Annotated in this window: 53 protein-coding genes and 1 rRNA gene (1 of these 54 running past the window's edge); 23 read left to right on the top strand and 31 right to left on the bottom strand. The window is 63.7% G+C overall.

The features are described from left to right. Nucleotides 1-186 carry the start of an NAD(P)/FAD-dependent oxidoreductase gene (locus Q6A47_RS14700; protein WP_304484644.1) on the bottom strand. The gene continues 1134 nt to the left of window position 1, outside the view, so 186 of the gene's 1320 nt are visible here — the first part of the coding sequence; it begins with the start codon at nt 184-186; its stop codon lies off the left edge, out of view. A 94-nt stretch (nt 187-280) separates the two neighbouring features. After that, nucleotides 281-1000 carry a GntR family transcriptional regulator gene (locus Q6A47_RS14695; RefSeq protein WP_116887745.1) on the bottom strand — a complete coding sequence of 240 codons (720 nt, stop codon included), beginning with the start codon at nt 998-1000 and terminating at the stop codon, nt 281-283. A gap of 256 nt (nt 1001-1256) precedes the next feature. On the opposite strand from Q6A47_RS14695, the gene souR reads away from it, so the two are divergent. Then, on the top strand, nt 1257-2303 hold the full coding sequence (souR, locus tag Q6A47_RS14690) for a GlxA family transcriptional regulator (protein ID WP_304484704.1): 1047 nt from the start codon (nt 1257-1259) through the stop codon (nt 2301-2303). A gap of 101 nt (nt 2304-2404) precedes the next feature. Beyond that, the gene (locus tag Q6A47_RS14685) at nt 2405-2746 is read left to right on the top strand and encodes a DUF2892 domain-containing protein (protein WP_039576089.1); all 342 of its coding nucleotides are present in this window, start codon (nt 2405-2407) and stop codon (nt 2744-2746) included. Nucleotides 2747-2756: 10 nt separating this feature from the next. On the opposite strand, the gene Q6A47_RS14680 is transcribed toward Q6A47_RS14685, so the two are convergent. The 6 genes from Q6A47_RS14680 to Q6A47_RS14655 all read right to left on the bottom strand — a co-directional run bounded on the left by Q6A47_RS14680 (nt 2757) and on the right by Q6A47_RS14655 (nt 8745). Continuing rightward, nucleotides 2757-3962, bottom strand: coding sequence for a hypothetical protein (locus tag Q6A47_RS14680; RefSeq protein WP_304484643.1), 1206 nt, complete (start codon nt 3960-3962; stop codon nt 2757-2759). A gap of 40 nt (nt 3963-4002) precedes the next feature. Next, a complete protein-coding gene (locus Q6A47_RS14675; RefSeq protein ID WP_039576086.1) occupies nt 4003-4452 on the bottom strand; it encodes a YcgN family cysteine cluster protein in 450 nt (149 codons plus the stop codon). A 124-nt stretch (nt 4453-4576) separates the two neighbouring features. After that, nucleotides 4577-5509: a D-2-hydroxyacid dehydrogenase gene (locus tag Q6A47_RS14670; RefSeq protein WP_304484642.1), complete on the bottom strand. Its 933-nt coding sequence runs from the start codon at nt 5507-5509 to the stop codon at nt 4577-4579. A 72-nt stretch (nt 5510-5581) separates the two neighbouring features. Beyond that, nucleotides 5582-5875, bottom strand: coding sequence for a YcgL domain-containing protein (locus Q6A47_RS14665; protein ID WP_039576082.1), 294 nt, complete (start codon nt 5873-5875; stop codon nt 5582-5584). Further along, nucleotides 5872-7005 (bottom strand): ribonuclease D, encoded by a 1134-nt coding sequence (gene rnd / locus Q6A47_RS14660; protein WP_304484641.1) that lies wholly within the window; start codon nt 7003-7005, stop codon nt 5872-5874. Before rnd ends, Q6A47_RS14665 begins: the two co-directional genes overlap by 4 nt. Nucleotides 7006-7107: 102 nt before the next feature. Then, on the bottom strand, nt 7108-8745 hold the full coding sequence (locus Q6A47_RS14655) for a phosphoethanolamine transferase (RefSeq protein ID WP_304484640.1): 1638 nt from the start codon (nt 8743-8745) through the stop codon (nt 7108-7110). A gap of 275 nt (nt 8746-9020) precedes the next feature. Between Q6A47_RS14655 and Q6A47_RS14650 the strand changes: the two genes are divergently transcribed. Continuing rightward, on the top strand, nt 9021-9257 hold the full coding sequence (locus Q6A47_RS14650) for an HP1242/YdcH family protein (protein ID WP_039576076.1): 237 nt from the start codon (nt 9021-9023) through the stop codon (nt 9255-9257). Nucleotides 9258-9315: 58 nt separating this feature from the next. On the opposite strand, the gene Q6A47_RS14645 is transcribed toward Q6A47_RS14650, so the two are convergent. Next, on the bottom strand, nt 9316-10485 hold the full coding sequence (locus Q6A47_RS14645) for a trans-sulfuration enzyme family protein (RefSeq protein WP_039576073.1): 1170 nt from the start codon (nt 10483-10485) through the stop codon (nt 9316-9318). Nucleotides 10486-10639: 154 nt separating this feature from the next. Between Q6A47_RS14645 and Q6A47_RS14640 the strand changes: the two genes are divergently transcribed. The 4 genes from Q6A47_RS14640 to Q6A47_RS14625 all read left to right on the top strand — a co-directional run bounded on the left by Q6A47_RS14640 (nt 10640) and on the right by Q6A47_RS14625 (nt 14171). Beyond that, nucleotides 10640-11098, top strand: a complete 459-nt coding sequence (locus Q6A47_RS14640; protein WP_039576070.1) for an Lrp/AsnC family transcriptional regulator — start codon at nt 10640-10642, stop codon at nt 11096-11098. A 132-nt stretch (nt 11099-11230) separates the two neighbouring features. Continuing rightward, on the top strand, nt 11231-12235 hold the full coding sequence (gene moaA / locus Q6A47_RS14635; protein WP_304484639.1) for a GTP 3',8-cyclase MoaA: 1005 nt from the start codon (nt 11231-11233) through the stop codon (nt 12233-12235). Between the two features lie 21 nt (nt 12236-12256). Continuing rightward, on the top strand, nt 12257-13153 hold the full coding sequence (locus Q6A47_RS14630) for a bestrophin family protein (RefSeq protein ID WP_304484638.1): 897 nt from the start codon (nt 12257-12259) through the stop codon (nt 13151-13153). 130 nt (nt 13154-13283) lie between these two features. Further along, nucleotides 13284-14171, top strand: coding sequence for a LysR family transcriptional regulator (locus Q6A47_RS14625; RefSeq protein ID WP_304484637.1), 888 nt, complete (start codon nt 13284-13286; stop codon nt 14169-14171). Nucleotides 14172-14213: 42 nt separating this feature from the next. On the opposite strand, the gene Q6A47_RS14620 is transcribed toward Q6A47_RS14625, so the two are convergent. The 4 genes from Q6A47_RS14620 to Q6A47_RS14605 form a co-directional block, all read right to left on the bottom strand. Continuing rightward, nucleotides 14214-15935, bottom strand: a complete 1722-nt coding sequence (locus tag Q6A47_RS14620; RefSeq protein WP_304484636.1) for an amidohydrolase family protein — start codon at nt 15933-15935, stop codon at nt 14214-14216. Between the two features lie 253 nt (nt 15936-16188). Beyond that, complete coding sequence (gene mqo / locus Q6A47_RS14615) at nt 16189-17832, bottom strand: malate dehydrogenase (quinone) (RefSeq protein WP_029614646.1); 1644 nt, start codon at nt 17830-17832, stop codon at nt 16189-16191. Between the two features lie 266 nt (nt 17833-18098). Continuing rightward, nucleotides 18099-19172, bottom strand: a complete 1074-nt coding sequence (locus Q6A47_RS14610) for an AI-2E family transporter (protein ID WP_039576063.1) — start codon at nt 19170-19172, stop codon at nt 18099-18101. A 12-nt stretch (nt 19173-19184) separates the two neighbouring features. Continuing rightward, nucleotides 19185-20204 carry a DUF2066 domain-containing protein gene (locus tag Q6A47_RS14605; protein ID WP_304484635.1) on the bottom strand — a complete coding sequence of 340 codons (1020 nt, stop codon included), beginning with the start codon at nt 20202-20204 and terminating at the stop codon, nt 19185-19187. Nucleotides 20205-20481: 277 nt separating this feature from the next. Here Q6A47_RS14605 and purM point away from each other — a divergent pair, with 277 nt between their 5' ends. The 4 genes from purM to Q6A47_RS14585 all read left to right on the top strand — a co-directional run bounded on the left by purM (nt 20482) and on the right by Q6A47_RS14585 (nt 23462). After that, entirely contained in the window at nt 20482-21540 is a 1059-nt protein-coding gene (gene purM, locus Q6A47_RS14600) for a phosphoribosylformylglycinamidine cyclo-ligase (RefSeq protein WP_039576061.1), read from the top strand. After that, nucleotides 21540-22193 carry a phosphoribosylglycinamide formyltransferase gene (purN, locus tag Q6A47_RS14595; RefSeq protein ID WP_304484634.1) on the top strand — a complete coding sequence of 218 codons (654 nt, stop codon included), beginning with the start codon at nt 21540-21542 and terminating at the stop codon, nt 22191-22193. The genes purM and purN overlap by 1 nt, the downstream gene beginning before the upstream one ends. Nucleotides 22194-22201: 8 nt before the next feature. Beyond that, nucleotides 22202-22912, top strand: coding sequence for a DUF3108 domain-containing protein (locus Q6A47_RS14590; protein WP_029614649.1), 711 nt, complete (start codon nt 22202-22204; stop codon nt 22910-22912). A 367-nt stretch (nt 22913-23279) separates the two neighbouring features. After that, entirely contained in the window at nt 23280-23462 is a 183-nt protein-coding gene (locus tag Q6A47_RS14585; protein WP_029614650.1) for a hypothetical protein, read from the top strand. A 44-nt stretch (nt 23463-23506) separates the two neighbouring features. On the opposite strand, the gene Q6A47_RS14580 is transcribed toward Q6A47_RS14585, so the two are convergent. From Q6A47_RS14580 to cysM, 5 genes are all read right to left on the bottom strand, one after another. Continuing rightward, nucleotides 23507-24046, bottom strand: a complete 540-nt coding sequence (locus Q6A47_RS14580; RefSeq protein ID WP_029612912.1) for a DUF2058 domain-containing protein — start codon at nt 24044-24046, stop codon at nt 23507-23509. Nucleotides 24047-24072: 26 nt separating this feature from the next. Then, nucleotides 24073-24906 (bottom strand): nucleoside triphosphate pyrophosphohydrolase, encoded by an 834-nt coding sequence (gene mazG / locus Q6A47_RS14575; protein ID WP_304484633.1) that lies wholly within the window; start codon nt 24904-24906, stop codon nt 24073-24075. A gap of 84 nt (nt 24907-24990) precedes the next feature. Next, complete coding sequence (gene relA / locus Q6A47_RS14570; RefSeq protein WP_029612913.1) at nt 24991-27231, bottom strand: GTP diphosphokinase; 2241 nt, start codon at nt 27229-27231, stop codon at nt 24991-24993. Nucleotides 27232-27327: 96 nt separating this feature from the next. Next, nucleotides 27328-28692, bottom strand: coding sequence for a 23S rRNA (uracil(1939)-C(5))-methyltransferase RlmD (rlmD, locus tag Q6A47_RS14565; RefSeq protein ID WP_304484632.1), 1365 nt, complete (start codon nt 28690-28692; stop codon nt 27328-27330). Next, on the bottom strand, nt 28692-29591 hold the full coding sequence (gene cysM / locus Q6A47_RS14560) for a cysteine synthase CysM (RefSeq protein ID WP_304484631.1): 900 nt from the start codon (nt 29589-29591) through the stop codon (nt 28692-28694). The genes rlmD and cysM overlap by 1 nt, the downstream gene beginning before the upstream one ends. 239 nt (nt 29592-29830) lie before the next feature. Here cysM and Q6A47_RS14555 point away from each other — a divergent pair, with 239 nt between their 5' ends. From Q6A47_RS14555 to Q6A47_RS14540, 4 genes are read left to right on the top strand one after another with little or no spacing between them, the layout of a single operon-like run. Further along, entirely contained in the window at nt 29831-32587 is a 2757-nt protein-coding gene (locus Q6A47_RS14555; RefSeq protein ID WP_304484630.1) for a response regulator, read from the top strand. A gap of 27 nt (nt 32588-32614) precedes the next feature. Next, nucleotides 32615-33604, top strand: a complete 990-nt coding sequence (locus Q6A47_RS14550) for a 2-hydroxyacid dehydrogenase (RefSeq protein ID WP_304484629.1) — start codon at nt 32615-32617, stop codon at nt 33602-33604. 25 nt (nt 33605-33629) lie between these two features. Continuing rightward, nucleotides 33630-34067, top strand: a complete 438-nt coding sequence (locus Q6A47_RS14545) for a hypothetical protein (RefSeq protein WP_039576049.1) — start codon at nt 33630-33632, stop codon at nt 34065-34067. Further along, the gene (locus Q6A47_RS14540) at nt 34064-34468 is read left to right on the top strand and encodes an META domain-containing protein (protein ID WP_304484628.1); all 405 of its coding nucleotides are present in this window, start codon (nt 34064-34066) and stop codon (nt 34466-34468) included. The genes Q6A47_RS14545 and Q6A47_RS14540 overlap by 4 nt, the downstream gene beginning before the upstream one ends. Nucleotides 34469-34540: 72 nt before the next feature. On the opposite strand, the gene Q6A47_RS14535 is transcribed toward Q6A47_RS14540, so the two are convergent. Next, a complete protein-coding gene (locus Q6A47_RS14535; RefSeq protein WP_029612921.1) occupies nt 34541-35008 on the bottom strand; it encodes a TlpA disulfide reductase family protein in 468 nt (155 codons plus the stop codon). Between the two features lie 87 nt (nt 35009-35095). Here Q6A47_RS14535 and arsC point away from each other — a divergent pair, with 87 nt between their 5' ends. Genes arsC through Q6A47_RS14520 form a run of 3 tightly spaced genes read left to right on the top strand, consistent with a single transcriptional unit; the run spans nt 35096 to nt 36457 of the window. Next, nucleotides 35096-35449 (top strand): arsenate reductase (glutaredoxin), encoded by a 354-nt coding sequence (arsC, locus tag Q6A47_RS14530; protein ID WP_029612922.1) that lies wholly within the window; start codon nt 35096-35098, stop codon nt 35447-35449. Continuing rightward, on the top strand, nt 35446-36051 hold the full coding sequence (gene wrbA / locus Q6A47_RS14525; RefSeq protein ID WP_039576041.1) for an NAD(P)H:quinone oxidoreductase: 606 nt from the start codon (nt 35446-35448) through the stop codon (nt 36049-36051). The genes arsC and wrbA overlap by 4 nt, the downstream gene beginning before the upstream one ends. Next, complete coding sequence (locus Q6A47_RS14520; protein WP_304484703.1) at nt 36044-36457, top strand: DUF2069 domain-containing protein; 414 nt, start codon at nt 36044-36046, stop codon at nt 36455-36457. The genes wrbA and Q6A47_RS14520 overlap by 8 nt, the downstream gene beginning before the upstream one ends. Nucleotides 36458-36474: 17 nt before the next feature. On the opposite strand, the gene Q6A47_RS14515 is transcribed toward Q6A47_RS14520, so the two are convergent. Both Q6A47_RS14515 and ttcA read right to left on the bottom strand, forming a co-directional pair. Beyond that, complete coding sequence (locus Q6A47_RS14515; protein WP_029612926.1) at nt 36475-37146, bottom strand: DNA-3-methyladenine glycosylase I; 672 nt, start codon at nt 37144-37146, stop codon at nt 36475-36477. A 4-nt stretch (nt 37147-37150) separates the two neighbouring features. Next, nucleotides 37151-37975 (bottom strand): tRNA 2-thiocytidine(32) synthetase TtcA, encoded by an 825-nt coding sequence (gene ttcA / locus Q6A47_RS14510; RefSeq protein WP_029612927.1) that lies wholly within the window; start codon nt 37973-37975, stop codon nt 37151-37153. Nucleotides 37976-38138: 163 nt separating this feature from the next. Here ttcA and Q6A47_RS14505 point away from each other — a divergent pair, with 163 nt between their 5' ends. Beyond that, a complete protein-coding gene (locus Q6A47_RS14505; protein ID WP_039576036.1) occupies nt 38139-38633 on the top strand; it encodes a SprT family zinc-dependent metalloprotease in 495 nt (164 codons plus the stop codon). Between the two features lie 69 nt (nt 38634-38702). On the opposite strand, the gene Q6A47_RS14500 is transcribed toward Q6A47_RS14505, so the two are convergent. From Q6A47_RS14500 to Q6A47_RS14485, 4 genes are all read right to left on the bottom strand, one after another. Beyond that, a complete protein-coding gene (locus Q6A47_RS14500; protein ID WP_039576034.1) occupies nt 38703-40028 on the bottom strand; it encodes a dicarboxylate/amino acid:cation symporter in 1326 nt (441 codons plus the stop codon). A gap of 303 nt (nt 40029-40331) precedes the next feature. Continuing rightward, nucleotides 40332-41678 (bottom strand): ATP-binding protein, encoded by a 1347-nt coding sequence (locus Q6A47_RS14495; protein ID WP_304484627.1) that lies wholly within the window; start codon nt 41676-41678, stop codon nt 40332-40334. Next, on the bottom strand, nt 41675-42352 hold the full coding sequence (locus Q6A47_RS14490) for a response regulator (RefSeq protein WP_116887728.1): 678 nt from the start codon (nt 42350-42352) through the stop codon (nt 41675-41677). The genes Q6A47_RS14495 and Q6A47_RS14490 overlap by 4 nt, the downstream gene beginning before the upstream one ends. Nucleotides 42353-42460: 108 nt before the next feature. Next, the gene (locus tag Q6A47_RS14485; RefSeq protein WP_039576030.1) at nt 42461-43066 is read right to left on the bottom strand and encodes an outer membrane protein; all 606 of its coding nucleotides are present in this window, start codon (nt 43064-43066) and stop codon (nt 42461-42463) included. Between the two features lie 138 nt (nt 43067-43204). Between Q6A47_RS14485 and Q6A47_RS14480 the strand changes: the two genes are divergently transcribed. Both Q6A47_RS14480 and Q6A47_RS14475 read left to right on the top strand, forming a co-directional pair. Then, nucleotides 43205-43996, top strand: a complete 792-nt coding sequence (locus Q6A47_RS14480; RefSeq protein WP_304484626.1) for a dienelactone hydrolase family protein — start codon at nt 43205-43207, stop codon at nt 43994-43996. Between the two features lie 51 nt (nt 43997-44047). After that, entirely contained in the window at nt 44048-44749 is a 702-nt protein-coding gene (locus Q6A47_RS14475) for a 4'-phosphopantetheinyl transferase family protein (RefSeq protein WP_116887727.1), read from the top strand. Between the two features lie 3 nt (nt 44750-44752). Here Q6A47_RS14475 and Q6A47_RS14470 read toward each other — a convergent pair whose 3' ends face one another. Then, a complete protein-coding gene (locus Q6A47_RS14470) occupies nt 44753-46357 on the bottom strand; it encodes an ATP-binding protein (RefSeq protein ID WP_304484625.1) in 1605 nt (534 codons plus the stop codon). Then, nucleotides 46354-47055, bottom strand: a complete 702-nt coding sequence (locus Q6A47_RS14465; protein ID WP_304484624.1) for a response regulator — start codon at nt 47053-47055, stop codon at nt 46354-46356. The genes Q6A47_RS14470 and Q6A47_RS14465 overlap by 4 nt, the downstream gene beginning before the upstream one ends. A gap of 674 nt (nt 47056-47729) precedes the next feature. Between Q6A47_RS14465 and Q6A47_RS14460 the strand changes: the two genes are divergently transcribed. Together Q6A47_RS14460 and Q6A47_RS14455 are read left to right on the top strand one after the other, a co-directional pair. Then, on the top strand, nt 47730-50609 hold the full coding sequence (locus Q6A47_RS14460; protein WP_039576021.1) for a ribonucleoside-diphosphate reductase subunit alpha: 2880 nt from the start codon (nt 47730-47732) through the stop codon (nt 50607-50609). Between the two features lie 267 nt (nt 50610-50876). Continuing rightward, nucleotides 50877-52130 (top strand): ribonucleotide-diphosphate reductase subunit beta, encoded by a 1254-nt coding sequence (locus Q6A47_RS14455; protein ID WP_304484623.1) that lies wholly within the window; start codon nt 50877-50879, stop codon nt 52128-52130. A gap of 65 nt (nt 52131-52195) precedes the next feature. Here the strand turns inward: Q6A47_RS14455 and Q6A47_RS14450 are convergent, their stop codons facing one another. From Q6A47_RS14450 to rrf, 4 genes are all read right to left on the bottom strand, one after another. Continuing rightward, the gene (locus Q6A47_RS14450) at nt 52196-52657 is read right to left on the bottom strand and encodes a hypothetical protein (RefSeq protein ID WP_029612937.1); all 462 of its coding nucleotides are present in this window, start codon (nt 52655-52657) and stop codon (nt 52196-52198) included. A gap of 757 nt (nt 52658-53414) precedes the next feature. After that, complete coding sequence (locus Q6A47_RS14445) at nt 53415-53969, bottom strand: UPF0149 family protein (RefSeq protein WP_029612939.1); 555 nt, start codon at nt 53967-53969, stop codon at nt 53415-53417. Between the two features lie 177 nt (nt 53970-54146). Beyond that, entirely contained in the window at nt 54147-55790 is a 1644-nt protein-coding gene (locus Q6A47_RS14440) for an acetolactate synthase large subunit (RefSeq protein WP_039576017.1), read from the bottom strand. 283 nt (nt 55791-56073) lie between these two features. Then, nucleotides 56074-56174: ribosomal RNA gene (gene rrf, locus Q6A47_RS14435) — 5S ribosomal RNA — on the bottom strand; the annotation flags it as partial.

The following is a 56174-nucleotide window of genomic DNA, read 5'->3' as shown; positions in this document are numbered from 1 at the left end:
CACCTGATCGTCAGGAAAATGCACAGCCAACTGACGCGCGGCGGCAAGCCCGGTAAAACCGGCGCCGACCACGACCCACCGCGCCTGACTATGGCCGCTGTGGGCAGGCGCGACGCGGCGGCCTTGGCTGAGGTGATACCAGCCACAGGTGCTGTCGTCGGCGGGCAACGAGGTGATCTTTGTCATGTAGGAACCCGATATTGTTGTTAGCGTCTGTCCCTCATCACGCTCGCCCCTGCCAGCGTCCTGCCGGCGTCCAGGGTGACGGTGAGTGCTGCAGCTACAAGGCCAATGCCACTTCCATTCCCTGGGGTGCCGCGTATTCGGCCATGCGGCGCCGGGACAGCTCGAAGTGCTCGCGCACCAGCTCCCCAGCCGTCTGTGGATCGCGACCCTCGATCGCTTCGATCATCTGATCGTGCTGCACGCAGGCCAGCTCCAGGTCGCGCTGCATGTCATCGGTGGTCGGGTGACGGTAGAAAATCTTGCCCAGGCGGGTGTGGTCGATCAGCAGCCGTCGCAGGCTGGGCATCAGGTAGTCGTTGTGCGCCATCTTGCCGATCTGCAGGTGGAAAGCGTCGTTGTACAGCACGCGGTTCTCCACATCCTGTTGCTCGATCGCCGCACGAAACAGCGCCTGTATTCCCTTGAGCTCGTCGATTTCTTCGGCACGGGCATGGGTCGCCGCCAGTTGCGTGGTGGCGATGTAGATCAGCGGCGCAGCCAGGAAAAAGCTGTGCAGAGAGTCATGGTTCATCGCCGCAACGCGCGGGGCGCGGTTGGCTTCCAGTTCGATGTAGCCCTCGGCAGCGATCTGACGCAGCAGTTCACGCACTGGCGGTCGCGACAAACCGAATTCTTCGCACAGTGCCAGCTCGTCTACTCCGGCACCGGGCGCCAGCTCCATGCTCAGAATGCGTCGGCGCAGGGCATCGGCCAGCACCGCCTTGCGATCAGGCGCGACTGTGGGGGCGTGGTGGTCATCGTGACTGACGTTCATGGCGGCTTTTCGAGGGCTCATAGGTCTATGTCTACAATTTGTATAACGAATATAGGGACGCTTTAGACAATGTGTCTACAGCGAATCAGGCGAGGGGTCGGCCTCAGACAAAGGCGTCGCTATTTGACCATAAGTGGGTGTCGGCGCGAGATAAACCGGCGTCTTGGCCAGACCTCTACGCAATGTATACACAAAGAATACAATCTGTCGCGCGCGCTTTTTCCTCCTCTTTCACTTTGCGAGGCGCCTCACGTTGATTGCCAAGAGAACGTTCGGTTCGGCCCTGCATGGCCCCAACTCCCGCTTCATTCCTGCCGACCTGGAGACCGACGGCCCTGCCCTGAACGTAGGCTTCCTGCTGCTGGAGCACTTCTCCCTATTGGCCTTCACCCAGGCGCTGGACGCACTGGTCACCGCCAACCTGATCCAGCCCGGCGCCTTCAGCCACAGCACCTGCAGCCTGGATAGCGCAGCACTGACCAGTGACCTGGCCATCCTGATCGGCCCTAGCGCAAGCCTGAGCGAATGCGTGGCCCAGCCGTTGGACCTGCTGGTGATCTGTGGCGGGCTACGGACCCCGTTGACGTTGCCCGAGGATCTGGCGACCAGCTTGCAGGAACTGGCCCGCCGAAAGGTGGCTCTGGCCGGCCTGTGGAACGGTGCCTGGTTCCTCGGCCGGGCTGGGCTGCTCGACGGCTATCGATGTGCGGTACACCCAGAACATCGCGCGGCGCTCGCCGAAATTGCGCGCCATGGACAAGTGAGCAGCGAGGCCTACTGCATTGATCGCGACCGGCTCAGCGCGGCCAGTCCGGCGGGTGCGTTGAGCATGATGCTGGAGTGGATCGGCCAGCGCCGGGGCCCTGCCCTGGCCGAAGGCATCACAGCCATTCTTGCCTTCGAGTCCTCGCGCTACCGACGCACGACTCCGGCTGCGCAAGCCAACATCAGCGAGCCGCTGCGCGAAGCGATCACCCTGATGAGCGCCAATCTCGAGGAGCCGCTCAGCCAGGACCAGCTCGCGGCATACGTCGGACGCTCCAAACGTCAGATTGGTCGGCTGTTTCAGCGTCAACTCAACACCACACCGGTGCGCTACTACCTGGAGCTGCGGATCACCGAAAGCAGGCGCCTGCTGCAACATTCGGATCTGCCGATCATGGAGGTCGCCGTCGCCTGCGGCTTCGTCTCGGCCAGCCACTTCAGCAAGTGCTATCGATCGTTCTTTGGCTATGGGCCTTCTCGGGAAAAACGCCAGGGCTGCGTCAAGGGCGGCCGACGCCCTGCGAGCCACGCTCACTGAGTCCGCAGCCCATCACGCGCACGGGCCGCTGAGCGATTGCACTGAACGCCAGTCGTGCCCCTGGGTCAGCTGATGAACCCACCCCATCAGGAGATTCCCCCATGTTCGATATCCACTCACCCGCTGCCGAGCACGATCACAACGTCACAGGCTGGGAACGCGTCAGCTCGCTGGCCGGTGGTGCACTGATGGTCAGCAAGGGCATGCGCCGTGGTGGCCTGATCGGCCTGCTGCAGGTAACGGTTGGCGGCCTCGCGCTGGCCCGTGGGCTCAAAGGCCAGTGCCAGGCCAAGGCGTGGCTGCAGAAACAGCGCGCGGACTACCGTCGCCTGAACGCCGAAATCGATCGCGGCGCCGCCGAGCTCAGGGCACTCAAGGACAGCGCCGAATCGGCCACGCGCACAGTGACCGTGACCGGCAAGGATCCACTCAGCGAAGTCTGAGGACGGCCTCTCAGCGCAGCAGTTTGCTCTGCAGGACGTCGGACTGGCGCCCCAGCACACGCTCGCTGATCTGCACGAATTCCTCCGTGCTCACGCTGGGCAGGCGCATCAGGGCACGGGTGACGTCGTCCAGCGAGCGCTGGTCGTGGGTGTGCAGACGAATCTCGCGATCCAGCGCCTGTAGCAGCAACACGCCGCGGGCCACCTGTGCCGCGTCGGCCTGATCGCCGCGCAGCGTGCCTACCTGGGCGCTGTCGTTCTGCAAGCGTGCTTGCACGACGTGGTAGCGGTCATCGCTGAGTCCGCCAGCGCGGCGCAGCAGTTCGGTGGCGTAGTAGTCGGTGAGGCTCTCGCCCAGCCAGTCGCTGCGCTCGCGGTCCTTGATCTGCGCGAACACCTGCACCAGTTCGCGCAGCATCGCACTGCTACCGTTCTCGCCAATCAATGCACGGCCGCTGTGCAGGTACAGCGAGTTGTGAGAGGCCCGAGCGCCGCGCATCACGTCGTCACGCGCGCCGACCACCAGCAGCTTGGCCGGCGTTCGCGGGAACACCGCCTGCACCTGCGGCCACACGAACGTGAGCAATGTCAGGGTGTCCATGCGTCGCATGCCCTGCCCTTGCGGCGCGGCCACCGTCACTTCGGTATCGCCCAGGCGGGCGCGTCGACTGCCCAGGTTGCCCGCCAGCATCCAGCCAGTGGGCCGGTCGAACAGCCGCGAGACGTCATCGATACGGAACCTGCGCTTGCCGATGCGCGGCCAGGCCGTCTCCACGCTTTGCCAGCCCGACGGCAGCTCGAAACTCAGGCGCGCCACCAGCTCGGTGCCGTCCTGCTGATCCAGGCGTGCAGCCGGCACCAGTTGCTCACCGCGCCACAACGCCCAGTGTGGCGTGATCCGCGATTCGTGGGCGCTGTTCGCCGGTTTGACGTCCAACTGCACCCGGTAGCTGAGACGGGTCTTGCCGGGACCGGGTTGCCAGACGCCACGACCGTCGTGCGTTTGCCACTGGCCGTCGGCCTGGAAATCGCTGTAGACACCCTGACGCCCGAGATCGAAGTCCAGGCTGCGCACGGCGCTGCCATCGGCCAGGGTCACACGCACCTCAGCCTGGCCGCTTTTGGGCAACAGGCGCACCTGATAATCCAGATCGACCTTCTTCGCCCAGGCCGGCACGCTGACCAGCAGACCTAGCAGCAACAACCACGGGCGCATATTCAGGTTCCTCGTTCGGCAACAGGACAGACGCCGGGGCTCAACCGGCGCGGAAAATCAGATGGTCTTCCCAATCGTCTTCGTCGACATCGTTCTCGCTGAACATGCGTCCGGATTGGGAAATGCGCTGCTCATGGACTTGCTCGCGATCGCCGCATACCAGGTGATGCCAGGCCGGCAGGTCCTTGCCCTCACTGACCAGACGATAGCCACAGGTGGTCGGCAGCCACTTGAACTGGTCGGCCTTGCCCGGCGTGAGCTGGATGCAATCGGGCACCTGGGCGAAGCGCCCGGGGTAGTCGCTGCACTGGCAGGATTTCAGGTCCAGCAGTTTGCAGGCGATACGGGTGTAGTAAATGCTGTTGTCGTCCTCGTCTTCAAGCTTCTGCAGACAGCACAGCCCGCAGCCGTCGCAGAGCGACTCCCACTCGTGCGCATCGAGCTGGTCGAGGGTCTTGCGCCGCCAGAACGGCGCGGTGTCGGCGATCATCAGACAGGTTCCTGCAGTCACGGAAAAGGCCGCGGCGCGCGGCGGCGCCAGTCTAGAGCCTGTCCCGACGCAATGCCAGACCGCCGGTCAGCGCCCAGACCCTGCGTTGGCCTGGGGAAACGGGTTAATAGCCTCGGGCGAAATCCACTTCGCCGCGCACCGGCTGCCCCGCCGTGTAGGCCCGCAGGTTGTCGATGAACAGTCGCACCATGGCTTCGGGCGAGGTCGGTGCCGAGCTGTGCCCGGTCAGCAGCAAGCCCCAGGCGGTCCAGAACGGATGGCGCTGCGGCAGCGGTTCCTGACGGCACACGTCGATCACCGCACCGGCCAGGTGACCGTTCTTGAGCGCCTCGACCAGGTCGGCATCGACCACCGCCACCCCGCGTCCGGCATTGATGAACAGCGCCGTGGGCTTGAAGCGCTGGAACAGCGCGGCATCGTACAGGTCGTGGGTGGCCGGGGTGTCGGGCAGCAGGTTGAGCACGTAGTCGACCTCTGCCACCCGCTGCGGCAGCGCCTCCAGCCCGGCTACTTCGACGAACGGCGCCTGCTCGCGCGGCGTGCTGGCGATGCCGTACAGGGTCACGCCGAACGGCAGCAGGAACTCGGCGACGCGCTGGCCGATGTCGCCGGTGCCGACGATCAGCACCTTGCGCCCTTGCAGGCTGTTTCCCGGGCGACCGTCCCAGCGCCGCTCCACCTGGCTGACCAGGCGCGCCAGCACGTCACGCTCGTGAATCAGCATGTAGGTGAGCATGTATTCGGCCATGACCTGGCCGAAAATGCCCACGGCGCGGCTCAGCCGATAGTCGCGCGGCAGGCCCTCGGCCAGCAGCGGGGTGATACCGGCCCAGGTGGACTGCAGCCAGTCCGGGACATGCCCCTGGCGCAGCAGGCTGGCGACCAGGTGCGGCTCGCCCAGCCATACCGGGCACTGCGGCGCCTGACGCGCCAGCTCGGCGGAATCGCCACTGGTCAGGACCTCCAGGTCCGGTGCCAGCTCGCCCAGCAGGCGAGCGTAAAGGGCATGATCCTGTTCAGCGATCAAAACGCGCATTTCTAGAAAACCTTGACGTACGACGCAGGCAGTCCGTCAGCGACCGCCTGAATGGGGGTGATCGAACCCGGCTCAAGCCGGATCGTTACGGCGCAGCAATTCTTCGGGCAGGTGCTCGATGTAATCGTCCTGGGGCGGTGGCATCTGCAAGTGATAGCCCTGGCTTTCGAGGTTTTCCAGCACCTTGGCGATGTCCTCGCGGGCCAGGGTTCGCTCGGGGGACAGCACCAGGTCGAAGGCATGCACCGGGGCGCCGAAGAACGGCAGCAGCGCCTCGGGCACGCGCGCCAGGCCATCGGCCTTGAGCACGTAGAGGTACATTTCCTGCTTGCGCGGACTCTTGTAGATCGAACAGATACGTTTCATGGCGTCTCTCCGGCACCTGCCAGATCAGCCAGCAAGGCCTGGCCCATGCGTTCGCGGCGCCAGCCGCGCAGCGATTCGGGCAGTTGGTAGGGGCCGTTGGGATAGCCGCTCTTGAGCAGGGCTTCCAGGGATTTCTTGCGCAGCATCAGTTCTGGCGCGATGCCCAGGCGCTCGCCTTCGGCCTGGCCGATGGCGCGCAGGCGCTTGATCAGGCCGGCGGCCTCGATCGGCAGAGGCTCGGCCAGCACCGCCGGCCATTGCTCGGGCGGTTGGCTGGCGGCGTCCTTGATCAGCTTGAGCAGCGTTTCGCCATCCTGGCGGATGGTGCGCGGATGCATGTCCTCGATCTTGGCCAGGGCCGAGAGGTTGTCCGGCTGCCCTTTGGCCATGGGCCACAGTGCGTGCTCCTTGAGGATGCGATTGCGCGGCACGTCGCGGCTGCGGGCCTCGCGTTCGCGCCAGGCACACAGCTCGCGCAGCACGGCGAGCTGCTGCGGGCCCAGCTTCCAGGCCAGCTTGACCTCGCGGTAGAGCGTCTGCGGATCGACCTCGCGGCGCATCTGCGCCACCAGCTCGGCACCGTCTTCCAGCACCCAGGCGTACTTGTCGTCGGACAACCGCGGGCGCAAGGCTTCGAACAGCTCGGCCAGGTGCACGGCATCTTCGGCGGCGTAGCTCACCTGGGTGTCGGACAACGGTCGCTGCAGCCAGTCGGAGCGGGTCTCGCCCTTGGGCAGCTCGAGACCGAGCACGTCCTGGACCAGGCGCGAATAGCCCATGGAAAAGCCGATGTTCAGATAGCCGCCCGCCAACTGGGTGTCGAACAGCGGCTGCGGCAGTTTGCCGGTCAGGCGCAACAGCACCTCGAGGTCTTCGCTGCAGGCGTGCAGCACCTTGACCACCGTGCTGTCTTCGAGCAACTCGCCCAGCGGCTGCCAGTCGCGGATCGCCAGCGGATCGATGAGGTAGGCCTGTTGACCGTCGCCGACCTGAACCAGGCCGGCCTTGGGATAGAAGGTGTCGACCCGCATGAACTCGGTGTCGACGGCCACGAAAGGCAGTTCGCGCCAGGCCCGGCAGCGTTCGGCCAGGGTCTGGTCGTCACGGATCCAGTGTATTTCGATGGCCACGAGGCTCTCCCACAAACATTGGCGCGCAGTATATACGGCGCGGGCACTGCTGGTGAAACCCGGGCCATCCGTGGTGGCGATCAGCGGTCGCGAGCGCGACCCTCAGCTTTTCGCCGTCAACCAGGGCCGACAGCCGGCGAACAGGTCCAGCGACGGCTGGTAGACCTGGGTGTGCACCTGCAACAGGCCGAGCATCGAATGGAACAGGTTGTCCTGGCTCAGGGGCGTATCACGCAGCTTGGCCAGGCAGTCGGTGTCCACCGCGAAGTCCTGCCGGTAGCTGTCGGAGAACCAGGCCAGCAGCGGGATGTGCTTCTGCTGGTCCGGCGCCAGCATATACGGCGTACCGTGCAGGAACACGTTGTATTCACCCAGCGATTCGCCGTGGTCGGAGAGATAGACCATGGCTGTGTCGACCTTGTCCTGGTGCTTGCGCAGGGTATCGATCAGCGAGGCCAGCACCGCGTCAGTGTAGGTCAGGGTGTTGTCGTAGCTGTTGACGATCGCCTCGCGGCTGCACTGGTTCAGGGCGTTGCTGCGGCACACCGGCGTGAAGTGCTCGAAGCCCTCGGGGTAGCGCTTGTAGTAGTCGGGGCCGTGGCTGCCCATCTGGTGCAGGACCAGCACGGTGTCCTGGTCGAGGTTATCGAGCAAGGCATCGAGGTTCTGCAGCAGGATCTGGTCATGGCACTCGCCGCCAGCGCACAGCACCGGGTCCTTCGCCGTGGTCAGGTTGACGTAGTCGAAGCGCGAGCAGGTGCCTTTGCAACCTGACTGGTTGTCACGCCATTTCACCTGCAGGCCGGCGCGGCCGAGAATGTCCAGCAGCCCCTCGCGACGGCTGGCCAGGCTGGGGTCGTAGTCCTTGCGGGTCATGCCGGAGAACATGCATGGCACCGACACCGCGGTTTCGGTGCCGCACGAGTGCACATCGGTAAAGCCCAGCAGGCCAGGCTCCTTGGCCAGGCGCGGGGTGGTGTCGCGGGCATAGCCCAGTACCCCGAAGTTCTCGGCGCGAGCACTTTCACCGATCACCAGCACGGTCAGCGACTTGCGCGCATGCTGCTGCCAGGCGGCGTCGCGGCGGGCATCCTCACCGTATTTCTGGAAAGGCCGTGCAGCGCTGCCGAGTTTCTCGCTGGCGTAGGTCAAAGAGGCGCCGACGATGTTGCTCGGGGTGAGCATGAGGCGGATCTCGTGGTGGTTGCGAAACAGCGACGACAGGCCCTGGTAATTGATCAGCGCTACCGAAGCCAGCGCGGTCACGCAGGCCCCGCTGACCACCAGTTTGCCCAGCAGCTCACGGTGCCAGGGGCGATAGGCGACCGGCGTCTTCCAGAGCAACAAGGAAGGCAGTACACCGAGCCCGAGCATATACAAGGCAAACTTCAGCGAGAGTAAGTCGCGTACTTCTTCGATGTTGGTTTCCACGACATTGCGGAACATGCCGACATCAATAAGAACGCCATATTGATTCATGAAATAGGCGACCGCCGCGCCGGCCATGAACAGCACGATCAATACCGGTTTCAATACATATTTGAAGGCCAGCAAGGTCAGCAGCAAATTGAAGGCGAACACCATCAGCAAGGCAAACGCCAGACTCAACCAAAGCCCCACCAAACCGGGGGGTACGATGCTCTCCAGGTGTTTCCAGAGAAACAGATTGAGGCCAATCAGCAGGTACAGGCTGGCCAGCAGCGTGACCCATTCGGTCCGCAGGGATCTGATTTTTATCATGGCGTTCGCCGTTAAAGTTGAGAAACGACCAGGCGCGACCGATCGGGCACCTTGGCTGGATGGCCGCACTCTAGGGAAGTTACCATCAATTTTTCGTGAAAACTTCAGGATTATTAAGTTATGAAGTGTATTTCATGATTAACAAAGTTTCACATCTTCACGCTTGGCAACGGCATAAAAGATGAATTGCACCTCTGGCCCCAGCGACGGTCCATTTACACGGCTATCCTGAAGCAGCAGGATCTTTCCGCAATCCCTGAAATCGAGGTGAAAAGATGCCCGTACCGCACGATCTGCTAGCCGACCTGCACACCAGCGCAGACGCCTTCCAGGCCCTGGTCGACAACAACCACGACCTGCACCGGCTGCACAAGGAATACAACGCCAAGGACAAGGAGGTGGTGGCCGCCGAGGGCAACGGCACCAACGACGAGGCGGTCAACCGCCTGCGTCGCGAGCGCCTGCTGATCAAGGACAAGATCGAACGGATCGTCCATCCGCCCAAGGCCTGATCCCTCGCTGAATGACCCTCTGATCGCGGCATCCCCCGCCGCGATCAGTCCTCTCCTGTCACGCCACGGCCGCCGCCTGCAAGCCCGCCTCCAGATCCTCGATCAGGTCGCGGCAGTCCTCGATGCCGATCGACAAGCGCACCAGGTTCTCGCTGATGCCCATCGTCGCCTTCTGCTGCGGGCTGAGCGAGTTGTGCGACATGCTCCAGGAGTGGTTGATCATGCTCTCCACACCGCCCAGCGAATCGGCGAGCACGAAGATCGACAATGCCTCCACCAGTCGGTTGACCGCCGCCCGGTCACCCTTGACCCGCAGCGCCACCACGGCGCCGCCGCTGCGCATCTGGCGCTGACACAGGGCGTGCTGGGGATGGCTTTCCAACCCTGGGTAGAACACCTGCTCGACCTGCGGGTGACGCTCCAGGTGCTGCGCCACGCGCAAGGCATTGGCGCACTGGCGCTCCATGCGCACGTCGAGGGTCTTCAGGCCACGTAGCGCCAGGTAGCAGTCGAACGGGCCCTGGATCGCGCCCACCGCCATGCTGATCTTGCGCAGGCGCGTCAGCAACTCGGGGTTGCCAGCCACCACCACACCGCCGGTCAGGTCGGAATGGCCACCGATGTACTTGCTCGCCGAGTGCATCACCAGGTCCACGCCAAGGGTGATCGGCCGCTGGTTCCAGGGCGAGCAGAATGTGTTGTCGATACAGGTGAGGATGCCGCGCGCCTGGGCCAGTTCGCTCAATGCAGCAATGTCCACCACGTGCAGCAGCGGGTTGGTGGGTGACTCCAGCCAGATCATCTGCGTGTTCGGACGGATCGCGGCCGCCACCGCGTCGAGGTCGTTGAGGTCGACATAGGTGGTGGTCAGGCCACTGGTGTGGGCACGGTAGTCCTCCATCAGGCGGAAGGTACCGCCGTAGACCCCATTCATCACCACCACATGGGCATCCTTGGGCAACAGTTCAAGCACGGTGGCAGTGGCGCTCACGCCCGAGGCGCAGGCCACCGCGCCCACGCCTTCTTCGAGCGCCGCAACGCAGGTCTCGTAGGCATGGCGGGTGGGGTTGGCGACGCGGCTGTAGGCGTACTCGGGATGGTCGTCCAGACCTCGCTTGATGAACGAACTGGAGGTGACGATGGCCGGGAAGATGGCGTTGTCGGCGACGCTGGACTGCTCGCCGGCATGGATGGTTCGGGTGGCGAAACTGCGCGGTTTTTCAGCCATGATCGGGTCCGTCTGCACTGGGGGCGGGGAAAAGTGCCACTATGGCATATCCGGCCCTGACTCGCCGCAGCGACAGGCCCGTGGCCAGCCGTTCCCCGAGTGCGCTAGGCTGCGCACTTCTTGTTCCGCACACACCGGCCCGCACGCAATGGCAATGGACAGTTTCGACCAGCACATTCTCACCCTGCTCCAACGCGACGCCTCGCTGTCGCTCAAGGACCTGGCCGAAGCCGTCAACCTCACCACCACGCCGTGCTGGAAGCGGGTCAAGCGCCTGGAAGACGAAGGGTATATCCGCGGCCGCGTGGCCTTGCTCGATCCACAGCGGTTGAACCTGGGCCTGAGCGTGTTCGTCCAGCTCAAGACCCAGCGCCATGACAGCGCCTGGCTGGAAGACTTCGCCCGCACCGTCACCGCGTTCGAGGAGGTGATGGAGTTCTATCGCATGTCCGGCGACTGGGACTACATGCTGCGTGTGGTGGTCAGCGACATCGCCGCCTACGACCGCTTCTACAAGCGGCTGATCACCTGTACCGAAGGCTTGTCGAACATCACCTCCAGCTTCGCCATGGAGCAGATCAAGTACACCACCGCGTTTCCGGTGTCACGCTGACTGCCGGGCCTGGAGCGTGATAGAGCCCACCTATCGTCCAGTCGGCCAAAGCGATTTGACGTGCCTGCCCACAGGTTATAGCGTGGACCCCATGCGCGGCGACAACGCCGCCCCCTCCTTTCGAGCGCAAACGTGGAACAGAACCCGCCGGCCCTGATCGACGATTTCAACCGAAAAATCGACTACCTGCGGATGTCGGTCACCGACCGTTGCGACTTCCGTTGCGTCTACTGCATGGCCGAAGACATGCAGTTCCTGCCGCGCCAGCAAATCCTCAGCCTCGAAGAGCTGTACCAGGTGGCCGAGCGCTTCGTCGCCATGGGCACGCGCAAGATCCGCCTGACCGGCGGTGAACCCTTGGTGCGCCAGGGCATCGTCGAGCTGTGCGGGCGCATCGCCGCCCTGCCCGGCCTGCGCGAACTGTGCCTGACCAGCAATGGCTCGCAGCTCGGGCGCCTGGCCCAACCGCTGTTCGATGCCGGCGTGACGCGCTTGAACATCAGCCTGGACAGCCTCGACGCCCAGCGCTTCAAGGCCCTGACCCGCACCGGCGACCTTGCCCAGGTGATCGCGGGCATCGACGCGGCGCGCCGTGCCGGTTTTCGTCGTACCAAGCTCAATTGCGTGGTGCTCAAGGGCCGCAACGACCACGAACTGGTCGACCTGGTGCGTTTCGCCATCGATCGCGAACTGGATATCACCTTCATCGAGGAGATGCCCCTGGGGGTGATCGACGAGCACGAGCGCGGCGAGTCGTTCTATTCCAGCGACGCGGTGCGCGAACGCCTGGCCGGGCATTTCAGCCTGATCGAGTCGGCCGAGTCCTCCCAAGGCCCGGCCCGCTACTGGCGCCTGACCGAGGCCCCGCAGACGCGGGTCGGCTTCATCTCGCCGCACAGCCACAACTTCTGCGCCACCTGCAACCGAGTGCGCCTGACCGTCGAAGGCCGGCTGCTGTTGTGCCTGGGCAACGAGCACTCGCTGGACCTCAAGCAGGTATTGCGCAGCCACCCTGGCGACAGCGCCCGTCTGGACCAGGCGATCCGCGATGCCTTGCACCTCAAGCCCTACCGCCATCATTTCGAGGTGGGTGGCGAGGTGCAGATCCTGCGCTTCATGAACATGACCGGCGGCTGATCGGCCGTCTCTGGAACTGCCTTGATCGTCCACGCTCACACCGACCTGCTGCGCATGTTGTTCACCTTGCGCGGTTCCGTGGTCAAGCGCATTGCCGTGCGCTGCCTGATGGTGACCCTGCTGGCCGCACTGATCGTGTTGGTCGAACGGCACTACCCGGCGTTCTTCTACCCGGTCAGCGCTACGCCCTTCACACTGCTCGGGCTGTCGCTGTCGATCTTCATGAGTTTTCGCAACACCGCCTGCTACGACCGCTGGTGGGAGGGCCGCAAGGCCTGGGGACGGATGATCATCGAGGTGCGCTCGTTCGTGCGCGAAAGCGCAGTGATCGACGATCCAACCCAGCGTGCGCGGTTGCTGCGCAGCCTGTGCGCCTTCGCCCATGGCTTGAATGCGCGCCTGCGCAATGAGGACGACCTGCACGCCGCGACGCCATGGCTGCCCAAGGACGCGGACATCTCGGCGCACAACGTTTGCGATGGCATTCTGCGCGACCTTGGCGAGCGCTGCTCGCGTCTGGCCAGCCAAGGACGGATCAGCGAGTTTCGCTACATGACGCTGGAGCAACGCCTGGTCGGGCTGTCGGAGGTACAGGCCACGTGCGAACGTATCAAAGGCACGCCGCTGCCCTTCCCCTACACCCTGCTGCTGCACCGCACCATCTATATCTTCTGCCTGCTGCTGCCGTTCGCCCTGGCCGAGCCACTGGGCTGGCTGGCACCCTTGTTCACCACTATCGTCAGCTACACGTTCCTGGGCCTGGACGCTATCGGCAATGAGCTGGAAGACCCCTTCGGCCGTGACGAAAACGACTTGCCCACCGACTCGCTGGTGCGCCTGCTCGAACGTGACGTGCTGTCGGCGCTCGGCGAGCCGTTGCCGCCGCTGCTCGAACCGGTGGAGCATGTGCTGAGCTGAGTCGAACAGCGCCCAGGCGCTTCACCACCGATTTGTCTCTGCTGGCCTTTTGCGTCACCCTGGCGCTGGCGGCACGCGCGTCCCTTCATCACGACGCCCCGTCCGATCCCCTTTCTTGCCAGGCCGGACCATGGACATCAAGCAGCTCAAGTTCCTCATCGCCCTCGACCAGACCCGGCATTTCGGCCAGGCCGCCGAGCTGTGCCACATTTCCCAGCCGACCCTGTCGATGCGCCTGCGCAACCTGGAAGAAGAACTGGACCTGGTGCTGGTCGAGCGCGGCCAGCGTTTCGAAGGCTTCACCGAAGCCGGCGAGCGCATCCTGGCCTGGGCCAAGACCCTGCTCGCCGCCCACGACGGCCTGCAGGCCGAAGCCGCCAGTTGCCGCGGCCAACTGGTCGGCAACCTGCGCCTGGGCAGCGTGCCGCTGGCCAGCTTCAATCCGATGGCGCTGCTGCTGCCGCTGCGCGAGAAATACCCCGAACTGCACCTGCAATTGAGCTCGCTGAGCTCGCAGCAGGTGGTCGATGGCCTGAGTCGCAATCAGCTGGACCTGGGTATCTGCTACCTGGATCAGGTCGACCTCAGCTTCTTCGAAGTGATCGAACTGGGCACCACCACCATGGGCCTGCTGCACGACACCCGGCATTTCCAGTTCCAGGACGCGCAATTGCAGTGGCAAGCGCTGGCGGGGGTTCCGCTCGGCCTGCTGAGCAAAGGCATGCATTACCGCCAGTCCCTGGACTTGAGCTTCCGCAGTCGCGGCCTGGCGCCCCAGGCAGTGCTGGAAAGCGACTCCACCTTCCAACTGATCCAGGCAGTGAACGCCGGCATCTGCTGCGCGGTGATGCCGCTGGACTGCGGCCTTGAAGCGCTGAACGAGCACCTGCGCATCGTCCCGGTGGCCGACGCCAGCATCCACAGCCCCGTCGGCCTGCTGCTGCGCCGCAGCGAGCCGCGCCCGGCGATTGCCGAACAATGCTTCGAACACGCGCGGGCGTTGTTTGGGCGTAGGTGATGCTCACTACTCTGACTGAACATGGCCGTGAGCACGGTGCCATCAACGTGGAACCCGTTCAGCGGCGTTACAAACGTCCAACTGCGTTTTACCCTCCATGGGCCGTGGTGGATTAAAGATATCTGGGCAGTTATCCCGCGCATCAGGCACACCATCGCCATCACGATCGTCATCGGTCCGCTGCCCGGAGTACTGCCCAAACCGCGAAGGTACGCAACTGGGTTGTAAAGCCGAGGCATCGCACAGAGTCAACGGGTAGCTGTGCGCGTTGCTTCTCTGCAACTGCGCGAACGTACGGCCCGTCTTCTCCAGGCATACCGACTTGGGCGACCCACAGACCTCGCCCATCGCTTCGCATCGTCCCACCAACCAACTGTCGAGCGTAGCGCTGTCGCCGTACAGGGCCTGACCACTGCGTACTGTAAGCACGACATCGGAACTGTCAGCGTTAATCACACTGGCATAGGGGTCGTCCGGCAATTTGGGGTGGATTACTGCGAAGTCGGCTTCATAGCCCACGGCCACTTTGCCCAATCGTTGACCGAGTCCCAACGCTCTGGCCGCATTTTCGGTAGTCATCTGCCACAAGTCTCTGGACGAGAAATACCCGGCCAGGTAGTCCTGGTTGTACGAGGCCGCGCACTGCAGTTCCTTGAACAGATTGATTGAACCAGAGGGTGTCCAGTCTGTTGCAAGGGCGATATTGACCCCTGCGTCTTTGAACAAGGTCACCGGCGCCGTGTTGCCGTACAGTGAGATGTTTGACCGAGGCGACCACACCACACTGGCCTTGGCCTTTGCCATGGCCGCTACATCCTGCTCGGTCACCGCAATGGCATGGATGAACGACGTACTGGGCGCCAGCGTATCGACACCTCGGGACTCGGGGCTGACGCCCCTGCCACTCAGGCACAGTACCTCGTTGTGCGACTGCGCATCGATGCCCTCGGCCACATGGGGCAAGAACGTCAAGCTATCTAGAACTTCAGTGCCCACGACGGCCGGGTAATCACAGGAATCGGTAAGCCCTTGTTCTTGATTGAAATCGCCCAGTGGAAACGTGGCATATCTCACCGCACGGTCGCTCAGAGGGTCTTCCATCAATTCGAGTCTGTCGGGGTTGCGCACCAGACCTTGAGTCCCACCCGATCCGGCCACCGTGGTGGTGCCCGCCATGACATGACGCAATTCGTTCCACAGCAAGGCCTCTGTGGACTTGTCCTGGGTGATGGTTGGAATCTGCACCTTCGCGTTGAGACCCTTGCGCCACTCGTTTCGACGGTCAAAACGATAGGCCGCGCAGCGCCGGTCGGCAAAAGCGTTCAGCGGGTTGTTGCAATGCGCATAGTGCGTGAGCGCACCGGGGTCGCCGCCGGGCGCGATGTTGTTGAAGGTCAGATGATCGTGCGCATTGATCAATCCAGGTGTGAGAAGTTGCCCTCGGCAGTTGATCAGCGTTGCGTCGGGCATTTGCGCTTTACAACCCACGGCAGTGATCTTGCCATCGCTAACATGAATGGCGCCGTCGCGCAGAACGCCCTCTGGCGTCAGGATATCCGCTGCGACGGTATAGTCGCGCGCTGCGGCCGCGCCCATGCGCAGCACATCGCAGCGGTTCGTTGGCGCGGGAAGCGGCTCGCAGGCTACGCTGCCCGGTGAAATCAAAGACCTCATGCTACCCTCGCGACCGCCCTGCTGACCCACACAGCCCATCAACGAAACGACGAAGAAGCACATCATGATCGTGCATAACTTGGTCAGCATGTTTCCCTCCATAACCTGAAGACTAAATTGCAACTGTCGTCAAGACTGTCCGTTTAAATCTAGGCGTCAACGCTACTGAGAGGTAGACACTCGGCTCAACCTAAGCCGCCTGACCTTTCCCTCGGGAACGTGGGATTCGATGATTTCACTCGCACGTTCCCAATCACTGAAAATGAAAAACCACGAGGCTGCCAGGGGCAGATCCTCGTGGTTTTCATCTATCGCCTCGCCTCACTGCTCGTGAGGCCAGCAATCACAACGCCATGTCGTTGGCAGCCTTGCTTTCGACCGGTGCGCTCGACGCCGCACCCGTGCTGGTGCCGACGCTCTGGTCGATCACCGGCGGCTTGTCCAGTTGCAGCACTTCGGCGGTGTAGTTCCACTCTTTCTGCACGGCGGCAGGCGAGTCGTTCAGCTTGGTGCCGTAGCTCGGTACGATCTCGTGCAGACGCGCCTGCCACTCAGGCGTGGCGACCTTGTCCTTGAACACGTTTTCCAGCACACCCATCATGATCGGTGCGGCGGTCGATGCGCCCGGCGAGGCGCCCAGCAGTGCGGCCAGGGTACGGTCGTCGGACGTCACCACTTCGGTGCCCAGCTTCAGCACGCCACCCTTCTCCGGGTCCTTCTTGATGATCTGCACGCGCTGACCGGCTTGCCACAGGCGCCAGTCCTCTTTCTTGGCGTGCGGGAAGTAGGTGCGCAGGGCTTCCATGCGCTCGTCGTCGGAGAGCATCAACTGGCCGGCGAGGTATTCCACCAGCGGGTACTCGTCGATGCCGACGCGGGTCATCGGCCACACGTTATGCACGGTGGTGCTGCTCAGCAGGTCCATGTACGAACCGTTCTTGAGGAACTTCGGCGAGAAGGTGGCGAATGGCCCGAACAGGATCACACGCTTGCCGTCCAGCACGCGGGTATCGAGGTGCGGAACCGACATGGGCGGTGCACCAGTGGAGGCAACGCCGTAGGCCTTGGCCATGTGCTGCATGGCCACCGTCGGGTTTTCCGTGACCAGGAACGAGCCGCCCACCGGGAAGCCGCCGTAGTTTTCGGCCTGCGGGATGCCCGATTTCTGCAGCAGCTTCAGCGCGCCGCCGCCGGCACCGATGAACAGGAACTTGGCGTCGGTGGCTGCGGTGTCACCGGTCTTCAGGTTCTTGTACTCGACGTGCCAGGAGCCGTCCTTGTTACGGGTGATGTCGCGCACTTCGCTGGACAGCTTCAGCTTGAAGTTGTCGCGGGTCTGCAGGTGGCTGACGTACTGACGGGTCACTTCACCCCAGTTGACGTCGGTGCCGATCGGCGTCCAGGTGACCGCCAGCTTCTGGTTCGGGTCACGGCCTTCCATCATCAGCGGAACCCACTTGGCGATCTGCGCGTGGTCCTCGGAGTACTGCATCGGGCGGAACAGCGGGCTGGCCTGCAGCGCTTCGTAGCGCTTCTTCAGGTAGCTGATGTTGTCGTCGCCCCAGACAAAGCTCATGTGCGGGGTGCTGTTGATGAACGAGTGCGGGTTCTTCAGCACGCCCTGACGCACTTGCCAGGCGAGGAACTGACGGGTCACCTGGAAGGCTTCGTTGATTTCAACGGCCTTGGCGATGCTGACGTTGCCGTCTTTATCGATCGGGGTGTAGTTCATCTCGGCCAGGCCGGAGTGGCCGGTACCGGCGTTGTTCCAGCCGTTGGAGCTTTCTTCGGCGACGCCATCGAGGCGCTCGACCATCTCCATCGACCAGCTCGGCTCCAGCTCGTTGAGCCAGACGCCCAGGGTTGCGCTCATGATGCCGCCGCCGATCAGCAGCACATCGACTTTCTTGGTGTCTTCGGCATGCGCCTGCATGAAGGACGCCGCGACAGCCAGACTCAGCAAGGTCTTGCCAGCTTTCTTGAACATTGATCACTTCCAGTCAGTAGAACGGAGGGCCTGTGGCTGGCCCGGGTGTTTCTTGTTCTTCAGCGCAGGCTTTTTGTGATCATTATTCGGCAGCCAGAGAACCCTTAGAGCGCGACAGCCTTTGGTCTGATTGACGCGGGTGGGCTGAAACGGTTGCGGATTGTAACTGAAATGCCAGCACAAACAAATTGCCGATGCGCCCGTCAAGGTGGCGCTTTGTCCCAGGGGCGAGGGACGCCCGGCATGCAGGCCGGGCGCACAGGCGGCTAGAGTTGCGGGTCGATGTCCGCGCCATACATGTCCGACTCTTTATAGAGGTCGTGGGCGTGGCGCAGCAGCACCATGATCACCGCCGCCACCGGTAGCGCCAGCAGCACGCCGGTGAAGCCGAACAGCTCGCCGCCGGCGAGGATGGCGAAGATCACCGCCACAGGATGCAGGCCGATGCGATCGCCCACCAGCAGCGGCGTCAGCACCATGCCCTCCAAGGCTTGGCCGACCATGAACACCGCGACGATACCCAGCATCGGGTACAGGTCGCCGCCGAACTGGAACAGCCCGGCGATCAGCGCCGCGCCAATCCCCACGATGAAGCCCATGTACGGCACGATAGCCGCCAGCCCTGCCAGCAGGCCGATCAACAGCCCCAGCTCCAGCCCCAGCAACGACAGGCCTGCGGCGTAGATCACGCCCAGGGCCAGCATCACCAGCAACTGACCCCGAACGAAGGCGCCCAGCACTTCATGGCATTCGCCCGCCAGCCCGACCACCTGCTCTTCGCGCTGGCGCGGCAACAAGCTGCGCAGCTTGGCCATCATCAGGTCCCAGTCGCGCAGCAGGTAGAAGCCCACCACCGGGATCAGCACCAGGTTGGCCAGCCAGGCGATCAGCGCCAGGCTCGAGGCGGTGGCCTGGGACAGTACGACGCCGACGATATCGGTGGTCTGCCCCATGTGCTCGCCGATGGCGGCCTTGATCTTGTCGAACTTCCAGAATCCATCGGCCAGGCCCAAACGACTCTGCACCCAGGGCAGTGCCACATGCTGCAGCCAGTCGAGCATCTGCGGGGTCAGCTCGTAAAGGCGCACCAACTGTTTGGCCAGCATCGGTACGAGCACCAGCAACAATGCCAGGAAGATGAGGGTAAACAGGCCGAACACCACCACCACGCCCCAAGTGCGCGACAGCCCCAGTCGTTCGAGGCGGTCGACCAGCGGGTCGGCCAGGTACGCCAGCAGGATGCCGATGAGGAATGGCGAGAGGATGTTGTGCAGCAGGAACAACAACAGGGCGATCAACAGGGCCACGCCCAGCCAGGCCCAACGGCGCATATCGGTCATCGTCGACACTCCTTACCAGCGAAAACGTAGGCCATCGAACGCAGCCGGCGCAGGCGTCGGCGCGACAGGCGCGATCTGCTCGGCAGGCACCTCTTGAAGGTGCGCCAGACCCAATTGGGCACGCAACTGCTCGCGATTGCCGCTGACGGCGTAGGTGAGTGTGTCGCCCTCGGCTGCCTGCAGTCGCGGACCGTAAGGCTCGAGCACCCGTCCCAGTTCGGCGTAACGCTGCAGGTTCATGCCCTGTACCTGCACCTGCAGTTCGCTACTCGTCCCGGGCCGCACGACATAGCGCGGCGCCAAGCGGGTGCTGATCGCCAGCATCACGGCGTCGGCCAACGCCGCCTGATCGGCGCCCTCGGCGCTGCCCTGCTCGCGCTGGTCGCCCAACCACAACTGCCACTTGCCCTGCCACTTGCCGTCGGTTTCCTGGGCGTGCACAGCCAGCAAGGCATCGGCGTTGTAGCGCTCGGAGACCTCGCGCAGCGGCGCCGGATCCTTGCCTTCGAGCTGCTTGGCATTGGCCACCAGTTGCTCCTGCAGGTCGGCCAACGGCAGGCGCAACGGCAGGCCACGATGCTGGGCGGCCTGGCGCAGCGGTTCGGCACTGGTCTGGCCATCGCCCACCAGACTGCTGCCCTCGACGGTGTCGTTCAACCACCACCCGAGGATCGACGGCCGATTGCTGCCCCACAGCGCCAGACCGCCCTGGCGCAAAGCGCGCTCGGTGCTGCCGGGATCGAATTCGACCACCACCGTCTCGGGCGGGCCGGCCTCGTTGCCGACCTGATTGATGATCTGCCGCGGATCCTTGCGCAGTGCGGCCACGGCGGGATTCTGAATCGCCTTCGGGTCGCCGGTCAGGCGCAGTACCAGGGTATCCAGTGCCTTGCTGGTGGCCTGGGTACGGGCCTCGCTGCCCTGGCCCTCGACAGGCTCACGGACCTGATACAGGCCCAAAACGGTCTCGGCCTGCGCCGTCGCGGCGATCAGGCCCGCACAGGCCACTGCCAGGTAATGAAAAAAACGCATGAAGAATTCCTGTCCAGGTGACGTTCCTCGCAGAAGCTACAAGCTGCGAGCGGTCAGCGGCAAGCAAAAGCGCACGGCGATACCGCCTGTCTTTTCTTATAGCTCGCCGCCTGGCGGTTGCCACCGGCCGCTCAATGGAGGATGGCCGCTGCCGGGCAACCCTGATAAAATCGCGCGCCTTCGCAGACCAGTCACGTACAGGCAGCCGCCGCCCTCCAAGCCGGCCTTGGCCGCGCTGGTCGTTTTCCTGAATCCCTCCCTCTAAAGGCCTGGATCAATGAGCAAGCAACCCTCCCTGAGCTACAAGGACGCCGGTGTAGACATCGACGCCGGCGAAGCACTGGTCGAACGCATCAAGGGCGTGGCCAAGCGCACCGCACGCCCTGAAGTCATGGGTGGCCTGGGCGGCTTCGGCGCCCTCTGCGAGATCCCGGCCGGCTACAAGCAGCCCGTGCTGGTGTCCGGCACCGACGGCGTCGGCACCAAGCTGCGCCTGGCGCTGAACCTGAACAAACACGACAGCATCGGTCAGGACCTGGTCGCCATGTGCGTCAACGACCTGGTGGTGTGCGGCGCCGAGCCGCTGTTCTTCCTCGACTACTACGCCACTGGCAAGCTCAACGTCGACGTCGCGGCCACCGTGGTCACCGGCATCGGTGCCGGCTGCGAACTGGCCGGCTGCTCGCTGGTCGGTGGCGAGACCGCCGAAATGCCCGGCATGTACGAAGGCGAAGACTACGACCTGGCCGGTTTCTGCGTCGGCGTGGTGGAAAAATCGGAAATCATCGACGGCTCGAAAGTGGTCACCGGCGACGCCCTGATCGCCCTGCCCTCCTCCGGCCCGCACTCCAATGGCTACTCGCTGATCCGCAAGATCCTCGAAGTGTCCAACACCGACATCGACAACACCCAACTCGACGGCAAGCCGCTGGCCGACCTGCTGATGGCGCCGACGCGCATCTACGTCAAGCCGCTGCTGGAACTGATCAAGAAGACCGGCGCGGTCAAGGCCATGGCCCACATCACCGGCGGCGGCCTGCTCGACAACATCCCGCGCGTGCTGCCAAAAGGCGCCCAGGCCGTGGTCGATGTGGCCAGCTGGCAGCGTCCGGCAGTCTTCGATTTCCTTCAGGAAAAAGGCAATGTCGACGAGCATGAAATGCACCGCGTGCTGAACTGCGGCGTAGGTATGGTCATCTGCGTGGCCCAGGACCAGGTCGATGGCGCCCTGGCCGTACTGCGCCAGGCCGGCGAGCAGCCTTGGGTGATCGGTCGCATCGACGTGGCCGCCGAAGGCGCCGCGCAAGTCGAGCTGCACAACCTCAAGGCACACTGATGCCGAGCAAGTCCTGCAATGTGGTCGTCCTGCTGTCGGGGTCCGGCAGCAACCTGCAAGCGCTGATCGACAGTAGCCGCGCCGAGGGCAGCCCGGCGCGAATCGGCGCGGTGATCGCCAACCGCGCCGACGCCTATGGGCTGGAGCGTGCCCGCGCCGCCGGGATCGACACCGCCGTGCTCGAACACGGCGGCTTCGCCGGGCGTGAAGCGTACGATACGGCGCTGATGCACCTGATCGACAGCTATGCTCCCGACCTTGTGGTACTCGCCGGTTTCATGCGCATCCTCAGTGGCGGCTTCGTGCGCCACTACCACGGCCGCCTGCTCAACATCCACCCCTCGCTGCTGCCCAAGTACAAGGGGCTGCATACCCATCAGCGGGCGCTGGAGGCCGGCGACACGGAACACGGTTGCAGTGTTCATTTCGTCACCGAGGAACTCGACGGCGGGCCCTTGGTCGTACAGGCTGTGGTAGCGGTCGCGCCAGGCGACGATGCGCAGAGCCTGGCACAACGGGTCCACCGACAGGAACATCAGATTTATCCGCTGGCAGTGCGCTGGTTCGCTGAAGGACGCTTGCGCCTGGGCGATCACGGTGCATTACTGGATGGCCAGCCGCTGGCGGCCAGCGGCCACTTGATTCGACCCTAGGAGAATGTATGCGTCGCGCCCTGTTTTTGGCTCTCGCCGTGCTTGCCCTGCCGCTCCAGGCAGCTGACCTGAAGCCCTTCTCGGCCAGCTATACCGCCGACTGGAAACAACTGCCCATGAGCGGTACCGCCGAGCGCAGCCTGGTCAAGAATGCCAACGGCACCTGGGACCTCAATTTCAAAGCGTCCATGATGATCGCCAGCCTCACCGAGCAGAGCACGGTGCGCATGGAAAACGACACCCTGCTGCCGCAGAAGTATCACTTCGAACGCGGCGGCCTGGGCAAGGCCAAGAAAGTCGACCTGGATTTCGACTGGAGCAGCAAGAAAGTCACCGGTAGCGACCGTGGTGATGCCATCAGCCTGCCGCTCAACCGTGGCGTGCTGGACAAGTCGTCCTACCAGTTGGCGCTGCAACATGACGTGGCCGCTGGCAAGAAGAGCATGACCTACCAAGTGGTCGACGGTGACGAGATCGACACCTACGACTTCCGCGTGCTGGGCACCGAGAAGGTCGCCACCAAGACCGGTCAGGTCGATGCCGTGAAAGTGGAGCGTGTCCGCGATCCAAGCCAGAGCAAACGTATCACCGAGCTGTGGTTCGCCAAGGATTGGGACTACCTGCTGGTGCAACTGCGCCAGGTGGAGACCGATGGCAAGGAATACGTGATCGTGCTGCAGGACGGCACGGTCGACGGCAAATCGGTAAAAGGCAGCTGATCGCCTCTGTGCTGTTTCCCAAGCCCCGCCCTGTGCGTAATGCTGTTCACTTAATATCTGTATTGCTGGAATTGGGGCTGCTGCGCAGCCCATCGCGGCGCAAGGCCGCTCCCACAGGGTCCGTACAGCCCTATGTTTCAGGGTTTGCGCGGACTTTGTGGGAGCGGCCTTGTGCCGCGAATGGGCCGCGAAGCGGACCCAGCATTCTTTAAGTGACCCGCATTACGCCCTGTGCGGGGCTTTGTTTTGTTCCCCGCACATTGATGAACATTGTTTCATCGTCGTTTTATTTACTTAGCCTGCTAACAAACTCTATAAAGAACGTGTGCGACACAGTGTCGCAGACCAACGAAAGTGGAGTTTACCGATGACTGTCCAAGTAACCGAACGCGACGAATCGAAAATGTCCCACGAAGGCCTGGCCGCTGGCGTGCGGATCTGGGATGTGCACCAGCAGGGCCAACTGGTCGGCATGTTCCATGACGAGCACCAAGCCCATCAGTACCGCCAGGAGCTCGAGACCCTCGAGAACCAGCGCCGCACGCAGTAAGTACCCATTCACGAAAAACCCCGCCTCGGCGGGGTTTTCGTCATTTACCACATGAGATCGTCAGGGATCTTGTAGGCCGCGTACGGATCGTCCTCGTCAGCTTCCTCGACATGGGTGTTGAGCAGCAGGATGCGCTGTGGCGCACGCTCCTGGACCTTCACCGCGGCTTCGCGAGGAATCACTTCATAGCCGCCGCCATGGGCAACGATCGCCAACGAGCCATTGCTCAGCTTGCTGCGCATCAGGGCATTGACGGCGATGCGCTTGACCTTCTTGTCGTCGACGAAGTTGAAGTAGTCCTCGGTATTGAGCTTGGGCAGCCGGGTGGCCTCGATCAGTTGCTTGACCTGGGCGGCACGCGCTTTCTGCTCGGCCTTCTCCTGCAACTGACGGTTCAGTTCCTGGTCTTTCCTGGCCTTCTCGGCCATGGCTTCCTTGGCCTGGCGCTGCTGGCTGTCATCGACCTCCAACTGGCCTTTGTGCTGCAGGCGTTTCTGTTTCTTCTCGGCCTTGTTGGTCTGGGAGACCTGCTTCTGGTTGACCAGACCGGCCTTGAGCAATTGATCGCGAAGGGAAAGGCTCATGGGTGTTCACTCACTTATGCATCGGCTCAGCCGCAGCTGGGCAGGTTCTTTTCCTGACGCTTGGCTTCGCCCCAGAGGGCGTCCAGCTCGTCAAGGCTACAGGCTTCGATCGGGCGGCTGGCGTCGCGCAGTGCCTGCTCGATGAAGCGAAAACGTCGTTCGAATTTACGGTTGGCGCCACGCAGGGCGTTCTCCGGGTCCAACTTGAGGTGGCGAGCCAGGTTCACGGCAGCGAACAGCAGGTCGCCGACTTCATCTTCCAGCGCCAGGGCATCGCCCTCGGCCATCGCTTGCAGCACCTCGTCGAGCTCTTCACGGACTTTGTCCACTACTGGCAGCGCCTCGGGCCAGTCGAAACCGACGGTGGCGGCGCGCTTCTGCAGTTTGGCCGCACGCGATAGCGCCGGCAAGGCGGCCGGCACATCGTCGAGCAACGACAACTGCTCAGGCGTGCTCTTCTCGGCGCGCTCCTCGGCCTTGATCTGCTCCCAGCGCGCCTTGACCTGCGCTTCGCTCAGGCGCGGGGCATCGACGGGTGCGTACAGGTCGCCCGTTGGGAACACGTGGGGATGACGACGGATCAGCTTGCGGGTGATCGAATCGACCACGTCAGCAAAATCGAACCGCCCGTCCTCGCGCGCCAATTGGCTGTAGTAGAGCACCTGGAACAGCAGGTCGCCGAGCTCGCCCTGCAACTGGACCAGATCGCCCTGCTCGATGGCATCGGCCACCTCGTAGGCTTCCTCAAGGGTGTGCTTGACGATGCTGGCGTAGTCCTGCTCCACATCCCACGGGCAACCGAACTGCGGGTCGCGCAGACGGGCCATGAGGTGCAGCAGGTCGTCCAGGGCGTAAGTCATGGGGGCAAGTCCTTCGGTGGCGGTTTCATCGCGGCTGACTCCGCGCCCACTGGGGCGGGGTCAGCCTGACAAGGGGGTACGGTCTCAGGGCGTGCGGTTACGCCGCGTCTCGATGATATTCGGCAGTTGCGAGATGCGCCCGAGCAGGCGCCCCAATGCATCCAGGCCGGGAATCTCGATGGTCAGCGACATGAGCGCGGTGTTGTCTTCCTTGTTCGACCGGGTGTTGACCGCCAGCACGTTGATCTTCTCGTTGAGCAGCACCTGCGACACATCGCGCAGCAGCCCCGGCCGGTCGTAGGCGCGGATGACGATATCGACCGGATAGGTCTGCACCGGAATCGGCCCCCAGCTCACCTGAATGATGCGCTCGGGTTCCTTGCCAGCCAATTGCAGCACCGAGGCGCAATCCTGGCGGTGGATACTCACCCCGCGCCCCTGGGTGATGTAACCGACGATGGCATCGCCCGGCAGCGGCTGGCAGCAGCCCGCCATCTGCGTGAGCAGGTTGCCGACCCCCTGGATCTGAATGTCGCTGCGCTTGCCGGCACGGGTGCCGCGCGCCGCGCGCGGAATCAACTCGACCTGCTCGATGCGCTCCGGCTCGATCAACTGCTGGGCGGCGTTGACCAGATGAGCCAGGCGCAGATCACCAGCCCCCAGGGCCGCGAACAGGTCTTCGGCAGTCTTGACGTTGGCCTTTTCCGCCAGGCGTTCGAAGTCGACCTGCGGCAGCCCCAAGCGGCTGAGCTCGCGCTCGAGCAGGGTCTTGCCGGCCGCGACGTTCTGGTCGCGCGCCTGCAACTTGAACCAGTGGACGATCTTGGCCCGCGCCCGCGAGGTGGTGACGTAGCCCAGGTTGGAGTTCAGCCAGTCACGGCTCGGGCTGCCGTGCTTGCTGGTGATGATCTCCACCTGCTCGCCGGTCTGCAGGCTGTAGTTCAGCGGCACGATGCGCCCGTTGATCTTGGCGCCTCGGCAGTTATGGCCGATCTCGGTGTGCACGCGGTAGGCGAAGTCCAGCGGCGTGGCGCCCTTGGGCAGGTCGATGGCGTGGCCATCGGGGGTGAACACGTACACCCGGTCCGGCTCGATGTCGACCCGCAGTTGCTCGGCCAGGCCGCCAATGTCGCCGAGTTCCTCGTGCCACTCCAGCACCTGGCGCAACCAGGAAATTTTCTCTTCGTAATGGTTGGAGCTGGACTTGACGTCGGTGCCCTTGTACTTCCAGTGCGCACAGACGCCCAGTTCGGCTTCTTCGTGCATGCCGTGGGTGCGGATCTGCACTTCGAGCACCTTGCCCTCGGGGCCGATCACCGCCGTGTGCAACGAGCGGTAGCCGTTTTCCTTGGGATTGGCGACGTAGTCGTCGAATTCCTTGGGAATGTGCCGCCACAAGGTGTGGACGATACCCAGCGCGGTGTAGCAGTCGCGGATTTCCGGGACCAGCACGCGCACCGCACGCACGTCGTAGATCTGGCTGAATTCCAGGCCTTTGCGCTGCATTTTGCGCCAGATCGAATAGATATGTTTGGCCCGGCCGCTGATGTCGGCCTTGACGCCGGTGGCCAGCAGTTCGTTCTGCAATTGGTTCATCACATCGGAGATGAACCGCTCGCGGTCCAGCCGTCGCTCGTGCAGCAGCTTGGCGATCTGCTTGTACTGGTCGGGCTCCAGGTAGCGGAACGAAAGGTCTTCGAGTTCCCACTTGATGTGGCCGATACCCAGGCGGTGGGCCAGCGGTGCATAGATGTCGAACACCTCGCGCGCCACGCGCAGACGCTTTTCGTCATCGGCAGACTTCACCGCACGGATGGCGCAGGTGCGCTCGGCCAGCTTGATCAGCGCCACACGCACGTCATCGACCATCGCCACCAGCATCTTGCGCAGGTTTTCCACCTGGGCCTGGGAGCCGAGCACCAGCGACTGGCGCGGACTGAGGCTGGCACTGATGGCGGCCATGCGCAGCACCCCGTCGACCAGCTTGGACACCACGGGCCCGAAACGTTGACCGACCTCGGCCAAGGTCACCTTGCCCTCGCGCACCGAGCGATAGATCACGGCGGCGACCAGCGAATCCTGGTCGAGCTTGAGGTCGGCGAGGATCTCGGCGATTTCCAGGCCCGCCTGGAAACTCGAGGTGCCGTCGGCCCAGGAGTGCTTGGCAGGGTTGCCCTTCTTCTCGACGTCCTGGGCGAAATCGCAGGCCTCTTTGAGGGCCGTGCGATCCAGCGCCGAATCGACGCTCACCACATGATCAAGCCATGCATCGAGGTTGATACTGCCGTCGGTGTTGACCGGCTGGTGCACTCTCACCTGTACCATGTTTCGTTTACCTTTCCATACAGCGCGCCCAACGGACGCACTGGCAATCAACCGTACCGCTTCCATTCCGTGGAAGCGCTACCAAGGGGCCAGCCGTTACTGGCCCGCTTCGAATAACGCCATGGCCTCGACATGGGCCGTCTGAGGAAACATGTCGAGAATCCCGGCCCTTTTTAACCGGTACCCCTGGCCGACCAGCACCTGCGCATCTCGCGCCAGCGTCGCGGGGTTGCACGATACGTACACCAATCGCCGGGCCTTGAGCCGGGCGATGCCTTGCACCACCTCGTGGGCACCGTCGCGAGGTGGGTCCAAGAGTACCGCAGAAAAGCCCTCGGCGGCCCACTCGGCAGCGGCCAGCGACTGCGATAAATCGGCCTGAAAAAACCGCACGTTATGCACATCGTTGGCCTGCGCGTTGGCGGCGGCGCGGTCAACCATGGTTTGCACGCCCTCCACCGCGACCACTTCGCGCGCCTGACGTGCCAGCGGCAGGGCAAAGTTGCCCAGGCCGCAGAACAGGTCCAGCACCCGCTCGTCCTGCTGCACGTTCAACCAGGCCAGCGCCTGCTCGATCATCTGCGTGTTGACCTGCGCATTGACCTGGACGAAGTCGCCCGGCCGCCAGGCCAGTTCCAGCCCCCAGGGTGCCAGGCTGAAACCCAGCCTGGAGGCGGGATCGCAGGGCGCAGGCTCGCCCTCGCCTTGCAGCCAGAGCTGCGCCCCGGCTTCCTGGCAGAACGCCTGCAACCGCGCCACATCCTGCTCGGGCAACGCGGACACATGACGCACCAGCACCGACTCGGCGCTGCCGCTGAACAGCTCGACATGCCCCAGGGCCTGCGGCGTGCTCAGGCTGCGCAGCACGGTCGGCAAATGGCGCAGGATCGCCTGCAAGGGCTGTACCAGCACCGGGCAATCGTCGATGGCGATGATGTCCTGGCTGGCCTCGGCACGAAAACCGACCTGCAGCTCGCGGGCCTTGGCGTCCCAGCGCACGGCAAGGCGTGCGCGGCGGCGGTAGCCAAACTCCGGCCCGGCCAACGGCGCGGCCCACGCCTCTGGCTGGACACCCGCCAGCCGTTGCAACTGCTCGGCCAACTGACGCTGCTTGAGCGCCAACTGCGCGGCATGCGGCAGGTGCTGCACGGTGCAGCCACCGCAACGGGCGTAGTGTCGGCACGGCGCTTCGCGACGTTCAGGGCTGCCTTGCAGCACCCGCTCCAGGCGCGCTTCGACGATCTTGCCGCGGGCACTGAGCACCCGCGCCTCGACCGCCTCGCCCGCCAAGGCGCCGCTGACGAACCAGGTGCGCCCCTCGACGAAGGCGATGCCACGACCGTCTCCGGCCAAGCGCTCGATGTCCAGGCGCTGTTTCTTGCCCACGGGCACCTGCGCGCGGCGATCGCCGCCGGCAGGTTGGAAGCGCAGGTTGCTGCTGGTGCTTTTCTTTCTGGACATCAGGTCGCGTCGAACAGGCCGGTGGACAGGTAGCGGTCGCCGCGGTCGCAGATGATCGCGACCATCACGGCATTTTCCACTTCTCGGGACAGACGCAGCATCGCCGCCACCGCACCGCCAGAGGACACGCCACAGAAAATGCCCTCTTCGCGGGCGAGCCGGCGCATGGTCGCTTCGGCTTCTTCCTGGGACATGTCGACCACTCGATCCACCCGCGTGGCGTCGAAGATCTTCGGCAGGTACTGCTCGGGCCAGCGGCGAATACCGGGGATGGCCGAACCTTCCATCGGTTGCAGACCGACGATCTGCACCGCCGGGTTCTGCTCCTTGAGATACTGCGAACAGCCCATGATGGTGCCAGTGGTGCCCATGGAACTGATGAAATGGGTCACGCCGCCCTGGGTCTGCTGCCAGATCTCCGGGCCGGTGCTGGTGTAGTGCGCGATGGGATTGTCGCCATTGGCGAACTGGTCGAGCACCAGGCCGCGGCCTTCGGCCTGCAGTTTGTCGGCCAGGTCGCGCGCGCCTTCCATGCCCTCTTCCTTGGACACCAGGATCAGCTCGGCGCCGTAGGCGGTCATGGCGGCCTTGCGCTCGGCGGTGGAGTTGTCCGGCATGATCAGGATCATCTTGTAACCCTTGATCGCTGCGGCCATGGCCAGGGCGATACCGGTATTTCCGGAGGTAGCCTCGATCAGCGTATCGCCGGGCTTGATCTGGTTGCGCCGTTCGGCTCGGGCGATCATCGACAGCGCCGGGCGATCCTTGACCGAACCGGCAGGATTGTTGCCTTCGAGCTTGAGCAGCAAGGTGTTGCTGGTGTACCCGGCCATGCGCTGCAGGCGCACCAGCGGGGTGTTGCCGACGCAATCGGCGATGGTTGGGTACTGCAGGGTCATGGGCGTGTTTCGCAATCAGGACGGCAGGGGCGACTATCATACCGGCAAAGCCGGTTTGGCCATATCACGCAATCGTTGGGGTCTATAGCATTCAGCTATATCGCTCCAGCGCGTTCTTGCGTGATCCCGCTCGACACCGAGGTGCACAAACCCAGTGCATTGGGGCCGAACGCGGAGTAACGTTCAGCCTGCTCGCCGTCCTGCGTGGACGGCCCGCCCGCACATGACAGGAGACCAGTGTGCTCGATCGTTTGGGAATCAGAAGCCGCGTCCTGCTGCTGGCCCTCCTGCCCGCCGGGCTGATGGCGCTGGTGCTGGGCAGTTATTTCACCTGGCTGCAGCAGAACGAACTGCGCAGCCAACTGCTGCAACGCGGCAAGATGATCGCCGAGCAACTGGCCCCGCTGGCCGCGCCAGCCCTGGCGCAGAACACGCCGGCGCAGTTGGAGCGGATCGCCGCCGAGGCGCTGGAACAGGCCGATGTGCGCGCGGTGGCGTTCCTCGCCCCGAACCGCTCGCGCCTGGCCCACGCAGGCCCGAGCATGCTCAACCCACCGCCCAGCGGCGGCACTGGCACGCAACTGCTGCAACGCAGCGGCAACGACGCCACGCGCTACCTGATGCCGGTGTTCGGCCATCACCGCGACCTGGCCACCGCGGCGGTGCCGGACGAGCGCGAACGCCTGCTGGGCTGGGTCGAGATCGAACTGTCCCACGACGGCACCCTGCTGCGCGGCTACCGCAACCTATTCACCAGCCTGCTGCTGATCCTTGCCTGCCTGAGCCTCAACGCCCTGCTGGCGCTGCGCATGAGCCGGGCGATCAACGGCCCGATCGGGCGCATCAAGCATGCCGTCACCCAGCTCAAGGAAGGCCACCTCGAAGAACGCCTGCCACCGATGGGCAGCGTCGAGCTGGACGAGTTGGCTGCCGGCATCAACCGCATGGCCGAGACCCTGCACAATGCCCACGAGGAGTTGCAGCACAGCATCGACCAAGCCACCGAGGACGTGCGCCAGAACCTAGAAACCATCGAGATCCAGAACATCGAGTTGGACATGGCGCGCAAGGAAGCGTTGGAGGCCAGCCGCATCAAGTCCGAATTCCTCGCCAACATGAGCCACGAAATCCGCACGCCGCTCAACGGTATCCTCGGCTTCACCCACCTGCTGCAAAAGAGCGAGCTCACGCCGCGCCAGCTCGACTACCTGGGTACCATCGAGAAATCGGCCGACAACCTGCTGGGCATCATCAACGAGATTCTCGACTTCTCCAAGATCGAAGCCGGCAAGCTGGTGCTCGACAGCATTCCGTTCAACCTGCGCGACCTGATCCAGGACACCCTGACCATCTTGGCGCCCGCCGCCCACGCCAAGCAGTTGGAACTGGTCAGCCTGGTCTACCGCGACACGCCGTTGTCGCTGATCGGCGACCCATTGCGGCTCAAGCAGATCCTCACCAACCTGGTGAGCAATGCCATCAAGTTCACCCGCGAAGGCACCATCGTCGTGCGCGCCATGGTCGAGGACGAACACGAGGACACCGCACAGTTGCGCATCAGCGTGCAGGACACCGGCATCGGTCTGTCACCGCAGGACGTGCGCGCGCTGTTCCAGGCCTTCAGCCAGGCCGACAACTCGCTGTCTCGCCAGCCCGGCGGCACCGGCTTGGGACTGGTGATCTCCAAGCGCCTGATCGAGCAGATGGGCGGCGAAATCGGCGTCGACAGCACGCCCGGCGAAGGCTCGCAGTTCTGGATCAACCTCAACTTGCCCAAGGCCCATGACGATACCGACGCCTTGCCGCTGCAGGCGCTGATCGGTCGCCGCGCCGCGATCGTCGATGGGCATGAACTGGCGCGCCAGGCGTTGCAGCATCAGTTGGAGGATTGCGGCCTGAGTGTCAGTCTGTTCGGCTCGTTCGACCAACTGCTGCAAGGGGTGCAGGCGGCCAGTCAGGCCGGGCAGCCGTTCGAACTGGCGGTGCTTGGCGCCCACCTCGGCATCCTCGCGCCGGAACGCCTCGGCCAGTACCACCAGCAGCTCGAGCGTCTGGGCTGCCAATGCGTGGTGCTGTGCCCGACCACCGAGCAGGCGCAGTACCACCCGTTCCTGCCCAATGGCCACGGCCAACTGCTGTCCAAGCCCACCTGCACCCGCAAGCTGCGGCGCCTGCTGCTGGAGCTGATGCAACCGAGTCGCCCCAACGTCGATGTGCGCCAGGGCATCGGCACGCGCCTGCCGCGCATCCTGTGCGTCGACGACAACCCGGCCAACCTGTTGCTGGTGCAAACCCTGCTCGAGGACATGGGCGCCCAAGTGGTCGCGGTGGACAGCGGCTTCGCGGCGGTGGAGGCAGTCCAGGCTGCGCCCTTCGACCTGGTGCTGATGGACGTGCAGATGCCGGGCATGGACGGCTGCGCCTGCACCGAACAGATCCGCGACTGGGAAACGCGCCAGAACGATCCGCCGCTGCCCATCGTCGCCCTCACAGCGCACGCCATGGCCAATGAAAAGCGCGCCTTGTTGCACAGCGGCATGGATGATTATCTGACCAAGCCGATCAGCGAGCGCCAACTGGCCCAGGTGGTGATGAAATGGACCGGGCTGAACCTCGGCACGCCGCCGCCGGAGCGCGCCAGCGAACGCCTGCCCGACAGCAGCGAACTGCTGGTGCTGGATCACGAGGAAGGCCTGCGCCTGGCAGCCGGCAAAGCGGACCTGGCCGCCGACATGCTGGCCATGTTGCTGGCGTCGCTGGAGGGCGACCGTCAGGCCATCGCCAGCGCGCGCGAGCTGGGTGACCGCGCGGCGATAATCGAGCGCGTGCATCGCCTCAACGGGGCTTCGCGCTATTGCGGGGTGCCGCAACTGCGTGCGGCCTGCCAGCGCGCCGAAACCTTGCTCAAGCAGGACAGCCCCCAGACCACCCAGGCGCTCGACGAGTTGGACCTGGCCATCGAGCGTCTGGCGCAACAGGCGCACTTGAGCGCCTGACAACCGATTGCCGAAGGAGTATCGCGCATGCGCATCCTGTTGTTCAGCAGCCAACACTACGACCAGGAAAGCTTCAGCCAGGCGGCCATCGACAGCGGCCTGGAACTGCACTTTCAACCCGCTCGCCTGACCCTGGACACGGCACCGCTGGGGCAGGGTTTCGCCGTGGTGTGCGCCTTCATCAATGACGAGCTGGATGCCGAGGTACTGGAATGCCTGGCCAGCGGCGGCACCCGCCTGATCGCCCTGCGCTCGGCCGGCTACAACCACGTGGACCTGGCCGCAGCGGCGCGCCTGGGACTGACCGTGGTGCGGGTACCAGCCTACTCGCCGCACGCCGTGGCCGAGCACGCGGTCGCGCTGATCCTGGCGCTCAACCGTCGCCTGCACCGCGCCTACAACCGCACCCGCGACGGCGACTTCACTCTGCACGGGCTGACCGGCTTCGACCTGCATGGCAAGACCGTAGGCGTGGTCGGCACCGGACAGATCGGCGCGACCTTCGCCCGCATCATGGCCGGCTTCGGCTGTCGCTTGCTGGCCTACGACCCGCAGCCCAATCCCGAGTTGCTGGCACTGGGGGCCCGCTACCTGGAGCTGCCCGAACTGCTCAGCGAGTCGCGCATCATCAGCCTGCACTGCCCGCTGACCGACGCCACCCGTCACCTGATCAACGCCCGCAGCCTGGCCAGCCTGCAGCCAGGCGCCATGCTGATCAACACCGGACGCGGCGCGCTGGTCGACACACCGGCGCTGATCGACGCGCTCAAGAACGGTCAACTCGGCTACCTGGGCCTGGATGTCTACGAGGAAGAAGCGCAGCTGTTCTTCGAGGACCGCTCCGACCAGCCGCTGCAGGACGACGTACTGGCCCGCCTGCTGACCTTCCCCAACGTCATCGTCACTGCCCACCAGGCCTTCCTCACCCAGGAAGCCTTGGCGGCGATCGCTGCCACCACGCTGGACAACGTGCTCCACTGGGCGGCAGGCGATGCGCGCAACACCGTCACGGGTTAGGATACGCGGCATTTCTGGAGGACCCATGGTCGAGCACGATTTCCGCTACACCCTTTTCAACCCGCAACACACCCTGATCGAATGCCGCGCCCTGGTGCCAGGTCGCTACCAGGTGACCGGCAACGGCGGCTCGATGCACAAGGGCGACGCCCTGCTGGTCACCCTCAAGGGCAGCAAGGACCTGTCCATGCGCCTGACCGTCGAAAGCGTGCGCCACCTGATCAACCCGCGCGGCCAGTGGGTTGCCGTGGCCAGCGGCCCGGTGTTCAACGAGCTGGAAATCCTTACCTGGCAGGTCAAGTGCGACCAGTGCGAAGCCGTGCTCGACTTCGAGTTCGCCGTCGACGCCAAACTGGGCAAGAAGGCCCGCCAACCGGCCGCCAGCGCCCGCATCGCCGAACTGGGCTGGCGCAGCGAAGGCGAGCGTCACCTGTGCCGTCAGTGCCAGGCAGGCGCCCAATGAAGCATCTGTTGACCTGCGCGGTGCTGCTCAGTGGTCTGCTCGGCTGCGCCGCCGAGCCTTCGAAGCTGCAGCACGAGCGTAGCTATGTCCTGGAATGGATCGGCGAACGCCCGCTGATCGACAACAGTCACCTGACCCTGACCCTGGCCGACGATGGTCGCGCCTATGGCACCGCCGGCTGCAACCACTGGTTCGCCAGCTACACGCAGAACGGCGAGCGGCTCAGCTTCGGCCAGGTCGGCAAGACCCGCAAGCTGTGCGCCCCGGCACTGATGGAGCAGGAAGAACGCTATCTGAAAGCGCTGCAGAGCGTGCAGCGCTGGGATGTCTCGAGCATCGAGCAGATCCGCCTGTGGCCTGCCGAAGGCAAGCCCCTGCGCTTCTGGGCTGACGAAGACTGAAGTCATTCAGGTCTGCCAAGCACGCCATCGCCGGTCGACCCGCGATGGACTGCGCAGCAGCCCTGATAACCGTCAGGCTCCGCCCTTCAACGCCTTGATCTTGGCCTGGAGCCCTTCGAGCGTCTGCTCGCCGAGCAACTGCTCGCGCACCTTGCCCTTGTCATCGATGATGTAGGTCACTGGCAACGCCTCGCTGCGCGGTAACTCGTAGTGCTCGGCAGGATCCTGCGCCAGCACGGTGAATTCGATGCCGAGCGCCTGGGCCGCCTGCTTGAGATCGTCGCCCTGCAGGCCATCGAAGTTCACCCCCACCACCTTGATGCCCTGCGCCTGCCACTGCTGGGCCGCGCTGTTCAGTTCCGGGATTTCCGTGCGGCACGGACCGCACCACTCGGCCCAGTAGTTGAGCACCAGCCAGTGCCCGTCGAGCTGCTCGGCCTTTACCGTGTTGCCGTGTTGGTCCACGCCGTAGTCTGCACCGCAGCCGCCGAGCAACAGGCTCGCGGTGATCGCCAGTGCAGCCGCCAAACGCCTTGCCATGGGTCAATCCTTCTCGAAGTTTTAAAGCATGAAATGTCGGACGCAGCGGGTAGAATAGCCGCCACACCCAGCTGGATGCGACCCGTCATGCCCGAACTGACCCTCTACCATAACCCACGCTGCTCGAAATCCCGTGGCGCCCTGGAACTGCTGGAAGCCCGCGGCCTGGCACCGACCATCGTGCGCTACCTGGAAACCCCGCCCGATGCGGCCACCCTGCACGCGCTGCTCGGCAAGCTCGGCATCGGCGCACGCCAGTTGCTGCGCAGCGGCGAAGACGAATTCAAGACCCTGGACCTGGCCAACCCCGCCCTCAGCGATGCACAACTGATCGAGGCCATGGTCCAGCATCCGAAACTGATCGAACGCCCGATCCTCGTCGTCGACGACAAGGCCGTGATCGGCCGTCCCCCGGAAAACGTCCTGGAGCTCTTGCCATGAGCGAACCCTACATCCTGGTGCTGTACTACAGCCGTCACGGCTCCACCAGCGAGATGGCCCGGCATATCGCCCGCGGCGTCGAAATGGCCGGGCTAGAAGCGCGGCTGCGCACCGTACCGGCCATTTCCACCGAGTGCGAAGCCGTGGCGCCGGACATCCCCGCCAGCGGCGCGCTCTACGCCAACCTGGACGACCTGCGCCAGTGCGCGGGCCTGGCCTTGGGCAGCCCGACCCGCTTCGGCAACATGGCAGCGCCGCTGAAGTACTTCCTCGACGGCACCAGCAGCCTGTGGCTGGGTGGCGAACTGGTGGGCAAGCCTGCGGCCGTGTTCACCTCCACCGCCAGCCTGCACGGCGGCCAGGAGACCACCCTGCTGTCGATGCTGCTGCCGCTGATGCACCACGGCATGCTGGTCACCGGCCTGCCCTACAGCGAGTCCGCCTTGCTGGAAACCCGTGGCGGCGGCACGCCCTATGGCGCCAGTCACCATGCCGGCGCCGATGGCAAGCGCGAGCTGGACGAGCACGAAATCGCCCTGTGCCGCGCCCTGGGCCAACGCTTGGCGAGCACGGCCAAGGCGCTGAGTCATGCACGTGGCTAAAAAACCCAAGGTACTGCCGACACTCGACTGGCTGGCTCCACGCCTGCGCGTGACCCGCGCACTGGCGCTGGCCTGCTTCTGTGGCCTGATCGCCCTGCTGGTGGTGAACGATGTGTGGTTCGCCGACCTGCACGGCGCCCGCGTCGCGGTGATCCTGGCCATCGAGCTGGTGCCGCTGCTGCTGTTGCTGCCCGGCATGCTGATCGGCAGCGCCCGGGCACATGCCTGGACCTGCTTCGTGGTGAACCTCTATTTCATCAAGGGTGTGCTGGCGGCCTTCGACCCAGCCAGGGCGCTGTTCGGCTGGATCGAAGTGCTGGTGAGCCTGGCGCTGTTCGTCAGCGCCTTGCTGTTCGTGCGCTGGAAGTTCCAGTTCGAACGGCGTATGGCGGGCGAAGGTCGGTAGGCGCCCGCCTCGCCGTCTCAGTGATTGACGGTATGGGCCAGCATCACCGACAACTGACACAGCGGCCGCCCGCTTTCTTCGTGCCAGCGATTGAACACCTCCTGCACCAACGCCAGGTCGCGCTGGCTGGTCGGCGCCTTGTCGATCACCTTCTGGGCGATCAGCGCGGCGGCCATGTCTTCGGTGGGCACGAAGGTATCCTTGCCGACCATGCGCAGAAAGCGCGGCGCCGACAGCCCACCGAGCTGGTTGCCATGCTTGGCCAGGTACTTCCAAAGGCCGACGATGTCGTTCTCGGGCCAGTCGGCGATGAACGCGCCGAAGCTGCCCTTTTCCTTGGCCACGTCGAGGATCATCTGCGCGTTGCGCGGCACGCTCTTGAGCTTGCCCAAGTGGCGGATGATGCGGGTGTCCTGCATCAACCGCTCCAGATGCTCGGCGCTCATCAGCACCACCTTTTCCGGGTCGAAGCCGAAGAACACCTGCTCGAACGCGGGCCACTTGGCGTCCACCAGACTGTGCTTGAGCCCGGCGCGAAAGACCCGCAGCGCCAGGGTCGAGAGGTAGCGATCATCCGGCAGGGCGCGCAACTGGGCGGCCGAGCGCGGTTGCGGCAGGAAGGCTTCGAGCGCCTTGGCCGAGCCGAAGCGATTCAGGCAGTACGTGTGCAGCCACAGATAGTCGCGCATCGGATCAGACGTTCAGCACATCGAGAAAGCGCGGCGTGGCGCTTTCGTCGATCTTCAGGCCCGTGAAGTCGAACAGGTTGCGGTCGGCCAGTTGCGACGGCGCGACGTTCTGCAGCGCGCGGAAGATGCTGTCGGTGCGTCCTGGGTGCTTGCGCTCCCACTCCACCAGCATGTCTTTGACCACCTGGCGCTGCAGGTTTTCCTGAGAGCCGCACAGGTTGCACGGGATGATCGGGAATTCCTTCATGTCCGAGTAAGCCTGGATGTCCTTCTCGCTGCAGTAGGCCAGCGGACGGATCACCACGTTGCGACCGTCGTCGGCGCGCAGCTTCGGCGGCATGCCCTTGAGCGCGCCGTTGAAGAACATGTTGAGGAAGAAGGTCTCGACGATGTCGTCGCGGTGATGACCGAGCGCCATCTTGGTCGCGCCGATTTCATCGGCAAAGGTGTACAGGGTGCCCCGGCGCAGGCGCGAGCACAGCGAGCAGGTGGTCTTGCCCTCGGGGATCAGTTCCTTGACCACCGAATAGGTGTCTTTCTCGACGATGTGATACTCGACGCCCAAGGTCTTCAGGTAGGCAGGCAGCACATGCTCGGGAAAGCCCGGCTGCTTCTGGTCCATGTTCACCGCGACGATCTGGAAGCTGATCGGCGCCACCTTCTGCAGGTGCAGCAGAACGTCGAGCATGGTGTAGCTGTCCTTGCCCCCGGACAGACAGACCATGACCTTGTCGCCATCCTCGATCATGTTGTAGTCGGTGATGGCTTCGCCGGCGAGACGACGCAGGCGTTTTTGCAGTTTGTTCTGGTTGACCGAGAGGGTGCCCATAGCGCTTGAATCCGCGAGGTGTGACAAAAGCCGAGCATTTTACCTGCAAACCGAGCCCAGGCGTAGGGCCTTCTGATCAGCAGCGCCATGCCGAGGCTGACCGGCGGCTCGTCGGCCGCCGATGGCTTGCGGCATAATGGCGGGCCAGGAGAATTGCCCCGCCATGCCCGAGCTGCTCACGCAACGCGTCGAAACCTGTTACCAGCTAGCCGAAACCTTCTTCAAACGCACCTTCCCGCGCCCGCAGGTCAGCTTCAAGCTGCGCGGGCAGAAGGCCGGCGTCGCCCATCTGCATGAAAACCTGCTGCGCTTCAACCTGCAGCTGTACCGCGAGAACCACGACGACTTCCTGCGCCAGACCGTGGCCCATGAAGTGGCGCACCTGATCGCTCACCAGTTGTTCGGCGACCGCATCCAGGCCCACGGCGAGGAATGGCAGTTGATCATGCGCGGGGTCTACGAGCTGCCGCCCGAGCGCTGCCACCGCTACGAAGTGCAGCGTCGCGTGGCCACGCGCTACATCTATCGCTGCCCCTGCCCGGACAGCGACTTCGCCTTCACCGCCCAGCGCCACACACTGGTACGCCAGGGGCGCCGCTACCTGTGTCGGCGCTGTCGGCAAGTGCTGGTCTTCAGCGGACAGACCCGAGTCGAGTAAGCACCTGCCGCGCTAGGCATGAAAAAGGCGACCCGAGGGTCGCCTTCCTTTATCGCACTACCACCACGATCAACGCACGGCTGGACCTTCGGCCACGCCCAGGTCGTCGGTCGGACGAGTCTCGACCAGCGGCGAGCCACCGGAGGCCAGCTCGGACTGCAGCTTGTCGGTATCCAGCTCCTTGACCCACTTGGCGACCACGACGGTGGCAACGGCGTTACCGACCAGGTTGGTCAGCGCACGGGCTTCGGACATGAAGCGGTCGATCCCGAGGATCAGCGCCAAGCCAGCAACCGGCAGGTGACCGACCGCCGACAGGGTGGCGGCCAGGACGATGAAGCCCGAACCGGTCACACCCGCAGCCCCTTTGGAGGCGACCAGCAGCACCAGCAGCAGGGTGATCTGGTGAGTGATGTCCATGGTGGTGTCGGTGGCCTGGGCGATGAACACCGCAGCCATGGTCAGGTAGATCGAGGTGCCGTCCAGGTTGAACGAGTAGCCGGTCGGGATCACCAGGCCAACGACGGATTTCTTCGCGCCCAGGCGCTCCATCTTGGTCAGCATGCGTGGCAGGGCCGACTCCGACGAAGACGTACCCAGCACGATCAGCAGCTCTTCGCGGATGTAGCGGATCAGCTTGAGGACGCTGAAGCCGTGGGCGCGGCAGATGGCGCCCAGCACCACCAGCACGAACAACAGGCAGGTGATATAGAAGCAGGCCATCAGGTAGCCCAGTTGCACCAGCGAACCGACACCGTACTGGCCGATGGTGAAGGCCATGGCACCGAAGGCACCGACCGGCGCCAGCTTCATGATCATGTTGATGATGTTGAACATCACATGGGCGAAGCGATCGATCATCTCCAGCAGCGGTTTGCCGTAGCTGCCCAGGCGGTGCAGGGCGAAGCCGAACAGCACCGAGAACATCAGCACTTGCAGAATGTCGCCGTTGGCGAAGGCACCGACCACGGTGGCCGGGATCACGTTGAGCAGGAAGCCGACGGTGGTCTGCTGCGCACCGGCCGAGGCGTAGGCCGCGACGCTGCTGGCGTTCAGGGTGCTGACGTCGACGTGCATGCCGGCGCCAGGCTGGACCACGTTGACCACGATCAGGCCGATGATCAGGGCGATGGTGGAAACGATCTCGAAGTACAGGAGTGCGTAGCCGCCGGTCTTGCCAACCGACTTCATGCTCTGCATGCCGGCGATGCCGCTGACCACGGTACAGAAGATGATCGGAGCGATGACCATCTTGATCAGTTTGACGAAGCCGTCACCCAGCGGTTTGAGGGCGACGCCGGTTTCCGGATAGAAATGGCCGAGCAGAATACCGATGGTGATGGCAACGATCACCTGGAAATACAGGGATTTGTACAGCGGCTGACGTTTCGTCATGGCGTGATCTTCCTCAAGTGTGCCGATTCACCCTTCCCAGGGCGAGGCACCTAAAGCGCGAACCCTCCTGCACCCGGAGGGATTTGTCATTGTGTTAGAGCTGCCTGGGCAGGTCTCTGACAAAGCTGTAGCAAGGCTGATGCCAAAATGCCCAATCCGGGTGCAACACGAGTGTTTACGGGAAGTTTCTGCCCAAGGACAGGGCAACAAGACGTGTAGGATATGGCGGAATTCCGCCCTGTGGCGAAATTCGTACACCCTGAGTGGCGGGAATCCGCCCACGGCCGGCGCAACCTGGGCGGATCATTCCTGGTTGAAGGTGATCCTGAACGCAGCGCCGCCGAGCGGCGAATCCTCGAGCGTCAGGCGCCCGTCGAAGCTGTCGATGATGTCTTTGACCACCGCCAGGCCGATGCCCTGACCTGGATGCTGGCGATCCAGGCGCTCACCGCGCTGCAGAATCCGCTCACGTTGACTGGCTGGCACACCGGGGCCGTCGTCTTCGATGCACAGCACCTGTTGGCCCGGCAACGTCTCGAAGCTCACCCGCACCTGCTCAAGGCACAGGCGATAGGCGTTCTCCAGCAAGTTGCCGAGCAGTTCGAGCAAGGCGCCCTCCTCGATCGGCGCGCGCGCCTGCGGGGCAACGTCCAGTGTCACCGCCACGCGCTTGTCGCGATACACCTTGTCCAAGGTGCTGCACAAGCTGTCGAGCACCGGCGCCAGGCGCACCTGGTGTCGCACCAGGCCACTCTTGCGCAGGCTGGCGCGCTGCAATTGGTAGTCGATCTGCTGACTCATGCGCTCGATCTGGCTCTGCAGCACGCGCGCCTGTTCACGCTCGCCACCGCCGCGCCCCATGCTCTCGCCCATGCCTTGCAACACCGCCAGCGGCGTCTTCAAGCTGTGCGCCAGGTCGTCCAGCGAATCGCGGTAGCGCTGGCGTTGTTCGCGCTCGCTGTGCAGCAGCCGGTTGAGCGAGCCGGTCAGGCGCAGCAGTTCGCGCGGATGCTCGCGACTCAGGCCCTCGCGGGCGCCGCTCTCCACCTCGTCCAGTTCGTGGCTGAGCCTGCGCAGTGAACGCAGCCCCCAGGTCAGGCCGGCCCACAGCAACACCATCAGCGCCAGCAAGGCCGCGCCAAAGCCCAAGTAGAGCTTCTCGCGCAGGCCGTCGAGGGTGTGCTGGTACTCGCGCACCGGTTGCAGGGCGACGATGCTGAATGCTGCGCTGCGACCACCGAGCAGTTTGACTTCCACGTCATAGACGAAGAATTCGTCGCCATTGTCCTGGCGGATTCGGGCGAACTCGTTGCCATGGCCGTCATAGCGGGGCTGGTAGTTGATGTGTCGGTCGGTGGTGGCACGCGAACGCCACACCAGACGCCCTTCTCGGTCGAAGATGTAGCCGAGCAGGCCGACGCTGGGCAGGTTGTAGCGCTCGTCAGGCAGCAGATCGGGCATCTGCAAATGGCCGTGCTCGACGCGCGCGGCAGAAATCAGCGTGGTGATGTCCGAGGCCAGGCGCTGCTCGATCGACTCCTGCAAGGCCAGGCTGAAGGCCTTCTGCAAGGCCGGCAGCAGCGCCAGCATGAACAGCAGCGCCAGCACGGCGGCGGCCAGCATCAGGCGCACGCGCAGCGAACGAATCATCGGCAGCGCTCGGTGAACAGGTAGCCCAGGCCGCGAACGGTGTCGATCGGTTTGAAGCCGTTGTCGCCCTCGAGCTTGCGGCGCAGCCGGCCGACCAGCACCTCGATGACGTTCGGATCACGCTCCTCGTCATCCGGGTAAAGCTGTTCCATCAGTCGATCCTTGGCCACCACCTGCTGGTGATGACGCATGAGGTATTCGAGGATGCGGTACTCGTAGGCGGTCAGTGCCAGCGGCTGCTCGTCGAGGGTGGCCTGCTTGCGATTGAGGTCCAGCAACAAGGGCCCAGCGGCAATGGTCGACTGGGTGAACCCGCTGGAGCGGCGCAGCAGCGCGTTCAGGCGGGCTTCCAGCTCCTCGAACTGGAAAGGCTTGACCACGTAGTCGTCGGCACCTGCAGCCAGGCCTTCGACCTTGTCTTGCCAGTTGCCGCGGGCGGTGAGAATCAGGATGGGAAAAGTCTTGTCCTGGCTGCGCAGTTGGCGGATCAGGTCCAGGCCGCTCATGCCCGGCAGCCCGAGGTCGATGACGGCGAGATCGTGGTTGTACTGGCCGGCCTGGTACAGCGCCTCCTCGGCATCGCCGACCGCTTGGACCACATGTCCGGTCTCGCCCAGCCGTGTGTACAGGTGGTGACGCAGCAGCGCTTCATCCTCGACCACCAGCAACTTCATGTCGTTCTCCTTGGTTTCTCTCGCCCCGCCTGAACTAGAGGCGGGCTGGCACAGCATAACAGCGAACCGGCAGGGGGAACCCCGGCCGGTTTCGTCGAGCCTGTCGCGTCAGAACTTGTAGGTGGCGGCCAAGTAGGTCTGGGCGCTGCTGGTCAGGCGCAGTGCACCTTCCTTGTTGCCGGCATGGGGCGTGAGTTCGGTGGAGGCGTTGGTGCGCAGGTAGCGGTAGCCCAGTTCCACCGAGGTGTTGTCGGTGACCTGCTGGATCACACCGGCCTGCAGCCCGGCGGCGTAGCCGTAGTTGGTATCGCGGCTGTAGCCGGATGAGGTCTGGGTCATTTTGGTCATGCCCAGGCTGGCGCCGCCGAACAGCTTGGCGGTATCGGTGACCGGCAGGAACAGGTCGTAGCTGCCAAGCAGGTTTTCCTGGCGCAGCTTGATGCCGCTATGGCTGTTGGAGACGTTGTCGTAGGTCAGGTAGTAACGGCCTTGGTCGTTCATCTGCCCGACCCGCAGGCCCCAGGTGCCGTCCTTGTTGATGATGCCGTCGGTGTTGAGGTGATCGGTGTTGCGTTGCAGCAGACCGGACTTGCGAATCTTGTCGCTGGTCTGGCCGTAAGTCACGCTGGCGAACGTGTCGTCGGCCTGGGAGGTAGCGGTGAAGCCGGAGGCGCAGACAGCCATGGCGACCATCAGGGTATTGAGTGCTTTCATGCTTTGTTTCTCCAGTGAGGTGCGCTGTGTGGGTGTGAGGGCTAGAGTAAGCAGGACAGCCTGAACCGCCCCTGAACCCCGACTGAACCTCGGCTGAACGAACCGAACGTGAACAGCGCCCGCACCTGGAGATCCCCCATGCGTTTCCTGCTTGCCCTGGCCCTGATGTGCAGCGCCGCCCTCGCCCAGGCGGCGGTACAGACCCGCGAGATTCGCTACCAGGACGCCGACGGCACGCCGCTGATCGGCTACTACGCCTATGACGACGCCCTCGATGGCAAGCGCCCCGGCATCGTCGTGGTGCACGAGTGGTGGGGGCTGAACGATTACGCCAAGCGTCGCGCCCGCGACCTTGCCGCGTTGGGCTACAACGCCCTGGCCATCGACATGTATGGCGACGGCAAGCACACCGAGCACCCACAGGACGCCCAGGCCTTCATGGCCGCCGCGCTGAAGGACCCGGCTGCGGCCGCGCGGCGCTTCGACGCGGGCCTGGCGCTGCTCAAGCTGCAACCCAACACCAACAAGCATGAGCTGGGTGCGGTGGGCTACTGCTTCGGCGGCAAGGTGGTGCTCGATGCCGCTCGCCGGGGCGAGAAGCTCGATGGCGTGGTGAGCTTCCACGGCGCGCTGGTCACCCAGACACCCGCCCAGCCAGGCGTGGTCAGGGCCAAGATTCTGGTCGAGCATGGCGAAGCCGACAGCATGGTCACACCGCAGCAGGTGGAGGCTTTCAAGCAGGAAATGGCCGCTGCCGGTGCCGACATGACGTTCGTCGGCATTCCCGGTGCCAAGCACGGCTTCACCAACCCCGACGCCGACCGCCTGAGCCATGGCGAGCATGGCGGGCCGGACATCGGCTATGACAAGGCTGCTGATGAAAGCGCTTGGCGGGACATGCAGGCGTTCTTCAAACAGGCCTTCAAATAGGCGGTCAGCCCCGCGTGCGGGGCGGACCCGGCAAATGGCACAATAGCGCCCATGAACAGACTGCCTACCTGCTGCGCCCCGCTCCAGCACCACTGGCCCCTGCCCCAGCCCGTGCCCGGCGCGGTGCTGGTCAGTTGCGCCTTCGATCCCCAACGCCTGGCCGCCGACGACTTCCAGCGCGCCGGCATCGAGCAGAGCACCAGCCTGCAACGCTCGGTGGCCAAGCGCCAGGCCGAGTACCTGGCCGGGCGCGTCTGTGCGCGTGCGGCTCTTCAGCACCTCGACGGTCGCGATCACGTGCCCGGCACCCATGAGGACCGCTCGCCCATCTGGCCTGGGGACATCCGTGGTTCCATCACCCACGGCCAGGGCTGGGCCGCCGCCGTAGTCGCGCCCGCCACGGCCTGCCAGGGCATCGGCATCGATCAGGAAAGCCTGCTCGACGACGCGCGCGCCGAGCGCCTGGCCGCTGAAATCCTCACCCCCAGCGAATTGCAGCGCCTGGATCCGGCGCAGATCGGCCTAAGCGTGACGCTGACCTTTTCGCTCAAGGAAAGCTTGTTCAAAGCGCTCTATCCGCTGACGCTCAAGCGCTTTTACTTCGAGCACGCCGAGCTGCTCGAATGGAGCGCCGACGGCCACGCGCGCTTGCGCCTGCTCACCGATCTGTCGGCCGAATGGCGCAGCGGCCGCGAGCTGGCGGGTCAGTACTGTGTGCAGGACGGCCATCTGCTCAGTCTGGTCAGCGCCTGACCCTCAGTGGCGCGGCTGCCGGGCGGGCCAGCTCAAGCTGAAGCAGGCGCCGCCCAGGCCTTCGCTGCGCCCAACCAGTGCCCGCCCACCATGCCAATAGATGATCCGCCGCACGATCGACAGTCCCAGACCGTGACCGCCCGAGGCGCGGGTGCGGCTGTCGTCCAGGCGCGTGAACGGCGTGAAGATGCGGTCCCAGAACCCCTCCGGAATGCCCGGCCCGTCGTCTTCCACGTCGATGCGGCAGCGCTGCGCGTCGAGCTGGTAACTCAAGCGCACCTGCGACTCGGCGTGGCGCAACGCATTGCCCACCAGATTCTGCAACGCGCGGTGCAGATAACGCGGCTCGGCTTCGACCCACCGTGGCGCGCCGTCACGGTCTGGATCCTCAGCTTGCGTCACCCGGATATCCGCGCGCAACGGGGCCAGCTCGGTCACGATCCTGTCCAGCAATTGCCGTACATCGACGCGCTCGAAATGAAGGGCCGGGGCGCCTTGTTCCAGGCGGGCATAGGTGAGCATCTCGTCGACCAGCCGGTCCAAGTCCTGGATGTCGCTGTCCATCCCCGCCAGGTGCTTGGCCCGCGCCTGTTCGGTGTCGGCCTCCTCGATCATCTCCAAGCCGAAACGCAGGCGTGCCACCGGCGTGCGCAATTCGTGTGACACCGCACGCACCAGCTCGCGCTGCATGCTCAGCGAGCGCTGCAGGTGCTCGGCCATGCGGTTGAACGCTGCAGCCAGGCGTCCGACCGAGTCGGCATCGCCGGCCGGCACCCGCGTCTGCAGGCTGCCCTGGGCGATGTGCGAGGCCGCCAGTTCGAGACCCGAGACGCGGCGCTCGAGCTGACGCACCAGCAGGTAGACCACCAAACCGATCAAGCACAAACCCACTGCCGCGATCAACACCAGCAATGCCGGTGGATAGGGTTTGAACGGGTAGAGTGGTCCAATCTCCAGCACCCAGGGCGAGCCGGACAGCCCAGAGAACACGCGGATGGCGTCCCCGTCGCGGCTCAACGCCATCACCGTGTCGCCCTCCTCCACCCGCCGTCGCTGATCGTCGTCCAGATCCGCGCGCTCGATGCGCTGCAAGCCGATGTCGAAACCAAATCCTTTGCTCTGACGGATCTGCGCCAGGCGCTGTGGCTGCTCGGTCACCGGGTAGCGCACCAGCTCGTCGGCCAGCAGGTACAACGTCGCGCGGGCGAGTTGCTCGCTGATCTGCTTGACCTGCGCCACCAGCACCTGGTCCTCCTGGGCCAACTGGCGCAGTACCTTGGCCGCGTGCGGCCCGGTCTTTTCGACCACCACCAGACCACGCGCCAGACGGCTGCGTTGGCCGGCATCCAGGGGTTGCGCGGATAGCGCCAGCAGATCCAGTGGCACGCCGAGCAGCCGCTCCCAGATCACCAGCGATCGCTTGCGCTCGACCTCGCTCTGCAGCGCCAGGTTGTCCGCCATCAGACTGAAGGTGCCTTGCGCCAGATCCTCTCGGTACTGCGCGGCACGCACGTGGTTGACCAGCTGCAGGCTCAGGACCCCGAGCACGGCGACCAATACCAGCACCGCCAGCATGCCGCCATAAATGCGCAAGAAGATCGAATTCATGGCCCGACATCGCCGACGAACAGATAACCCTTGCTGCGCAGCGTCTTGATCAGACGCGGGTGTACAGGATCGTCGCCGATCTTCGGGCGAATCTTGGAGATGCGGATATCGATGGAGCGGTCCTGGCCGTCATAACCGACGCCGCGCAGCGACGTGCAGATCTGCTCGCGCGACAGCACCCGACCGGCATGGCTGGCCAGCAACCAGAGCAGGTCGAACTCCGCGCCGGTCAGCTCGATGGCCTGCTCGCCCAGCCAGGCCTCGCGCGCACGGTTGTCGATGCGCAGTGCACCGAAGCACAGGCTGTGGGCCTTGCCCAGAGGCGCGTCGCTACGTCGCAGCAGCGCATTGATGCGCGCCAGCAGCAGACGCGGGCGCACGGGCTTGCACACGTAATCGTCGGCGCCCAGGTCCAGGCCCTGGACCTGATCGAGTTCGTCACTGCGCGCTGTCAGCATGAGGATGGGATTGGCGAACTGGCCACGGACCTTTCGGCAAATGCTCAAACCGTCTTCGCCAGGCAGCATCAGGTCGAGCACCACGAGATCGGGCTGGCTGTCGAGGATACGCCGCACGGCCCGCGCGCCATCATGCTCGACCGACACCTCGAAACCATTACCCTGCAAGTACTCGGCAGTGAGGTCGGCCAGACGCTGATCGTCCTCGACGATGAGGATGCGCTGGAGGGGCTGATCCATCGCCTTCTCCCTTCTTGTTGTGGTGGTCGGGGGCGTCCTGACCTATAGACAGAGGGTCATGTTGCCCTCGGATACTACGTCCAGCCGTAGGGACTGCCAACCACTCGGCAGCTTCTTGCACAGGTCCGGAAAGCGCAAAAAAACGTCCGGACCTGTAGCGACTAGGCCTACAGCGGCGGTCGGCTATTCACTCACAAAGTACCCACAAGATATCCACAGCCCGCTGCCTTGCAATACCCCCCATACCGCATTATCTTGTATCCCCAGCGCGGCGAACCACTACATGTTGTGGCTTCGACCTTGAGCACAACCATAAGTCAACGCAGAAACTCAAGCGATTTTTCTGCCGGAACTTACGCTGATTTCAGCAGCCAAACCGCTCCTGCACAGGCGCGACCGAGGCAAGCCCCCGTGGCCTTGTTCGGGTATGGGTGTTGCAGGCATGGCCTGACACCCAACAGCAACAGTTCCTGGGCTCGCCCAGGATCTTTGACTTCGGCCAGGGAGCGGCAAGCGATTGCCCTTATTCCTGAGTCTGTCCCGAAGTCGGTAAGCCCGAGTGGCCGACGCACCTTCGCGTGCCGTCCGCCCACGGGCCGGGCCAACTGACTGGATGGAACGGTGGGCGCCCACAAGGCGCCCGAACACTATAGAAACTGTGGAGACACCCACCCATGCACACCGACACAACTCGCGAGAACCCGCAGGCCAAGGCGCCGCAGGCCACCGATTCGAATCAGGATCTGGCTGCGACCGCTCCGGGCCAACTGCGCGTGATCAAGCGTAACGGCACTGTCGTGGCCTACACCGACGACAAGATCACCGTTGCCATCACCAAGGCGTTCCTCGCAGTTGAAGGCGGCACCGCCGCCGCTTCGTCGCGTATCCACGACACCGTCGCGCGCCTGACCGAACAGGTCACCGCCACGTTCAAGCGTCGCATGCCGTCGGGTGGCACCATCCACATCGAAGAAATCCAGGATCAGGTCGAACTGGCCCTGATGCGCGCCGGCGAGCAGAAAGTCGCCCGCGACTACGTGATTTACCGTGACCAGCGCGCCAAAGAACGTGCCACTCGCGCCAACACCGATTCGGTGGTCGAGCCGCACCCGAGCATCCGCATCACCCTGGCCGACGGCAGCCTGGCGCCGCTGGACATGGCGCGCCTGAACACCATTATCAGCGAAGCCTGCGAAGGCCTGGCCGAAGTCGATGGCGAACTGATCCAGCGCGACACCCTGAAGAACCTCTACGACGGCGTGGCCCTCAAGGACGTCAACACCGCCCTGGTGATGACCGCCCGTACCCTGGTCGAACGCGAGCCGAACTACTCGTTCGTCACCGCCCGCCTGCTGATGGACACCCTGCGCGCCGAAGGCCTGGGCTTCCTCGGCGTGGCCGACAGCGCCACCCACCACGAGATGGCCGAGCTGTATGCCAAGGCCCTGCCAGCCTACGTCGCGAAAGGCGTCGAGTTCGAGCTGCTCGACCCGGCCCTCAAGGGCTACGACCTGGAGCGCCTGGGCAAGGCCATCAACCACGAGCGTGACCAGCAGTTCACCTACCTGGGCCTGCAGACCCTCTACGACCGTTACTTCATCCACAAGGATGGCGTGCGCTTCGAACTGCCGCAGGTGTTCTTCATGCGCGTGGCCATGGGCCTGGCGCTGCAGGAAAAAGACCGCGAAGCCCGTGCCATCGAGTTCTACAACCTGTTGTCGTCGTTCGACTACATGGCCTCGACCCCGACCCTGTTCAACGCCGGTACCCTGCGTCCGCAGCTGTCGAGCTGCTACCTGACCACCGTTCCGGACGACCTCTCGGGCATCTACAAGGCCATCCACGACAACGCCATGCTGTCCAAATTCGCCGGTGGCCTGGGCAACGACTGGACCCCGGTGCGTGCTTTGGGTTCGTACATCAAGGGCACCAACGGCAAGTCGCAGGGCGTCGTGCCCTTCCTCAAGGTGGTCAACGACACCGCCGTGGCCGTCAACCAGGGTGGCAAGCGCAAGGGCGCGGTCTGCGCCTACCTGGAAACCTGGCACCTGGATATCGAGGAATTCCTCGAGCTGCGCAAGAACACCGGTGACGACCGTCGTCGTACCCACGACATGAACACCGCCAACTGGATTCCAGACCTGTTCATGAAGCGTGTCTTCGACGACGGCAAATGGACCCTGTTCTCGCCTTCGGAAGTGCCGGACCTGCACGACCTGACCGGCAAGGCCTTCGAAGAACGCTACGAGTACTACGAAGCCCTGACCGAGTACAACAAGATCAAGGTGTTCAAGACCGTCCAGGCCAAAGACCTGTGGCGCAAGATGCTGTCGATGCTGTTCGAGACCGGCCACCCTTGGCTGACCTTCAAGGACCCGTGCAACCTGCGCTCGCCGCAGCAGCACGTGGGCGTGGTGCACAGCTCGAACCTGTGCACCGAGATCACCCTGAACACCAACGCCGACGAAATCGCCGTGTGCAACCTGGGTTCTATCAACCTGCCGAACCACATCGCCGACGGCAAGCTGGACACCGCGAAACTGGCGCGTACCGTCAAGACCGCCGTGCGCATGCTAGACAACGTGATCGACATCAACTACTACTCGGTGCCCCAGGCGCAGAACTCGAACTTCAAGCACCGTCCGGTCGGCCTGGGCATCATGGGCTTCCAGGACGCGCTGTACCTGCAGCACATCCCTTACGGCTCGGACGCGGCCGTCGAGTTCGCCGACAAGTCCATGGAGGCAGTCAGCTACTACGCCATCCAGGCCTCGTGTGACCTGGCCGACGAGCGCGGCGCCTACCAGACCTTCGACGGTTCCCTGTGGTCCCAAGGTATCCTGCCGCTGGACTCGCAGCAGATCCTGATCGAGGCCCGTGGCGCCAAGTACATCGACGTCAACCTGGAAGAGTCGCTGGACTGGGCTCCGGTGCGCGATCGGGTCAAGAAAGGCATCCGCAACTCGAACATCATGGCCATCGCACCGACCGCGACCATCGCCAACATCACCGGCGTATCGCAGTCGATCGAACCGACCTACCAGAACCTGTACGTCAAGTCGAACCTGTCGGGCGAGTTCACCGTGATCAACCCGTACCTGGTCCGCGACCTGAAAGCCCGCGACCTGTGGGACTCGGTGATGATCAACGACCTGAAGTACTACGACGGTTCGGTGCAGCAAATCGAGCGTATCCCGCAGGAGCTCAAAGACCTGTACGCCACGGCCTTCGAAGTCGACACCAAGTGGATCGTCGATGCCGCCTCGCGTCGCCAGAAGTGGATCGACCAGGCTCAGTCGCTGAACCTGTACATCGCCGGCGCCTCGGGCAAGAAGCTGGACGTGACCTACCGCATGGCTTGGTACCGTGGTCTGAAGACCACCTACTACCTCCGTGCCCTGGCCGCCACCAGCACCGAAAAATCGACCATCAACACCGGCAAGCTCAACGCCGTTTCCAGCGGCGGCGACAGCGCCCCGGTCCAGGCCGCAGGCCCTGCGCCAGTGCCGAAGGCCTGCGCCATTGACGAGCCGGATTGCGAAGCCTGCCAGTAAGGCTTGGCTGAGGCTTCCCCCGGGAAGCCTCTTTTTCCGTGTCACCACACGGAACCCTGTGGCAGCGGGTTTACCCGCGACGCGGCCGGCATTGCCGTCGCCTGCCCCACAGCCAAACACAATAAGCCTGGGCGCCATTGCCTGGGCCAGCCTCTCAAAGGGCAATCAGATTTGCGTGCACGGTAGTACCCCCTTCGGGACCAAAGCAGCGCAACCAAGATCCACCGGCCATACTCCAGAGATGGCCCTCAAGCAGGAGCACTTAGCATGCTGAGCTGGGACGAATTCGACAAAGAAGATGACGGCGAAGTCGCCGCCAAAGGCAACCCCCCCGCACAGGCCCACGCCGCCGCGACCCTGGACAAGCTGGACAGCGCCGGTGGTGCCGCCGCCCTGGAAGCCCGTGCCGCCACCGCTGCCGATTCCGAAGCCGTGAAGCGCGCCAAGGCCGCCCTCGACGCCCTCGACATCGCCGAGGGCCTGGCTGAGCTGGAAGGCTCGTCGGCCCGCGTCGCCGTTGACGAGAAGCGCATGATCAACTGCCGCGCCGACCTCAACCAACTCGTGCCTTTCAAGTACGATTGGGCCTGGCAGAAGTACCTCGATGGCTGCGCCAACCACTGGATGCCGCAAGAGGTCAACATGACCGCCGACATCGCACTGTGGAAGAGCATGGACGGCCTGACCGAAGACGAGCGCCGCATCGTCATGCGCAACCTCGGCTTCTTCTCCACCGCCGACTCGCTGGTCGCCAACAACCTGGCCCTGGCCGTCTACCGCCTGATCACCAACCCCGAATGCCGCCAGTACATCCTGCGCCAGGCCTTCGAAGAGGCGATCCACACCCATGCCTACCAGTACTGCATCGAGTCGCTGGGCATGGATGAAGGCGAGATCTTCAACATGTACCACGAGATCCCGTCGGTGGCGAAAAAAGCCGCCTGGGGCCTGAAGTACACCCGCGCCATTTCCGATCCGGAATTCAACACCGGCACCGTCGAAACCGACAAGGAACTGCTGCGCAACCTGATCGCCTATTACTGCGTCCTGGAAGGCATCTTCTTCTACTGCGGCTTCACCCAGATCCTGTCCATGGGTCGCCGCAACAAGATGACTGGCGTCGCCGAGCAGTTCCAGTACATCCTGCGCGACGAGTCGATGCACCTGAACTTCGGTATCGACGTGATCAACCAGATCAAGATCGAGAACCCGCACCTGTGGGATGCGGCGATGAAGGAAGAAGCGACCCAGATGATCCTGCAAGGGACTCAGCTGGAGATCGAATATGCCCGCGACACCATGCCACGCGGCGTGCTGGGCATGAACGCGGCAATGATGGAGGACTACCTCAAGTTCATTGCCAACCGTCGTCTGACTCAAATCGGTCTTAAAGAAGAGTACCCAGGGACCACCAACCCGTTCCCATGGATGAGCGAGATCATGGACTTGAAGAAGGAGAAGAACTTCTTCGAGACGCGCGTGATCGAGTATCAGACCGGCGGGGCGTTGAGCTGGGATTGATGAAGAAGCCACCGAAAGGTGGCTTTTTTGTACCTTTGATTGGTATCGAAGGGCCTAGTACATCCTCAAGGCTGTGGGGCATCTGCCTCGACCCGCTCCACTACCACTTCCTGCTGCGTCAGCAGATCCGTCAGAATGATATCGCGCTCATTCAAATCGGGCGTAATCATCACCGAACGAATGAGGCGAATCGTTTCCCCGCCACGAGCTTGAGTATTCTCGAACGTCACGACGATCGATTTGTTGCGCCAGTGGGCGATATCGAAGCCGCCTGCTGCCAGAAATACCTCGATATTGCGCTCGTCGTTGAATGCCTTGGCCGGTAGCACCAGCGGCCGGTCGTTGAGGAATACTTGATAATACTGATGGGTGCTCGCAGGAAAGTTGTGCTGGACCACATGTTCGATTCGCCAGTGGTAAACGGTGTTCTCGTATACCACGTGACGCTCTGTCTGGTGGCCGCTGCAGGCGGCGAGCAGCGGCATGGCCAGCAGACCGAGTCTATTTCGGAGAGTACGCAGAATCATCGTGGAGGTCCGCTGTAGTTCATCATTACCGGGGCTATAGCCTACGCATCCTGTAGGCCAGCGCGCAATGCGGCGAAGACGCTGGCGCTTGCTTCGTCGGCCTGCACCAATGTGACTTTGTTCGTCCACAGCGAGTCGACGACACCCTCGGAAAAGATCTCCAGAACGTAGTTGCCGTGGTAACCGAAGGCGCTCAGCTTCTCCAGCAGCGGACAAACGGTAGGTGGCGCCCCAGCGCGCGGCTATCATGCAGCGAGCGCGGACGACGCCAGTCGGCCAGTTGCACCCGAAACAGCCCTTAGGCACTGATGCTCTCAAGCAGCCCGACATCTTGCCAGCTGTTGTACAAGTCCAGACACCTGCGTCCTCTTGCAAGGTCAATGGTGCGGTGGTGATCTGGCTAATGGCCAGGTTGCGCAGAGTACCTCCAGGATGGTGTGGATGAGCGAGGTGATGACCCCACCTTTCACTGGTAGCCAAATAGGCTCACTGGTTCAGATAACCCTCAATGTTCGATCAGATGCCGGTGGCTGCGCAGGTAAGTCACTAGACGATCAATGAGGCTCCGCACCTCGGCCGAGCCAGATGTGCTCTCCCGCTGTGATACAGGATTGGACCAGAGTGACTCTTCGAATACCGTCAGCACGCCATACCGTTAGGCTGATCCTGCGCACAATTAACTGGCGCGAGCATGTCTGCGGGAAACAATTGCTCGTTTGGCCTGAAGAAATGGTTACATTGGCCTACGCTGCTTTATTCAATGCATGGGCCGATGATGGTAACGATAAAGCGCTCGGATGGCCTCAAGCAACTGCGGCACGCAGGCTTGACGATCCGCGGCGCTCATTGTATCGAGCAGTTCGACGTTGTCTTCAAGACCGTGCAGGGAAATCGCCTTTAGCAAGGCGTCCTGTTCGCGGGGCAGGGTCGGCCATTGAGTGACTTGAGTGCCACGCATGTAACCGAAGCACCATTCCTCCAGCACGATGACCGTGCCCTCCTCGGTCTCGCTCTCTTCCAACAGCGGTTGGAATCGATCAAGGTCATCGGCCAACTCCTCGGCGACCTGACTGGCGTAGCGCAACATCAGCGCGGTATAGGCTTCTTCATGGGCGGGCTTCTTGAATTTTGGCACCTTGCCGCCTGCGACGGCCGGAAGCCAATGTTCAGGCGTGACCTTGACTGGCGAACTGGCCAAGGCGGTAAAGAAGCCGTTGAGTTCAGCAAGGTTGATCACTGAGTATTCATTACCGTAGCTGATCAACAGATCTTCAAGACGATTGAGTTCTTTTTCACTCAGAGTGGGCAGCATGGGACAGTCCTGGATAAGGGAAGATGCACCCTAGCACAGGCACGGCGAAGGAAGGATTTTGCTGGAAGGGGCATGCTGGCTAGTGGTGGCCAAGCCAGCCGACATTCGAGGTCGATGGTCAGTTGGAAGAAGCCGCCTGCACTAGCCAGAGGTAGTACAGGCGGGGGCGTCGCTGAGTCAAACAGCTAGTGCGCGCTCACGCAGCTCGCTATTCAAGATCCGGTCGTTCTCGCTGTAATCGACCGGGCAATCGATGACGTGCACGCCTGGCGTCTTGATGCAGTGTTCCAGCAGCGGCAACAGCCCTTCGGCGCTTTCCACGCGGTGACCATTGGCGCCGTAGGCTTCGGCGTATTTGACGAAGTCGGGGTTACCGTAGTCCAGGCCGAAATCGGTGAAGCCCATGTTGGCCTGCTTCCAGCGGATCATGCCGTAGCCGTCGTCGCGCAGGATCACCACGGTGATGTGCATGCCCAGACGCACAGCTGTTTCCAGCTCCTGACTGTTCATCATGAAGCCGCCATCGCCGCACACCGAGATCACCGGGCGGTCCGGGTACACCAGGTGCGATGCCATGGCCGACGGCAAGCCGGCGCCCATCGTCGCCAAGGCGTTGTCCAGCAGTACGGTGTTGGGTTTGTGCGCTTTGTAGTTGCGGGCGAACCAGATCTTGTAGATGCCGTTGTCGAGGGCGACGATGCCTTCGGACGGCAGCACGCGACGGATGTCGGCCACCAGACGCTGTGGGTAGACCGGGAAGCGGTCGTCGTCGGCGCCTTCGACGATCTGCGCTTCGTTGGCTTCACGGATGGCCATCAGGCGGGTGAAGTCCCAATGCGAGGTGTCGCCCAACGCTTCGCTAATCTGCCACACGGCGTTGGCGATATCGCCAATCACTTCGACCTGCGGGAAGTACACCGCATCCACTTCCGCCGAACGGAAGCTGATGTGGATGACTTCGGTACCGCCGCGGACCATGAAGAACGGCGGCTTCTCGATCACGTCGTGGCCGATGTTGATGATCAGGTCGGCCGCTTCGACAGCGCGGTGCACGAAATCACCAGACGACAGCGCAGCGTTGCCCAGGAAACGCGGGTGACGCTCGTCGACCACACCTTTGCCCATCTGCGTAGTGATGAACGGGATGCCGGTCTTGTCGATGAGCTGCTTGAGCACCTTGGCAGTCATCTTGCGGTTGGCACCCGCGCCGATCACCAGGATCGGATTGCGTGCGTTCTGCAGTTTCTGCACGGCGGCGTCGATGGCCACGTGCTCGGCCAGCGGACGGCGGTGAAGGCTGCGCGGGATCGGCAAGGCATCGGTCTGCTCGGCGGCGATGTCTTCAGGCAACTCCAGGTGCACCGCGCCGGGTTTCTCTTCTTCGGCCAGGCGGAAGGCTTCGCGCATACGGGCCGGAATGTTGTCGGCCGAAGCGAACTGGTGGGTGTACTTGGTGATGGGGTCCATCATGCCGCACACGTCGATGATCTGGAATCGACCCTGCTTGGACTTCTTGATCGGCTTCTGGCCGGTGATCATCATCATCGGCATGCCGCCCAGATAGGCGTAGGCGCTGGCGGTGACCAAGTTGGTCGCGCCGGGACCCAGGGTCGACAGGCTGACGCCGGTCTTGCCGGTCAGGCGTCCATAGGTTGCAGCCATGAAGCCTGCGGATTGTTCGTGGCGGGTCAGTACCAGCTTGATCTTCGACTTGCGCAAGGATTCGAGCAGGTCGAGGTTCTCCTCGCCGGGGATGCCGAACACATACTCGACACCTTCGTTTTCCAGGCATTGCACAACGACATCGGCGGCCTTGGCCATCTTGCTTCTAACCTCAAGTAATAGGACGGTGAAAGTCCAGAAATGCGCAGCGCGCTGCGCTGGCATCGCTCGGTCCAGGTGCCAGGATTGCCCCGAACCTAAGTCTTGACGCAGGGTAGGTACGGGGAAGTCACGTATTGTGACAGCAACATTGTCGCACCGATGAGGAGACTTGCGTGGCGGCCGGAGGGCAAAGAGACAGCTAACTGATGGTGGCGCTTTTTTAGCGCACCAAAGACAAAACCCCTACCTGCTCGCGCAGATAGGGGTTTTGCGAAATGAATCTTGACGATGACCTACTCTCACATGGGGAAACCCCACACTACCATCGGCGATGCATCGTTTCACTGCTGAGTTCGGGATGGGATCAGGTGGTTCCAATGC

It is taken from the genome of Pseudomonas boreofloridensis (assembly GCF_030580795.1).
GTDB classification, from domain to species: domain Bacteria; phylum Pseudomonadota; class Gammaproteobacteria; order Pseudomonadales; family Pseudomonadaceae; genus Aquipseudomonas; species Aquipseudomonas boreofloridensis.
This window is presented reverse-complemented; position numbering and strand designations above follow the sequence as displayed.

Excerpts from the sequence above, each read along its gene's own strand:
- Q6A47_RS14695 (WP_116887745.1), bottom strand. The coding sequence starts at position 1,000 with ATGAACGTCAGTCACGATGACCACCACGCCCCCACAGTCGCGCCTGAT.
- Q6A47_RS14685 (WP_039576089.1), top strand. The coding sequence starts at position 2,405 with ATGTTCGATATCCACTCACCCGCTGCCGAGCACGATCACAACGTCACA.
- Q6A47_RS14680 (WP_304484643.1), bottom strand. The coding sequence starts at position 3,962 with ATGCGCCCGTGGTTGTTGCTGCTAGGTCTGCTGGTCAGCGTGCCGGCC.
- Q6A47_RS14675 (WP_039576086.1), bottom strand. The coding sequence starts at position 4,452 with ATGATCGCCGACACCGCGCCGTTCTGGCGGCGCAAGACCCTCGACCAG.
- Q6A47_RS14670 (WP_304484642.1), bottom strand. The coding sequence starts at position 5,509 with ATGCGCGTTTTGATCGCTGAACAGGATCATGCCCTTTACGCTCGCCTG.
- Q6A47_RS14665 (WP_039576082.1), bottom strand. The coding sequence starts at position 5,875 with ATGAAACGTATCTGTTCGATCTACAAGAGTCCGCGCAAGCAGGAAATG.
- Q6A47_RS14655 (WP_304484640.1), bottom strand. The coding sequence starts at position 8,745 with ATGATAAAAATCAGATCCCTGCGGACCGAATGGGTCACGCTGCTGGCC.
- Q6A47_RS14650 (WP_039576076.1), top strand. The coding sequence starts at position 9,021 with ATGCCCGTACCGCACGATCTGCTAGCCGACCTGCACACCAGCGCAGAC.
- Q6A47_RS14645 (WP_039576073.1), bottom strand. The coding sequence starts at position 10,485 with ATGGCTGAAAAACCGCGCAGTTTCGCCACCCGAACCATCCATGCCGGC.
- Q6A47_RS14640 (WP_039576070.1), top strand. The coding sequence starts at position 10,640 with ATGGACAGTTTCGACCAGCACATTCTCACCCTGCTCCAACGCGACGCC.
- Q6A47_RS14625 (WP_304484637.1), top strand. The coding sequence starts at position 13,284 with ATGGACATCAAGCAGCTCAAGTTCCTCATCGCCCTCGACCAGACCCGG.
- Q6A47_RS14620 (WP_304484636.1), bottom strand. The coding sequence starts at position 15,935 with ATGCTGACCAAGTTATGCACGATCATGATGTGCTTCTTCGTCGTTTCG.
- mqo (WP_029614646.1), bottom strand. The coding sequence starts at position 17,832 with ATGTTCAAGAAAGCTGGCAAGACCTTGCTGAGTCTGGCTGTCGCGGCG.
- Q6A47_RS14610 (WP_039576063.1), bottom strand. The coding sequence starts at position 19,172 with ATGACCGATATGCGCCGTTGGGCCTGGCTGGGCGTGGCCCTGTTGATC.
- Q6A47_RS14605 (WP_304484635.1), bottom strand. The coding sequence starts at position 20,204 with ATGCGTTTTTTTCATTACCTGGCAGTGGCCTGTGCGGGCCTGATCGCC.
- purM (WP_039576061.1), top strand. The coding sequence starts at position 20,482 with ATGAGCAAGCAACCCTCCCTGAGCTACAAGGACGCCGGTGTAGACATC.
- purN (WP_304484634.1), top strand. The coding sequence starts at position 21,540 with ATGCCGAGCAAGTCCTGCAATGTGGTCGTCCTGCTGTCGGGGTCCGGC.
- Q6A47_RS14590 (WP_029614649.1), top strand. The coding sequence starts at position 22,202 with ATGCGTCGCGCCCTGTTTTTGGCTCTCGCCGTGCTTGCCCTGCCGCTC.
- Q6A47_RS14585 (WP_029614650.1), top strand. The coding sequence starts at position 23,280 with ATGACTGTCCAAGTAACCGAACGCGACGAATCGAAAATGTCCCACGAA.
- Q6A47_RS14580 (WP_029612912.1), bottom strand. The coding sequence starts at position 24,046 with ATGAGCCTTTCCCTTCGCGATCAATTGCTCAAGGCCGGTCTGGTCAAC.
- mazG (WP_304484633.1), bottom strand. The coding sequence starts at position 24,906 with ATGACTTACGCCCTGGACGACCTGCTGCACCTCATGGCCCGTCTGCGC.
- relA (WP_029612913.1), bottom strand. The coding sequence starts at position 27,231 with ATGGTACAGGTGAGAGTGCACCAGCCGGTCAACACCGACGGCAGTATC.
- rlmD (WP_304484632.1), bottom strand. The coding sequence starts at position 28,692 with ATGTCCAGAAAGAAAAGCACCAGCAGCAACCTGCGCTTCCAACCTGCC.
- cysM (WP_304484631.1), bottom strand. The coding sequence starts at position 29,591 with ATGACCCTGCAGTACCCAACCATCGCCGATTGCGTCGGCAACACCCCG.
- Q6A47_RS14550 (WP_304484629.1), top strand. The coding sequence starts at position 32,615 with ATGCGCATCCTGTTGTTCAGCAGCCAACACTACGACCAGGAAAGCTTC.
- Q6A47_RS14545 (WP_039576049.1), top strand. The coding sequence starts at position 33,630 with ATGGTCGAGCACGATTTCCGCTACACCCTTTTCAACCCGCAACACACC.
- Q6A47_RS14540 (WP_304484628.1), top strand. The coding sequence starts at position 34,064 with ATGAAGCATCTGTTGACCTGCGCGGTGCTGCTCAGTGGTCTGCTCGGC.
- Q6A47_RS14535 (WP_029612921.1), bottom strand. The coding sequence starts at position 35,008 with ATGGCAAGGCGTTTGGCGGCTGCACTGGCGATCACCGCGAGCCTGTTG.
- arsC (WP_029612922.1), top strand. The coding sequence starts at position 35,096 with ATGCCCGAACTGACCCTCTACCATAACCCACGCTGCTCGAAATCCCGT.
- wrbA (WP_039576041.1), top strand. The coding sequence starts at position 35,446 with ATGAGCGAACCCTACATCCTGGTGCTGTACTACAGCCGTCACGGCTCC.
- Q6A47_RS14515 (WP_029612926.1), bottom strand. The coding sequence starts at position 37,146 with ATGCGCGACTATCTGTGGCTGCACACGTACTGCCTGAATCGCTTCGGC.
- ttcA (WP_029612927.1), bottom strand. The coding sequence starts at position 37,975 with ATGGGCACCCTCTCGGTCAACCAGAACAAACTGCAAAAACGCCTGCGT.
- Q6A47_RS14505 (WP_039576036.1), top strand. The coding sequence starts at position 38,139 with ATGCCCGAGCTGCTCACGCAACGCGTCGAAACCTGTTACCAGCTAGCC.
- Q6A47_RS14500 (WP_039576034.1), bottom strand. The coding sequence starts at position 40,028 with ATGACGAAACGTCAGCCGCTGTACAAATCCCTGTATTTCCAGGTGATC.
- Q6A47_RS14495 (WP_304484627.1), bottom strand. The coding sequence starts at position 41,678 with ATGATTCGTTCGCTGCGCGTGCGCCTGATGCTGGCCGCCGCCGTGCTG.
- Q6A47_RS14490 (WP_116887728.1), bottom strand. The coding sequence starts at position 42,352 with ATGAAGTTGCTGGTGGTCGAGGATGAAGCGCTGCTGCGTCACCACCTG.
- Q6A47_RS14485 (WP_039576030.1), bottom strand. The coding sequence starts at position 43,066 with ATGAAAGCACTCAATACCCTGATGGTCGCCATGGCTGTCTGCGCCTCC.
- Q6A47_RS14480 (WP_304484626.1), top strand. The coding sequence starts at position 43,205 with ATGCGTTTCCTGCTTGCCCTGGCCCTGATGTGCAGCGCCGCCCTCGCC.
- Q6A47_RS14475 (WP_116887727.1), top strand. The coding sequence starts at position 44,048 with ATGAACAGACTGCCTACCTGCTGCGCCCCGCTCCAGCACCACTGGCCC.
- Q6A47_RS14470 (WP_304484625.1), bottom strand. The coding sequence starts at position 46,357 with ATGAATTCGATCTTCTTGCGCATTTATGGCGGCATGCTGGCGGTGCTG.
- Q6A47_RS14465 (WP_304484624.1), bottom strand. The coding sequence starts at position 47,055 with ATGGATCAGCCCCTCCAGCGCATCCTCATCGTCGAGGACGATCAGCGT.
- Q6A47_RS14460 (WP_039576021.1), top strand. The coding sequence starts at position 47,730 with ATGCACACCGACACAACTCGCGAGAACCCGCAGGCCAAGGCGCCGCAG.
- Q6A47_RS14455 (WP_304484623.1), top strand. The coding sequence starts at position 50,877 with ATGCTGAGCTGGGACGAATTCGACAAAGAAGATGACGGCGAAGTCGCC.
- Q6A47_RS14450 (WP_029612937.1), bottom strand. The coding sequence starts at position 52,657 with ATGATTCTGCGTACTCTCCGAAATAGACTCGGTCTGCTGGCCATGCCG.
- Q6A47_RS14445 (WP_029612939.1), bottom strand. The coding sequence starts at position 53,969 with ATGCTGCCCACTCTGAGTGAAAAAGAACTCAATCGTCTTGAAGATCTG.
- Q6A47_RS14440 (WP_039576017.1), bottom strand. The coding sequence starts at position 55,790 with ATGGCCAAGGCCGCCGATGTCGTTGTGCAATGCCTGGAAAACGAAGGT.